The sequence below is a fragment of the Enterobacter sp. E1 genome (assembly GCF_016809815.1).
Lineage (GTDB): Bacteria > Pseudomonadota > Gammaproteobacteria > Enterobacterales > Enterobacteriaceae > Enterobacter > Enterobacter adelaidei.
In genome coordinates this window covers 169,430-227,100 of the sequence record NZ_JAFBJM010000005.1, presented here as the reverse complement: position 1 = coordinate 227,100, position 57,671 = coordinate 169,430, and the positions used below count along the sequence as shown (strand labels likewise).

Here is a 57,671-nt window from a genome sequence, read left to right as displayed (position 1 = left end):
TTCATCTGCTCTTCAGTCAGACGACCTTCCAGGAATGCACGTGCATAGATGCCCGGAGAGATGTGGCCCTGGAAGTACACCAGATCGCCGCCGTCTTTCTCGTTCGCTGCACGGAAGAAGTGGTTGAAGCACACTTCGTAAACGGTTGCAGAAGACTGGAAGGACGCCATGTGGCCACCCAGTTCCAGGTCTTTCTTGGATGCGCGCAGAACGGTCATGATGGCGTTCCAGCGGATTGCAGAACGGATACGACGTTCCAGATCCAGATTGCCCGGGTATTCCGGTTCGTCTTCGACGGCAATCGTGTTTACGTAGTTGCTAGCCCCTGCACCTGAAGCAACCTTCACACCGCCTTTGCGGGCTTCAGAAAGCAGCTGATCAATCAGATACTGAGCGCGCTCAACACCTTCTTCACGGATGACCGATTCGATCGCCTGTAGCCAGTCGCGAGTTTCGATCGGATCCACGTCATTTTGGAGACGTTCTGACATGGGGGTATTCCTTATCTATCTAATACGTTGATTTGTCTGGAACCTGTCCCATTGTGCTCTTGGGCAAGAACACAATAAGACAGGTTCTGCGTTTAGTTGCCGCGCTCTAAAAGTACCTGGCGCTTAATCCTTTCGTTGCTGTATGCGGCGTAATGAACGTTCGCGACGCGATTGTTCACGGCTGCGGTCCAGCAAGATTTCCTCAATGAAAGCCAGATGTCGGTGCGACGCTTCGCGCGCCTGCTCCGGTTCCCCGGCCATTATCGCCTCGAATACTCGGGTGCGATGGTTGCTTACCAGTGGGAGCATGTCCCGACGGGCATACAACAATTCAAAATTCTGACGAACGTTCTGGGCCAGCATGGGCTCCATGCAGCGTAGCAGATGGAGGAGCACCACATTGTGGGCCGCTTCGGTGACGGCAATTTGATACTGGACGACGGCGCTGGACTCGGCGTCTAAATCGCCGGACTGCTGTGCCCGTTCAATGGCCTGATGCAGTTCGCGGATACGCACGCGATCTTCATCAGTGCTGCGAAGAGCGGCGTAATAGGCCGCAATACCTTCAAGCGCGTGACGGGTCTCAAGCAGGTCAAACTGGGATTCTGGGTGGTCAGAGAGAAGTTCTACCAGCGGATCGCTGAAGCTCTGCCACAGGCTGTTTTGCACAAAGGTTCCGCCGCCCTGGCGACGAAGCAGCAAGCCCTTTGCTTCGAGACGTTGAATCGCCTCACGCAGAGAAGGACGTGAAACGTCGAACTGTTTTGCCAGCTCGCGTTCTGGCGGAAGTTTCTCACCCGGGCGCAGAGTCCCTTCGAGGATTAAAAACTCCAGCTGCTGCTCAATCACATCAGATAGTTTTGGTTGGCGAATTTTGCTGTAGGCCATATTCCCTGTCTTACGCCTTTTTGCCCGGAGTCAATTGGTCTTACCAATTTCTATTTCGTATCGCTAAAGTAACAAAGTATTCACCTTCTGTCCATATTGGTTTTGATTGAAATCAGTAAACGCTGCACATTTTAACAACCTTACAGAAATAACGTTTCAGAAATGTAACTTTGCACAAATGAGTTGATTACTCACAAAGAGGGAGTTTTAACCATATTGAAACGAGGGTTTTTGCAATCTGAAGCGATTCAACAAAGCAAATAATGAAAATTAGCCCACTTATGGCGCATTTCTATTCTATAGGTTGGGGTAAGAAAGGTTCGCGGAGTGATTTACAAATGCTTTCTTTTTATTCAACTCGTCATCAGCCCTTCATAAAGCAGGTGCATTCGCAGGCACTTACCACTATTCTGGCGCTTACGGAAGTCATCTACGATTTTTTCGGTATCATTAACCGTAAAGAAATAAATACAGAAAACGGACATTCATAATTACACACGCCCAGCGTGAACATAACAACCACACACGAGGTTTCAAATGGAAGCTCAACAGCACGGCGATCAGCTAAAGCGCGGCCTGAAAAACCGCCACATTCAGCTCATCGCATTGGGTGGTGCTATCGGTACCGGCCTGTTTCTGGGAAGCGCATCCGTTATCCAGTCTGCCGGCCCTGGCATTATTTTGGGTTACGCTATCGCAGGTTTTATTGCTTTTCTGATCATGCGTCAGTTAGGTGAAATGGTCGTTGAAGAACCCGTTGCCGGTTCTTTCAGTCACTTTGCCTATAAGTACTGGGGGAGCTTCGCGGGCTTCGCCTCTGGCTGGAATTACTGGGTGCTGTACGTACTCGTTGCCATGGCTGAACTTACCGCTGTCGGTAAGTACATTCAGTTCTGGTACCCGGAGATCCCAACCTGGGCCTCTGCTGCAGCCTTCTTCGTCATCATTAACGCCATCAACCTGACCAACGTCAAAGTGTTCGGTGAGATGGAGTTCTGGTTCGCCATCATCAAAGTCATCGCCGTTGTGGCCATGATCATCTTCGGTGGCTGGCTGCTGTTCAGCGGTAACGGTGGCCCGCAGGCGACCGTACGTAACCTGTGGGAACAGGGCGGATTCCTGCCACACGGCATGAGCGGCCTGGTAATGATGATGGCAATCATCATGTTCTCCTTCGGAGGGCTGGAGCTGGTGGGCATCACTGCCGCTGAAGCCGACAACCCGGAGCAGAGCATCCCGAAAGCCACTAACCAGGTTATCTACCGTATTCTGATCTTCTATGTGGGTTCACTGGCTGTGCTGCTCTCTCTGCTGCCATGGACGCGCGTGACCGCGGATACCAGCCCGTTTGTGCTGATCTTCCACGAGCTGGGCGATACCTTCGTGGCAAACGCCCTGAACATCGTGGTGCTGACTGCAGCGCTGTCCGTTTACAACAGCTGCGTATACTGCAACAGCCGTATGCTGTTTGGTCTGGCTCAGCAAGGTAACGCCCCGAAAGCCCTGCTCAACGTCGACAAACGTGGTGTGCCGGTAAACACCATTATCGTATCAGCCATTGTGACGGCGCTGTGTGTACTGATTAACTATCTGGCCCCGGAATCCGCCTTCGGACTGCTGATGGCACTGGTGGTTTCGGCTCTGGTTATCAACTGGGCGATGATCAGCCTGGCGCACATCAAGTTCCGCCGCGCCAAACAGCAGCAAGGCGTGACTACGCGTTTCCCGGCTCTGCTTTATCCGCTGGGTAACTGGGTGTGTCTGCTGTTCATGGCCGCAGTGCTGGTCATCATGCTGATCACCCCGGGAATGGCGATTTCCGTGTACCTGATCCCGGTCTGGATTGCGATCCTCGGCGTGGGTTATCTGGTTAAACAGAAAAACGGCAACGCGGTGAAAGCACACTAATCTGCCCTTCCACTCTGCACGCCTTTTCCGGTGTGCAGAGTGTTGTTACCTTCCTCACAAATTCCCGCCAACAGCAATTTTATCCATATCACCGACGCGATACTGCAACGCATAAATTCCTTTGCCAGCAAATAATTCTCTCCATACCGCAATCTGGAGAGCAGTTAATGGATAACAGCAAACTGTCAGTAAAAGAAAAGATCGGCTATGGGATGGGAGACGCGGGATGCAACATCATCTTCGGCGCCATCATGTTGTTTGTTAACTATTTCTATACGGATATTTTTGGTCTGGCACCTGCACTGGTCGGCGTATTGCTGTTGTCTGTTCGTGTCATTGATGCCGTAACAGATCCTATTATGGGTGCTATCGCTGACCGTACCCGCAGTAAATATGGGCGGTTTCGTCCATGGCTGCTGTGGATCGCCGTCCCCTATGCACTGTTCAGTATCCTGATGTTCACCACGCCAGAGTGGAGCTATAACAGCAAAGTTATCTATGCCTTTGTCACCTACTTCCTGTTGTCGCTGACCTACACCGCCATCAACATTCCGTACTGCTCGCTGGGTGGCGTGATTACTAACGACCCTAAAGAGCGCGTCGCCTGTCAGTCTTATCGCTTCGTGATGGTCGGTATTGCGACGCTGCTGCTGTCACTCACCTTGCTGCCGATGGCCGACTGGTTTGGTGGGGATAACAAAGCCAAAGGTTACCAGATGGCGATGACCGTACTGGCGCTGATTGGTACCTGTATGTTCCTGTTCTGCTTCGCCACCGTCCGCGAGCGTGTGCGCCCGGCGGTACAGACGCATGACGAATTGAAAAACGATCTGAAAGACGTGTGGAAGAACGATCAATGGGTGCGCATTCTGCTGTTAACCCTGTGCAACGTCTGTCCGGGTTTTATCCGCATGGCGGCGACCATGTATTACGTCACCTGGGTTATGGGCCAAAGCACCCACTTCGCCACCCTGTTTATCAGTCTGGGTGTGGTAGGCATGATGTTCGGCAGTATGCTGGCAAAAGTGTTAACTGACCGCTGGTGTAAGCTGAAGGTGTTCTTCTGGACCAATATCGTGCTGGCGATTTTCTCCTGCGCGTTCTATTTCTTCGACCCGAAAGCAACAACCACCATCGTGGTGCTCTACTTCCTGCTGAATATCCTGCACCAGATCCCTTCCCCGCTGCACTGGTCGCTGATGGCCGATGTGGACGATTACGGCGAGTGGAAAACCGGTAAGCGCATTACGGGTATCAGCTTCTCCGGCAACATCTTCTTCCTGAAGCTGGGGCTGGCGATTGCCGGAGCGATGGTCGGCTTCCTGCTCTCCTGGTACGGTTATGACGCGGGCGCAAAAGCGCAGAGCGCGGACGCCATTAACGGGATCGTGCTGCTGTTTACCGTCATTCCCGGCATTGGATACTTAATTACCGCGGGCGTGGTACGCCTGCTGAAGGTAGACCGTGAAACGATGAAACGCATTCAGGAAGACCTGGAAAAACGTCGCACCAATTACCGTGAACTGAGCGACTATCAGGAACTGAAAGCCGCTGAGACTAAATAAGGAAAGCCGAATGCAAACCTGGCCAAATCCGTTTATCGAACAACGGGCCGACCCGTACATTTTACGCCATGAGGGGCAGTACTATTTTATCGCCTCCGTGCCGCAGTACGACAGGCTGGAAATCCGCCGCGCAGACTCGCTGGAAGGACTGCGTAGCGCTGACGAAGTGGTGGTGTGGCGGAAACCCGACACCGGCCCTATGAGCGAGCTTATCTGGGCGCCGGAGCTACATCACATTGACGGCAAGTGGTACATCTATTTTGCCGCCACCCATACCCAGGCGCTCGATAAGCTCGGAATGTTCCAGCATCGCATGTTCGCCCTGGAGTGCGCAGACCCGGATCCCCTCACCGGAAAATGGCAAGAAAAGGGGCAGATAAAAAGCCAGTTCGACACCTTTGCGCTGGATGCCACCACGTTTGTGCATCAGGGGAAACGCTGGTATCTGTGGGCGCAAAAAGCCCCGGATATCTCCGGCAACTCCAATCTCTATTTGTGTGAAATGGAGAATCCCTGGACGCTCAAAGGCGAGCCAGTCATGCTCAGCAAACCGGAATATGACTGGGAGTGTCGCGGATTTTGGGTTAACGAAGGCCCGGCAGTACTGGTGCACAATGACAGGCTGTTTATCAGCTACTCCGCCAGCGCAACCGACGAAAACTACTGCATGGGGCTATTGTGGATCGACATGAACGCCGATCCGCAAAACCCGGCAAACTGGCAGAAATCTCCACGCCCGGTATTCACCACCAGCTATGAAAATCGCCAGTATGGGCCCGGGCACAACAGTTTTACGCAGACGCCGGATGGGGAAGATGTGCTGGTGTACCACGCACGGAACTACACTGAAATTGAAGGCGATCCGCTTTACGATCCCAATCGCCATACCCGCCTGAAGCTTGTCCGCTGGAACGAAAACGGGATGCCTGATTTCGGCATCCCGCCTGCGGATACGCTTTAGTGTTTATGGCGCGCTGGCCTACACCAGCGTGCCGTAAATGGTCAGCAGCGCCACGACCACCACCACCACAAATGACGTTTTCTTCGCCATCGACACTGCGGCTTTTGGCGTTTCAATCTTATCGGTATGCGGCTCGCGCGCCAGAGAGAACTGAGCCAGACGCGTTAACACCTGGTACTGCGACGTATGGCGATCGGCAAGAGAAGCGAACCACGCAGGCAACGCTTTTTCACCGTGACCAATCAACGCATACACCACACCCACGAACCGCACCGGGAGCCAGTCAAGCACATGCAAAATGGCATCAATCCCAGACTGCAAGCGCTCATGCGGCGTCAGATAGCGGGCAAGCCAGGTCTGCCAGGCACGAAGAAAAGCATAACCCATCAGCAATACCGGTCCCCACGGGCCCCCCACCACAAACCAGAACAGCGGTGCCAGGTAGTAACGAAAGTTAATCCACAGAAGCGCGTTTTGCAGCTCACGTAAAAACTCACGTTCATCGCAATCCGGTGGCACCCCATGGATCATGGTCAGTTCGCTCGCCATCGCACTACGTGCATGGGCATCATCACGAGATGCCGCTTTAAGATAAGCGTGATAATGCAAACGTACCTTCCCCGCGCCAATGCACAACACACCCAGCAGGATCCACACAACAAGTAGCGGCACGTTGAAAAAGAGTCCGTGCAGCGAGCGCAGCAGCAGAAACGTAATCACCATTACCCCTGCCAGCATCAGCAGCGTGCGCAGCATGGAAAAGTGCTTAATCCGGCGGAAAAGCACCTCCAGCCGGTGATCCAGATGCCAGTGCTCGCCGAGTTTGAACAGGCGTTCGGCGATGATGACCAGCAGCATGGTAAACAACGTCATGTTATCTCCTTATTCTGACGGCGCAGTAAGCATGGCGCGAAACCGGGACCAGTCAAAGGCCGGGCCGGGATCGGTTTTTCTCGCCGGAGCGATATCACTGTGTCCCGTGATATTTTCGGCGATGGCCGGGTAGAGTCCAATAAGCGTTTTGGTGACAGCCACGAGCTGTTGATACTGTGAATCGGTATAGGGCACGGTATCAGTGCCTTCCAGCTCGATTCCTATAGAAAAATCGTTGCATCGTTCGCGCCCCTGGTACATCGACACCCCGGCATGCCAGGCGCGTTTATCAAAGGGAACATACTGAACGACTTCACCATCGCGACGAATCAGACAATGAGCCGACACGCGCAGATGTGCAATCTCAGCAAAGAAAGGATGGGCATCAGGATCTATCGTTCCTGTGAATAATGCATCGATCCACGGACCGCCAAACTCACCCGGCGGGAGACTAATATTATGAACAACCAGCAGTGTGGGCTTTTCATCCTCCGGGCGGCAGTCGTGGTGCGGCGAGGGCACATGCCGCGCATCCACCAGCCATCCGTTTTCTAACAACATGCTGGAACTCCTTATGTATGGTGCTGTTACTCGGTTCAGAGTAGCATGTTTCAATATTATGATTCGTTACCAATTTGGAGTTTTATCATGCCGCCTCGCCGCTACAACCCCGACCACCGACGTGAAGCGCTTCTGGAACGTATTAATATGGATATTCCGGCAAGCGTTGCCCATGCTTTGAAAGAAGATCTGGGCGGTGACATCAATGCCGAAAAGGATATTACTGCCCAATTATTGCCAAAAGAAGCACGTTCGCACGCGGTCATTATCACTCGTGAAGATGGCGTTTTTTGCGGCAAGCGCTGGGTTGAAGAGGTCTTTACCCAACTGGCGGGGGATGATGTGCAGATCACCTGGCATGTTGAAGACGGCGATGCGATTACGGCAAACCAGCCGCTGTTTGAGCTGAATGGTCCTTCACGCGTTTTGCTCACCGGTGAACGAACCGCGCTTAACTTCGTCCAGACCTTATCCGGGGTGGCAAGTGAAGTACGCCGCTACGTTGACCTGCTTGTCGGCACCCGTACGCAGTTACTGGATACCCGCAAAACACTGCCGGGCCTGCGTACAGCGCTGAAATACGCGGTGCTCTGTGGCGGCGGCGCAAACCATCGGCTGGGGTTGTCAGACGCGTTCCTGATTAAAGAGAACCATATTATTGCCTCGGGTTCGGTGCGTCAGGCGGTTGAAAAAGCCTTCTGGCTGCACCCGGATGTCCCTGTCGAAGTGGAAGTCGAAAACCTGGAAGAACTTGTGCAGGCGATAAAAGCCGGAGCCGATATCATCATGCTCGATAACTTCGAAACCGAGCAGATGCGTGAGGCAGTAAAACTGACTAACGGACAGGCTCAGCTTGAGGTATCCGGCAACGTGACGTTCGATACTATCCGTGAATTCGCCGAGACCGGTGTTGATTACATCTCCGTCGGGGCGCTGACCAAACACGTGCGTGCCCTCGACCTCTCGATGCGCTTTAAATAGTGTCTTCTCCCCTCTCCGCCTGGAGAGGGGAATTTCAGCTCCGCTCGCAAATCCGTTGTCCTTCCCTGCAACACCGAATGAATTCTCTGAAGCCCCCTTCCCGTTCCCTTTTTTGTGCCTCGTACCTGCCCTTTTGCGCTGTCAGAGTAGCGCCATTCAACATAAGGAGCAGACATGGACAGACAACAGGGATTTACACTCATTGAGCTAATGGTGGTCATTGGCATTATTGCCATTCTGAGCGCCATCGGCGTACCCGCATACCAGAATTACCTGCGAAAAGCCGCGCTGACCGATATGCTGCAAACCTTCGTTCCCTACCGCACCGCCATTGAGCTTTGCGCACTGGATCATGGTGGGTTGGAACGTTGTGACGCGGGCAGTAACGGTATCCCTTCCCCTACCACAACGCGTTACGTCTCAGGAATGAGCGTGGCGAAAGGGATTGTGATCTTAACGGGACAGGAGAGTCTCAACGGGCTGGAGGTGGTCATGACGCCACAGTGGAACGACGGCAACGGCATGACGGGCTGGATGCGTGACTGCAACATCAGTGCTGACAGTACGCTTAAACAAGCTTGTGAAGATGTTTTCCGCTTCGACACTAACTGAGGAGCAGAGAATGAATACGGATCAACTCGTGGCACTCTGTCTGCGCCATCACGCTCTGCTGCTAACCAGCGATAGTGACATGATTAGCATCGCCGTCGTGGGAAACCCTGGCAGTGAGTTAATGGAAGCCCTGCGTTTCGCGACCCAAAAACGGATTGATATCGAATGCTGGAGCACTGAGCGTATGGAAAAACACCGGCAGTTAACGTCACAATCACATCTGCCTGTCGTTTCTCCTTCACATTCAGCAGTAGATATCCTCAACCACACGCTGCAACAGGCGATAAACCAACGCGCATCAGACATTCATATTGAACCGATGGAGCACGCATGTCAGATCCGCTTACGTATTGACGGCGTACTGTGCCCGCAACCTCCGCTTTCTGCAGCACTGGCAACCCAGTTCAGCGCGCGTTTAAAAGTGTTAAGTAACCTGGATATTGCCGAGCGCCGTTTACCGCAGGACGGTCAGTTTACGATTGAGCTGGCAAATGAGCCGATCTCATTTCGAATCGCCACGCTTCCCTGCAGCGGTGGCGAGAAAATTGTGCTGCGCCTGTTGCATCAGGTTCAGCAGGCTCTTGAGCCGAAAGCACTTGGTATGAGTACTGAACAACTGACCTGCTTTAACGACGCTCTTCATCAGCCACAGGGGCTGATTCTGGTCACGGGTCCCACAGGCAGCGGCAAAACGGTGACGCTTTACAGTGCGTTGCAAGCGCGCAACACGCCGGATGTTAACATCTGTAGCGTGGAGGATCCCATTGAGATCCCCCTTGCGGGATTAAACCAGACGCAGATTAATCCCCGCGCGGGCTTAACATTTCAGAGCGTGCTGAGAGCGCTGCTACGTCAGGATCCTGACATCATTATGGTCGGCGAAATTCGTGATGGTGAAACGGCTGAGATTGCCATTAATGCCGCCCAGACCGGGCATCTGGTGTTATCGACGCTGCACACTAACTCAACAACAGAAGCCCTGACTCGCCTGGAGCAAATGGGCGTGGCGCGCTGGATGATATCTTCCGCACTCTCGATGGTGATTGCTCAGCGCCTGGTTCGTCGTCTGTGCCCACATTGTCGCCGGGAAGCCAGCGAGCACGCTGAATTACCTCGCTCAGTCTGGTGCAGACCGCTTCCACGCTGGCAACCCACAGGTTGCGATCGTTGCTATCACGGTTTCTATGGCCGCGTGGCCATTTTTGAAGTTCTTGCGATCGATAGTTTCCTGCGGCAGGCCATTGCCAGCGGCGCAGGAACCGAAGTGATAGAAGCAAGTGCCCGACAGGCAGGAATGCTTTCCCTGTTCGAACACGGCTGTATCGCGGTTGAACAGGGGCTGACCACGCTCGAAGAGTTGCTGCGCGTTCTGGGAATGCCCGATGGTTGCTAATCAACTCTGGCGCTGGCGAGCGCTTTCCATTGAAGGAGAGCCCCGGAGTGGAACACTCTGGGCGACAGACCGTAATGCGGCTTTCACCAGACTGATGCGTAACGAGTTGCATCCGCTGGCAGTGACCCGATGCTCACAGAAATACCGCTGGCGGCCACATCACTGCTACGAGATGTTTCGCCAGCTCGCGACTCTTCTGCAGGCTGGGCTGACATTGTCCCATAGTCTGCAAATGCTGGCGGACCAGCATCCATTAAAGCCCTGGCAGGCACTCCTGCAAAGCATTGCCGATGAACTTGGTGAAGGATGCTCTTTTTCTGAGGCACTAAAGCGATGGCCAGCGGTCTTCAGCCCATTGCATGTCTCGATGGTGAAAACCGGTGAACTAACAGGAAAACTGGAGGAGTGCTGCCGCCGGCTAGCACAGCAACAAAAGTCTCAGCAGTTGCTCAGTGCAAAAGTGAAAAAGGCACTGCGCTATCCGGTGATAATCCTGATGCTGGCTGTAATCGTCGTTCTGGCAATGGTCACTCTGGTCTTACCCGAATTTGCTGCTATCTACAGAACGTTTAATACCCCGCTCCCGAAACTGACACAGATTGTCATGGGGATGGCCGCCTTTATGCAGTCATATTCCCTCGCACTGTTCTCGGGACTGCTTGTACCTGTGGCTGCCGCCTGGATTCTGCGAAATGCCCCTCGCTGGCAACGTATCTTGCTGCATACTCCCGTCATGGGCGCACTGGCAAAAGGCCAAAAACTGGGACAGATCTTTACCGTGCTGTCGCTTACACAACAGGCAGGCATCCCCTTTTTACAGGGCCTGGAGAGCGCAGAGGAGACCGTTGAAAATCAGTACTGGCAAGGAGTTCTCCGCAAAGTGCGGGAAGACATTGAAAAAGGTCTCCCCATCTGGTCATCCTTCCAGAAGACGGCAATCTTTACCCCGCTGTGTATTCAGCTTTTACGAACCGGTGAAATGTCAGGTGCGTTGGACGTCATGCTGAAGAACCTTGCCCACCATCACACTGAGCAAACCTTCCAGCAGGCAGATAACCTGGCGGCACTTCTGGAGCCTTTGCTTCTGATTGTGACGGGAGTCATCATCGGCACACTGGTGGTGGCAATGTACCTGCCTATTTTCCATCTGGGGGATGCGATGAGTGCAGGATAATGCTGGCGCACGGGCATGCGCCAGCTGAAGCTATTACAGACTGTTGAACACGCGGTTTTCCTGCTCCTGAACGCGGATAAACGTAGTACGTTTCGTCAGCTCTTTCAGACGGGATGCCCCAACATAGGTGCAGGCTGAGCGTAAGCCGCCAAGGATATCGCGCGCAGTGTTTTCGACCGGGCCACGCAGTGGCAGCTTCACGGTTTTGCCTTCAGCCGCGCGGTATTTTGCTACGCCACCGACGTGACGGGTCATCGCAGATTCAGAGCTCATCCCGTAGAACAGCATAAATTTCTCGCCATTCTCTTCAACAACAGTGCCACCACTCTCTTCGTGACCTGCCAGCATACCGCCGAGCATCACGAAGTCTGCGCCGCCGCCAAAGGCCTTCGCAACATCACCCGGCATGGTGCAACCGCCGTCGCTGATGATTTGGCCGCCCAGACCATGCGCAGCATCAGCGCACTCAATCACGGCGGAAAGCTGCGGATAACCGACACCGGTTTTAACGCGCGTGGTGCATACGGAACCCGGGCCAATGCCTACTTTCACAATGTCGGCACCGGAAAGGATCAGCTCTTCACACATTTCGCCGGTCACCACGTTACCCGCGATGATGGTTTTGGTCGGCCAGGCTTCGCGAGCCTTGCTGACAAACTGCACGAAGTGCTCGGAATAACCGTTCGCCACATCAATACAGACGAAGTTTAGTGCTGGATTCGCATTCAGGATCTGCTTGGTCTTCTCAAAATCCGCATCGGATGTACCGGTAGAAACCATGACATGCTTAACCACATCGTCAGAAGCTGACGCAACAAATGCATTCCACTCTTCAGGAGAGTAGTGCTTATGCACAGCGGTGAGGACATCAAATTTTGCCAGCGCCGTTGCCATTTCAAATGTGCCCACAGTGTCCATGTTGGCAGCAATGATTGGCACACCAGACCAGGTCTGACCGGAATGTTTAAAGGTGAATTGACGTTCAAGTTCAACGTCTGAGCGACTTTTCAGTGTAGAGCGTTTAGGGCGGATAAGAACGTCTTTGAAACCTAACTTCAGATCTTCTTCAATACGCATGTGCGGATTCCTGGGGTTAGAGGCAAATATGTTAAAAGCACAACTCCAGTGACGTTATCATACGCACTAATACCTGCTCCGCAAGACTGCGAAATTCTCTTTTTTTACGCTACAATCCTATAAATTTACCTGGTAAAAAGCCGGTAAACGGGGCTAAACAGTTGCTGGGGCACCTAAGAGTTTTAATCAACTGATTTTAATAATGAATAATTCCCAGGATTTGATTTAATGGGGTATATCGTTGCATTAACCGGCGGCATCGGTAGTGGCAAAAGTACCGTTGCGGACGCTTTCTCTCGTCTGGGTATCACGATTATTGATGCCGATATCATTGCCCGCCAGGTGGTAGAGCCTAATACACCCGCGCTAAAGGCCATCGCAGAACATTTTGGTCAGGCAATCATCAATGCCGATGGCACTCTGAATCGCCGTCAGCTTCGCGAATGCATTTTTTCTGATTCTGCGGAAAAAGTCTGGCTTAATGCCTTGCTCCACCCCATTATCCACCAGGAAACCCAGCGTCAGATTGCCGCAGCCAGCTCACCCTATGTATTGTGGGTAGTTCCTTTACTGGTGGAAAATCAGTTGCAGAAAAAAGCCGACCGGGTGCTGGTGATTGATGTCTCTCCCGAAACGCAAATCCAGCGCACCATGATGCGCGACCGCGTCTCGCGTGAACATGCTGAACAAATTCTTGCCGCTCAGGCCACGCGCGATCAGCGCCTTGCCGTGGCGGATGATGTTATTGATAATAACGGCGCACCAGATGCCATTGCATCGGATGTTGCCCGTCTGCACGCGCAGTATCTGACGTTTGCCGCGCAGACCGTTGCACAGGAAAAACCATAATGTCGACTCACATCCTTTTTGAGCATCCGCTCAACGAAAAAATGCGTACCTGGTTACGCATCGAATTTCTCATTCAACAGCTTTCACAACATCTACCTGTCAACGATCATGCCACGGCGTTACACTTCTTCCGTAACGTGGGCGATCTACTGGATGTGATTGAACGCGGAGATGTCCGCACAGAATTGCTCAAAGAGCTGGAGCGCCAGCAACGTAAATTGCAGGCCTGGACTGAGGTCCCCGGTGTCGATCAAAGCCGTATCGACGATCTCCGCCAGCAGTTGAAAGCCAGCAGCACCCTTCTGATGGCCGCGCCACGTGTTGGACAATTTTTGCGTGAAGACCGCCTGATTGGCCTGGTACGCCAGCGTCTGAGTATCCCTGGCGGTTGCTGTAGTTTCGATCTCCCGACGCTTCATATGTGGCTGCATATGCCGCAAGCTCAACGTGACGCGCAGGTGAATAGCTGGCTGGCGAGTCTGGAGCCGATGCATCAGACGCTGTCGCTTATCCTCGATCTGATCCGTAACTCAGCCCCATTCCGTAAGCAAACCAGCCTGAACGGTTTCTACCAGGATAACGGTGATGACGCCGATCTTCTGCGCCTGAACTTATCGCTTGGCGAACAGCTTTACCCACAAATTTCCGGACATAAAAGTCGTTTCGCCATTCGCTTTATGCCACTCGACAGTGAAAATGGCACCGTGCCAGAACGTCTCGATTTTGAACTGGCCTGTTGTTGAGGAGTACCGATGTCTGACGTAACCACCGTAAACTGCCCGACCTGTGGCAAAACCGTTGTCTGGGGCGAAATGAGCCCATTCCGCCCATTCTGCTGTAAACGCTGTCAGTTGATTGATCTGGGAGAATGGGCAGCGGAGGAGAAACGCATTCCGAGTGAAGGCGATCTCACGGATAGCGATGACTGGAGCGAGAACCAGCAGTAACGTATAAAGCCTGCTGGCGCTTCGCTTAGCAGGCCTACCTGTTTGCCACTAATCGGCGGATCACAGGCTCATTAGCCGGTGGGAATTTTTCGGCATCACTTACCTGAAGTTCAACCCAATTACCCGGTTGTCCCTCTTTCCCCCAGGGTTCACCTTCCCAGCTTTCTACCAGCCAGAACCACAGCGTGATGTGCCTGTCCGGAAACTGGTATTCGAGCTTATCAAACAGCGTTGCGCCAAGTGGAGTAATCCCCACCTCTTCCTGCAGTTCGCGAACCAGCGCCTCTTCCGGCGTTTCACCTGATTCGATTTTCCCCCCCGGAAACTCCCATTTGTTCGCCATATGGGCGTCAGCCGCGCGCTGGGTAATGAAGATTTGGTTTTGCGGGTTGCGAATAATCCCGACGGCAATTTGCAGTATTTTCATAGTGTCACTTCCATAAAAAAGGCGCAGATGTCTGCGCCTTTTTGCTTTTTCATGAACTTAGTTCAGACGGCCGTGGCACGCCTTGTATTTTTTACCGGAACCACATGGGCACGGATCGTTACGGCCCACTTTACGATCGCCTGTCTGCGCTGCGATCGCCGCTGCGGCTTCACTGTCATCAGTCTGGTGGCTCAGCTGTTGCATCTGTGCCAGACGCTCAGCTTCTTCGCGACGCTGCTGCTCCATCGCTTCCACTTCTTCCGGCATACGCACCTGAACCTTGCTCAGGGTGCTGATCACTTCATATTTCAGTGACTCCAGCATCGACGCAAACATCGAGAAGGATTCACGCTTATATTCCTGCTTCGGATCTTTCTGCGCATAGCCACGCAGGTGGATACCCTGACGCAGGTAGTCCATCGCCGCCAGGTGCTCTTTCCACAGTGAGTCCAGGGTCTGCAGCATCACACCTTTTTCGAAGTGACGCATCATCTCAGCACCAACGACTTCTTCCTTACGCTTGTAGACATCCAGCGCAGTTTCGTAGATACGTTCGCGCAGCGTCTCTTCATGCAGCTCAGGCTCTTTGTCCAGCCACTCTTTGATTGGCAGATCGAGGTCAAAGTCGTTTTTCAGACGTTCCTGGAGACCTTCGATATCCCACATCTCTTCCAGAGACTGCGGTGGAATATGCGCGTCGATAGTCGCTTTGAATACGTCTTCGCGAATGCTGTTAATGGTTTCGCTCACGTCAGACACGTCCAGCAGTTCGTTACGCTGGGTGTAGATCGCACGACGCTGATCGTTAGCCACATCATCATATTCCAGCAGTTGCTTACGAATATCGAAGTTGCGGCTTTCTACTTTACGCTGCGCGTTTGCAATCGCTTTGGTCACCCACGGGTGCTCAATGGCTTCGCCTGGTTTCATGCCCAGCTTACGCATCATGCCGGATACACGGTCTGAGGCGAAAATACGCATCAGCGCATCTTCCATAGACAGGTAGAAGCGGGAAGAACCGGCGTCACCCTGACGACCCGCACGACCACGCAGCTGGTTATCAATACGACGAGATTCGTGACGCTCGGTACCGATAATGTGCAAACCACCGGATGCCAGAACCGCGTCATGACGAACCTGCCAGTCGGCTTTGATCTGCGCAATCTGTTCTGGCGTTGGGTTTTCCAGTTCAGCCACTTCAGCCTGCCAGCTACCGCCCAGCATAATATCGGTACCACGGCCCGCCATGTTGGTGGCAATGGTCACGGCAGCCGGATAACCTGCCTGCGCAACGATATCTGCTTCTTTGGCGTGGAATTTAGCGTTCAGAACGTTGTGTTTGATACCCGCTTTAGTCAGCTCGTGAGAAACCACTTCGGATTTCTCGATGGAGATGGTCCCTACCAGAACCGGCTGACCATTCGCAGTACGATCGCGAATATCTTCGATGATCGCCTGAATTTTTTCCGCTTCGGTCATGTACACCAGGTCCGGCATATCCTTACGGATCATTGGACGGTTGGTTGGCACCACCACGGTATCCAGCTTATAGATCGAGCTGAATTCAAACGCTTCGGTATCGGCAGTACCGGTCATGCCCGCCAGCTTCTCGTACAGACGGAAGTAGTTCTGGAAGGTGATAGACGCCAGCGTCTGGTTTTCATTCTGAATATCCACACCTTCTTTGGCTTCCACAGCCTGGTGCAGGCCATCAGACCAGCGACGCCCCTGCATGGTACGGCCGGTGTGTTCATCGACGATGATCACTTCGCCGTCTTTTACGATGTAGTCGACGTCGCGGGTAAACAGGGCATGGGCACGCAGGGCTGCGGTCACGTGGTGCATCAGCATGATGTTGCTCGGAGAGTACAGAGACTCTCCCTCTTCCATGATGCCTTCAGCGACCAGCAGTTCTTCAATTTTCACCAGACCACGCTCGGTCAGGTTCACCTGGCGCGCTTTTTCATCAACGGAGAAGTGGCCTTCACCCTGGAAGGTATCGGAGTCTTCTTTCTCCTGACGCAGCAGGTGTGGAATGATTTTGTCGACTTTACGGTACATCTCAGAGCTGTCTTCAGCCGGGCCGGAGATAATCAGCGGAGTACGCGCTTCATCGATCAGGATGGAGTCCACCTCATCCACCAGCGCATAATGCAGCTTACGCTGTACACGCTCTTCCGGGCTGAACGCCATGTTGTCACGCAGGTAGTCGAAACCGTATTCGTTGTTCGTACCGTAGGTAATATCCGCGTTATAAGCTTCACGCTTGGCTGGCGCAGGCAGACCAGACATGTTGATGCCGACAGTCATACCGAGGAATTCGAACAGTGGACGGTTGTTTTCGGCGTCACGCTGTGCCAGATAGTCGTTGACGGTGACGACGTGAACGCCTTTACCGGTCAGCGCGTTCAGGTATGCCGGCAGCGTTGCGGTCAGGGTTTTACCTTCACCGGTACGCATTTCCGCGATGCAGCGTTCGTTGAGCACCATACCACCCAGCAGCTGAACATCGAAGTGGCGCATGCCGAACACACGCTTGCTCGCTTCACGGACCACGGCGAAAGCTTCCGGGATCAGGCTTTCTAAGGTTTCACCTTTTTCCAGACGCGCACGGAATTCCGCCGTTTTGGCTTTCAGCTCGTCATCAGAGAGCTTCTCCATCGCCGGTTCCATGCCATTGATGACTGCGACGGCTTTGCGCATACGGCGCAGGGTACGATCGTTACGACTACCGAAAACTTTGGTTAATAATTTGATTAGCATAATAAATTCTCAAACGCCCCATCGTGGGCAGATAAATTAAGGTATTGAAAAAGTTAATTTAACTGAGGCGTTGAGGCCCGGCGCGAATACCGTGAACCTGGCTAATCCATGTTGAAACGGAGAATGAGGCAGGAGGAACGAACGCGAATCGCGCCGTCTGACGCACCATGACCGGTGGCTGGCTATCCTGAGTGAGCAGCGCATTGAGCGTATCGAGCAGGGCAAGATGCTGAGCCTGCTCCGGCCGCGCCGTTTCAGCAACAGGCATTGCCTGCGGTGCCATCGCAAATGACAAATGGCGGATAACCGTGCGAATGGCGTGCTGGTGCCAGTAATCTACTGAGAAATTCGGGCGGCGACTGGCTTCAAGCCACGCGAGGTTCGTAAAGTTAACCCGCGTATTGAGATCGTGTTTGGTTGTGGAGGTTTTCGGCGGCGTCGCTGCTTCAGCACTGTTACTGAGCGCAGGCAAGCCGAGACTCGCCGCGACCATCCCTAATAAGAGATGCGGCCAGAAGTAACGTCTGCCAAATTGTCGCCAGCGCGTCAGTATTCCGCTCACTTGCTCCACCACATAAGTCAGCCTTTACAAGCTGAAGTCAGTTATTCTTTTAAGCGCCCAGATATTACCACTAAAGCCAATACACAGCAGCAGGAATGACATACTACTGCGGGGAAAAACGGTCAAGAATGCAGCTAACGCACAGATTTTCAACGTATGGCAACGGATTGAGGAACTGAGGGCAAAAATGAAGATAGGTATAAATAAAAACGACTGGTTCCCCTGGTCGGAGAGAGTACCAGGTTAACCAGTCGATTTTTTACGAAACGGCTTGTACCGTTACGCCAGGACCGTGCTTGGTGCTTTAAACGCCAGAGGCAGCTCTGCTTCGTCTTCGAAGGTCACATATTCCCAGGCTTCCTGTTTTGCCAGGACGGCCTGCAACAGTTTGTTGTTCAGTGCATGACCGGATTTGAACGCGGTAAATGCACCAATGATGTTGTGACCACACATGAACAGGTCGCCAATAGCGTCCAGCATTTTGTGACGAACGAATTCATCTTCGAAACGCAGGCCGTCTTCGTTCAGTACGCGATAATCGTCAACAACGATGGCACAATCGAAGCTGCCGCCCAGGCACAGGCCGCGGGACTGCAGATATTCGATATCACGCATGAAGCCAAATGTACGGGCACGGCTGATCTGGCGCATGAATGCATCAGCAGAGAAGTTCATCGCATAGCGTTGGGTGCTGGAATCAATCGCCGGATGGTTAAAGTCGATGGTAAAGTCCAACGAGAAACCATTGTACGGTTTGAATTCAGCCCACTTGTCGCCATCTTCGACACGAACGGTCTCTTTGATGCGAACAAATTTCTTCGCGCAGTTCAGTTCTTCGATGCCAGCATCCAGCAACAGATAAACGAACGGAGCAGCACTACCATCCATAATCGGGATTTCTGGCGCATCAACTTCAACAATAATGTTGTCGATACCCAGACCCGCCAGGGCGGCGTTCAGGTGCTCTACGGTAGAAATCCGCACGTCATGCTCATTCACCAGACAAGTACAGAGCATAGTATCACGCACAGATTTGGCATCGGCCGGAAAATCTACCGGTGGATTCAAGTCGGTGCGACGATAGATGACCCCGGTATTGGCCGGCGCAGGGCGTAACGTCAGTGTGACTTTTTTGCCGGTATGTAAACCGACGCCAGTCGCCTGAACGATACGTTTAAGTGTCCTTTGTTTGATCATCGTATAATCTCGCCAAATTAACTATCCAACCGAGAGTGTATATCACTAACGGTGGGCCAGTTTAGCACAAAGAGCGCAAATCCCCAAATTCCAGCCAATTCTTAGTCAGCTTGCTTACGCAGGAATGCCGGGATATCCAGATAATCTGGTTCTTTCGCAGTTTGCGGTGTTGGGTCATTAACCACTTTCGCGGCCGGCTTCTGCTCCTGAGTCAAAGGAGACATACCGTGCTGCTGGTAACGGTCCATTACCGGTTGCTGAGTCTGTTTGTTAGTCACCAGCGTGATTTCAGGACGCTTGTCCATACCGATACCGGTGGCAACCACAGTCACGCGGAGTTCGTCGTTCATTTCTGGATCAAGGGAAGTACCGATTACCACGGTCGCATTGTCAGAGGCGAACGCACGAATGGTGTTACCCACGGTTTCGAACTCATCCAGACGCAGGTCAAAGCCAGCGGTAATGTTGACCAGCACGCCGCGCGCACCAGACAGGTCGATATCTTCCAGCAGTGGAGAAGAGATAGCCATTTCAGCCGCTTCTTCTGCACGGTCTTCACCGCTCGCCACGCCAGAGCCCATCATCGCGTAGCCCATTTCGGACATCACGGTGCGAACGTCTGCAAAGTCAACGTTCATCAGGCCAGGACGGGTGATCAGTTCGGCGATACCCTGAACCGCGCCTTTCAGCACGTCGTTTGCTGCGCCAAAGGCGTCCAGCAGGGAGATACCGCGACCCAGAACTTTCAACAGCTTGTCGTTCGGGATGGTGATCAGAGAGTCCACATGTTTGGACAGCTCGGTGATACCCTGCTCCGCAAAGGCCATGCGCTTCTTGCCTTCAAAGTTGAAAGGCTTAGTCACAACAGCAACGGTCAGGATACCTAAATCTTTCGCAACTTCAGCCACAACAGGTGCAGCACCAGTACCGGTACCGCCGCCCATGCCTGCTGCGATGAAGACCATGTCCGCACCTTCCAGTGCAGCACGCAGGGCTTCACGATCTTCTTCAGCCGCATTGCGACCGACTTCCGGGTTAGCCCCAGCGCCCAGCCCTTTGGTGATACCACCGCCGATCTGGATAGTCTGGCCAACAGCCGTTTTACGCAGTGCCTGCGCATCGGTGTTAACCGCAAAGAATTCAACGCCTTCAATGCGCTCGCGCACCATATGCTCTACGGCGTTACCGCCGCCGCCACCGACGCCGATGACTTTAATCACCGCGTCGTTGGTCAGTTCCATAGGTTCAAACATAATTTCTCTCTCCGTTGTGCCTGTCGCCCGAGACCGCTAATTCTCTCCGGTCTCTTAAAAAAATTAAAACTCTTTTCGCAACCAGTTGTTCAGTCGTTTGACCCACGACCCCACTGAGACGCGTTTTTCCACTTCTGCTTCGCCACTGAGATGAGATTCTTTCCCATAGTGAAGCAGGCCCACAGCCGTTGAATAATAAGGCTCCTGAGCATAATCCGTTAAACCGGTGATATTCAGTGGCGCACCAATACGCACCTGCGTATGGAACACGCGCTGAGCACAGGCTGCAAGACCTTCAATTTGCGCTGCACCGCCGGTTAATACAATCCCCGCCGCGAGATGATGCTTAACACCCTGCTGACGAAGCTGTTCCTGTAACTGTAAAATCTCTTCGTTGACGAGATTGAGCAGCTCGGTATAGCGCGGCTCGATCACCTCTGCCAGCGTCTGGCGTTGCAGACTGCGCGGTGGACGACCACCTACGCTTGGCACTTCAACGCTCTCATCTTTCCCAACGATAGACCCCAGCGCACAACCATGGCGCACTTTAATCGCTTCTGCATCGCTCGGTGGCGTACCAAAAGCGTAAGCAATATCGCTGGTCACAACATTCCCTGCGTAAGGGATCACTTTGGTGTGGCGCAGAGCACCGCCGGTATATACGGCCATGTCCATTGTACCACCACCAATATCGACCACACAGACGCCCAGTTCACGTTCATCTTCGGTCAGCACGGAATAACTTGCCGCCAGACCGGCGAAAATAAGTTGGTCAACTTTCAGGCCACAACGTTCAACAGCTTTTACAATGTTCTTCGCCATATCGTTGTGACATGTGATCAGGTGCACTTTTGCCTGCATACGCACGCCAGAAAGACCTACCGGGTTCTTGATACCCTCCTGGTAGTCGATGGCATATTCCTGCGGGATCACATGCAGTACGCGATGCTCATCGCGGACACGCACGGATTTCGCCGTATGCACAACGTTTTCAACGTCTTCCTGTGTTACTTCTTCTTCAGAAATCGGTACCATACCGATTTCGTTCTGGCAGCTAATATGCTTACCAGAAAGGGCCAGATAGACAGAAGAAATCTGGCAATCTGCCATCAATTCAGCCTGATCGATAGCGCGCTGTACGCATTTCACCACCGATTCAAGATCGTTTACCCCACCTTTATCCATACCACGGGACGGGCAACTGCCCACGCCAATGATATTGACCATACCGTCGGGCAGAACTTCCCCTACTAAAGCGGCAACCTTCGCGGTGCCAATCTCCAGTCCAACTACCAGTTTTCTGTCCGTCGCCTTGATCATTGTTGTTCTGCCTGTACCTGTGCCTGATTCTGTTGCTGATTAGGTTCCTCGACCGGAGCCGGTACCCAACCGACTGCTGCGCCTGAGTCATAGCGCAAATCAACGTAGCTTATCCGTTTGCCGTCAGTCTGTGCCTGCTGCTGTAAAACCGGGTAAAGTTCTACAAAACGCGCCAGACGCTTCATTGTGTCGCCGCGACCCAGGTTAAGCTTTATGCCGTTCGTTAACGTCAACTGCCAGGAGCGGCGTGCCGTCATGGCAGCATCTTTTAACGTGAACCTGTCTTTCGCCAGCACCTGTCCCATTTCGCGAAAACCCTGTAACACTTCATTTTCGCTACCTTCAGGGCCATACAACATTGGTAGATTTTGCTTGTTGACACGATCGGTCGGGACGCTGAAGGAATTTCCGTCTACGTCAACCATGTGCTGATCATTCCAACGCGCAATGGGCACATATTCAACCAGATGAATCTTCAATTCATCAGGCCATTGCTTTCTTACACTCGCCTGTTTTATCCACGGCAGACGTTCAATCTGGCTCTGGATAATATTGACGTCCTGAGTCATAAAGGTGCCAGGCGATCCCAGCGCCAGAATTGACTGGCGAATATCATCGTTTCGCGTGTAGTGACGTTCACCGGTGACCACCAGCTTAGAAAGCGGTAACCGTTGTGCGTCTTCCATCCAGCCCAGGACCATCCAGCCGCTGATAAACACGGTGCACAGCACCCCGAGCAGGAAAATAATCCCTGCAAGACGCGTTCCATTACTCCGGCGTGAAGAAGTGTATTCTTCTTCGTCATCGCGGTTGCGTGTGTTCAATGCAGCCTGAGACATATCAGCCCGCCTGGTCCAGAATACGTACGACTAACTGCGAGAAACTCATTCCCGCCTGACGCGCAGCCATCGGCACAAGGCTGTGGCTGGTCATGCCTGGCGAAGTATTGGCTTCCAGCAGGTAAAATTGGCCATCACTGTCGAGCATGACATCAATGCGTCCCCAGCCGCGGCATCCTAGAACATTCCAGGCTTTAAGCACCAGGGACTGTAAATCTGCTTCACGTTCTGCTTCAAGACCACTTGGGCAGAAATATTGCGTCTCATCAGAGAGATACTTCGCCTCATAATCATAGAAGACTCCAGCGGGTTGGATACGAATTGACGGTAAAATTTCTTCGCCAAGCATCGCAACGGTAAATTCCGGTCCGCTGAGCCATTTCTCAATCAGAACTTCTTCATCATGTTGAAATGCCAGTTCTAAAGCGGCTGATAAATCTTCAGCTTTATCAACTTTGGACATCCCAACACTTGAACCTTCCCGACTCGGCTTAACAATAACCGGTAAGCCCAGTTCAGCAATGCGTGTATTAACGCTATCCGACAGGCCCAATTCAAATTCGCGACGAGTCAGTGCAACCCATGGCGCGACAGGCAAGCCTGCCCCCTGCCACAGCAATTTGCTGCGCAGTTTATCCATAGAGATCGCGGAAGCCATCACGCCGCTGCCGGTGTACGGCATGCCGATTAAATCCAGCAACCCTTGCAGGGTACCGTCTTCGCCACCACGACCGTGCAGCGCGATAAAGACCTTATCGAAACCCATCGCTTTCAGTTGCGTCACATCCGTCTCTTTCGGATCGACCGGATGGGCATTGACGCCACCTTCACGCAGACCCGCCAGCACCGCCGCACCGGAATTCAGGGAAACCTCGCGCTCTGCGGAGGTACCACCAGACAGGACAGCAATCTTATCAGCCATGATGCTCATCCTCCTGGGTTTGCGGCTTCAGTTTGATTTCGGCTAAGGTACGGGCGATTTTGCCGATATTTCCGGCACCCTGAATCAGAATTAAATCGTTACCTGTCAGTACTGGTGCCAGAATTTCTGCCACCTGCGCCGGGTCAGAAACCAGAATAGGGTCAACTTTCCCGCGGCCACGAATGGTGCGACATAATGAACGGCTGTCTGCACCTGGAATCGCGGTTTCGCCTGCAGAATAAACATCCAGCATTAACAGGGTATCGACCTGTGAAAGCACGCTGGCGAAGTCGTCATACAGATCGCGGGTACGCGTGAAGCGGTGCGGCTGGAAGATCATGACCAGATTCTTGTCAGGCCAGCCAGCGCGCGCGGCTTTGATGGTCGCGTCCACTTCGGTCGGATGGTGGCCGTAATCGTCCACCAGCATCGCGGTACCGGCTTTACCATTCACGGCGTCCAGCGGGAATTCACCGAGGAAGTCGAAACGACGGCCAGTCCCCTGGAAGCTCTCCAGCGCCCGCAGAATCGCCTCGTCATCAATACCTTCTTCCGTTGCAACAGCAACGGCCGCTGCCGCATTCAGGGCGTTATGACGGCCTGGCGCATTCAGCGTCACGTGCAGCAGTTCTTTGTCCTGACGCGCGAGGGTGAAATGCCCCTGGGCACCAATCTGTTTGTACTCTTCCACACGGACATCAGCATCTTCACTGAAGCCATAGGTGGTGATTTGACGCCCGACACGCGGCAGCAGCTCACGGATCACGGGATCGTCCACGCACATCACCGCGCGTCCATAGAACGGCAGGTTATGCAGGAAGTTGATGAAAGTCTGTTTTAAGTTCTCGAAGTCACCCTGGTAGGTATCCATATGGTCAGCTTCGATGTTAGTGACAATCGCCACCATCGGCTGCAGGTGCAGGAACGACGCGTCGCTCTCATCTGCTTCCGCAATCAAATAACGACTGTGTCCCAGACGCGCATGTACGCCTGCGGCTTTGACCAGACCACCATTGACGAACGTCGGGTCGAGACCCGCTTCCGCATAAATACTGGAGACCATCGCCGTGGTCGTGGTTTTACCGTGGGTACCGGCAATGGCGATACCGTGGCGGAAACGCATCAGTTCCGCCAGCATTTCTGCACGGCGGATCACCGGAATTCGCGCTTCATGGGCGGCAACAATTTCCGGGTTGTCAGAGGAGATGGCGCTCGATACCACCACCACGCTCGCATCGCGCACGTTTTCCGGGCGATGGTTGAAATAGATAGTCGCCCCAAGCGACGCCAGTTGCTGCGTAACAGGGTTTGGCGCGAGGTCAGACCCGCTGATCTGATAACCTTCGTTAGCTAACACTTCGGCAATACCGCCCATGCCAGCACCACCGATGCCAACAAAGTGAATGTGCCGGACGCGACGCATCTCGGGCACGATTGAACGCAGTTTTGCCAGTTGTTGTGTATTCATTCTCTAAACGCCATCGACTACTTAAAATTCGTGCAGCGCAACACGCGCTGCGAGGGTTAAGCCTGGGCAGCCAGGCTCACTTCTTTTGCCACCCGTTCCGTCGCATCAGGGATGGCGGTCGCGCGCGCGCGTTCTGCCATCTCCAGTAATACGTCTCTGTTCCAGCCCGCCAGGGTGGTGGCGACCGCATCGGCGGTAAATTGTGGCTGCTCAAATATTTTTGCGGCACCCGCTTTCTCAAGCGGCAGCGCATTCCAGTACTGTTGTCTGTCTTTGTGCTGGAACGGCACAAACAGCGCGGGTAAACCGGCGGCGGCGATCTCGCTCACCGTCAGCGCGCCTGAGCGACAAACGACGACATCGGCCCAGGCGTATGCTGCTGCCATGTCATCAATAAACTCTGTAACGTTATGCTGCGACTGCCCCGCCTCGGCGTAAGCCTGCTCAACGGTCTGCTGAGCACCTTTTCCGCTCTGGTGCCAGATGGTAACGGCATCCCCCAGCTTTGCAGCAACCTGCGGCATCGTCTGGTTTAAGATGCGCGCGCCCTGAGAACCGCCGACGACCAGCACACGAACCGGCCCTTCACGGCCCGTCAGGCGAGCATCCGGCAGCGGCAGTGCCAGCACATCCACACGAACCGGGTTACCCACGACGTCCGCTTTCGGGAACGCGCCGGGAAACGCCTGCATGACTTTGGTGGCAATTTTCGCCAGCCATTTGTTAGTCAGGCCGGCAATTCCGTTCTGCTCATGCAATACGACAGGGATACCTAACGACCATGCAGCCAGCCCGCCAGGACCAGACACATAACCGCCCATGCCCAGTACCACATCCGGCTTAAAGCGCTTCATGATGGTACGCGCCTGACGCCAGGCGTTAAAAATCCGCACCGGCGCCAGGAGTAGCGCCTTGATACCTTTGCCACGCAGGCCAGAAATACGAATAAAGTCGATCTCGATCCCGTGCTTCGGCACCAGATCGGCTTCCATGCGGTCTGCGGTTCCAAGCCAGCGAACCTGCCAGCCCTGATCCATTAAATGGTGCGCAACCGCCAGCCCCGGGAACACATGCCCCCCGGTACCGCCTGCCATCACCATTAACCGCTTCGGTTGATTCATCGTGAACCTCGTGTAAACGCCTGGGCTTTCTCCAGACGCGTCTCATAATCTATGCGTAACAAAAACATGATGGCTGTCGACATGATCAACAGACTCGAACCACCATAACTGATCAACGGCAACGTCAGGCCTTTGGTCGGCAGCATACCTGCTGCGGCCCCGACGTTAACCAATGCCTGGAAACTAAACCAGATACCAATTGAGCAGGCTAAGAAACCTGAGAAACGGTGATCGATTTCCAGCGCTTTTCGGCCAATAGACATGGCGCGGAAAGCGACGAAGAATACCATTAATAGCGCTAATACCACACCGATATAACCCAGTTCTTCCGCAATAATGGAGAAGATGAAGTCAGTATGCGCTTCCGGTAAATACTCCAGCTTTTGAACGGAATTGCCCAGGCCTTGCCCCCAGACCTCACCACGTCCAAAGGCCATCAACGACTGAGTCAGCTGATAACCGCTGCCGAACGGGTCTTCCCACGGGTTCCAGAAGGATGTCACACGGCGGATACGATAAGGCTCGGCGAGGATCAGCAGCACGACCGCCGAAATCCCCATGCCGATGATGGCGATGAACTGCCACAGCTTTGCGCCCGCCAGGAACAGCATGGCGAGGGTGGTAACAAACAGTACAACAACGGTACCCAGGTCAGGCTGCGCCAGCAGTAATACCGCCAGCACCAGAATCACGCCCATCGGTTTTAAGAAGCCGCGCAGATTGTTACGCACTTCATCCACTTTACGCACCAGGTAGTTAGCCAGGTAGCAGAACAGGGAGAGCTTGGTAAATTCCGCAGGCTGAATACGCAGCGGGCCAAAGGCAATCCAGCGCGATGCCCCGTTTACGGAGCTCCCCACCACCAGAACGATCAGCAGCATGATGATCGAAGCAATCAGCATTGCCGTACTGTGCCGCTGCCAGAACTCCATCGGCAGACGTAAAGTCACCAACGCCAGGCAGAATGCCAGGATGATGTACAGACCATCACGCTTGGCAAACAGGAAAGGATCGTTCGCCAGACGCTGTCCAACAGGCATTGAGGCCGATGTCACCATAATAAAACCGACAGCTGCCAGCCCCAGCGTGAGCCAGAACAGCGTGCGATCGTACATGATCAGGCTGTCGTTATCTTTTTGACGAGAGCCCATCACCCAGCCTTTCAGTGCCGCAAACAACCACACCAGGATCCCAAATCCTGGCAGGCGCGGTATTCTCAGGCGAGGGAGAGATAAACGCATCAGCCTAACTCCTTCGCCAGGCGGGTAAAGACATCACCACGCTGTTCGAAATTCTTGAATTGGTCAAGACTGGCGCACGCCGGAGAGAGCAGTACCATATCGCCAGGCTTCACACGTGGGGCAATCAGACGCATAGCCTGTTCCATGGTTTCGGTTTGCTCGGCGACCTCAGGGCGCAGTTCAGCCAGTTCACTGCCGTCACGACCAAAGCAGTAGAGACGAATGTTATCGCCAGTAAGATACTGCTTCAGGGAGGAGAAATCGGCTGACTTACCGTCGCCGCCCAACAGCAGATGCAGCATGCCGTCAACGTGCAGGCCGTTCAGCGCAGCCTCAGTGCTGCCCACATTGGTAGCTTTGGAGTCGTTAATCCAGCGAACGCCGTTATGCTCCAGCGCCAGCTGGAAACGATGCGCCAGACCGGAAAACGTGGTCAACGCTTTCAGGCTGGAAGAGCGCGGTAAACCTACCGCATCCGCCAGCGCCAGTGCTGCCAGGGCATTGGTATAGTTATGCTGACCGGAGAGTTTCATCTCTTTGACGTTCAGCACTTTCTCACCTTTTACCCGCAGCCAGGTTTCCCCTTGCTGACGGTTAAGGTGGTAATCCCCCATGGTGATGCCAAAGCTAATACAGCGATCGTCTGCGCCACGCACCGGCATGGTCAGCGCGTCATCGGCGTTAACAACGCAGACTTTGGCATTTTCATAAACGCGGAGCTTGGCGGCACGGTACTGCTGCAGACCAAATGGATACCTGTCCATATGATCTTCGGTCACGTTAAGGATTGTCGCAGCCGCAGCATGCAGGCTGGAGGTCGTTTCCAGCTGGAAGCTGGAAAGCTCGAGGACATATAGTTCACAGCCTTTGTCCAGCAGCATCAGCGCTGGCAGGCCGATATTACCGCCTACCCCTACGTTCATGCCTGCAGCTTTCGCCATCTCACCCACCAGCGTGGTTACGGTGCTTTTGCCGTTAGAACCGGTAATGGCAATAACCGGTGCCTGTGCTTCGCGGCAGAACAGTTCGATATCGCCGACAATCTCAACGCCAGCATCAGCAGCAGCGCTCAGTGACGGATGCGCCAGCGCCATACCCGGGCTTGCGACAATCAGATCGGCTGCCAGCAACCAGTCATCATTCAGACCACCAAGGTGGCGTTCAACCTGTTCCGGCAGCTTGTCCAGACCCGGCGGGGAGACACGCGTATCCATCACGCGTGGCGTCACGCCGCGTGCGAGGAAAAAGTCCACGCAGGAAAGGCCGGTAAGGCCCAACCCGATGATAACGACTTTTTTGCCCTGGTAATCTGCCATGATTAACGTACCTTCAGCGTTGCCAGGCCAATCAGTACCAGCATCAGCGAAATAATCCAGAAGCGCACAATGACGCGCGGTTCCGGCCAGCCTTTCAGTTCATAGTGGTGGTGGATCGGTGCCATACGGAAGATGCGCTGACCACGCAGCTTGAAGGAACCGACCTGCAAAATCACCGACAGGGTTTCAACCACAAACACCCCCCCCATGATCACCAGCAGGAACTCCTGACGCAGCAGAACGGCAATGATGCCGAGCGCACCGCCCAAAGCCAGGGAACCAACATCACCCATAAAGACCTGCGCCGGGTAGGTGTTGAACCACAGGAAGCCCAGTCCCGCACCGACGATCGCCGTACAGACGATCACCAGCTCACCCGCGTGTCGCAGATAAGGAATGTGCAAATAGTTGGCAAAGTTCATGTTACCGGTCGCCCACGCTACCAGCGCAAAACCCGCGGCCACGAAGACGGTTGGCATAATCGCCAGACCATCCAGTCCATCGGTCAGGTTGACGGCATTACCGGTACCAACAATGACGAAATACGCCAGCAGGATGTAGAACAACCCAAGTTGCGGCATCACGTCTTTAAAGAACGGAACCACCAGCTCGGTGGCCGGTGTGTCTTTTCCAGCCAGGTACAGCGCAAAGGCCACGCCCAGCGCAATCACTGACATCCAGAAGTACTTCCAGCGGGCGATCAGGCCCTTGGTGTCTTTACGCACCACTTTGCGGTAGTCATCGACAAAGCCAATAATGCCGTAGCCAACCAGGACGGTCAGTACACACCAGACATATGGGTTGGACGGGTACGCCCACAGCAATACTGACACCACAATGGCGGTCAGGATCATGATCCCACCCATGGTAGGGGTACCACGTTTGCTGAAGTGCGACTCCGGACCATCGTTACGCACGACCTGGCCAAAAGAGAGTTTTTGCAGACGGGCAATCATGCGCGGGCCCATCCACAATGAGATGAACAGCGCAGTCAGCAGGCTGACAATGGCGCGAAACGTCAGATAGGAAAAGACGTTAAAGCCTGAGTAATATTTGACCAAATGCTCGGCCAGCCAAACTAACATGTCCCGTTCTCCTGTAATGCGTGCACAACCTCTTCCATGGCGGCACTACGTGAACCTTTCACAAGTACTGTCACAATTTGTTTTTCTGCAATCAACGCGTTGAGGCGTTTAATCAACGCAGCTTTATCGGCAAAATGCTCGCCAACGCCGCTGGCCTGGCTAATCGCCTGGCTCAGTTTTCCTGCGCTCAATACGCAGTCCAGTCCCGCCGCTTTCGCCGCTTCACCGACCTGGGTGTGGCAGGCTTCGCTTTCGTCGCCCAGCTCAGCCATATCACCCACTACCATGATGCGGTAGCCCGGCATCTCAGACAGCACCTGCACCGCCGCCGTCATCGAACCGACATTCGCGTTGTAGGAGTCATCCAGCAACAGTTTGTTGTCAGCAAGCTGGATAGGGAACAAGCGTCCCGGTACGGCTTTTAAATGTGCCAGCCCGGTTTTAATCGCTTCATGCGAAGCACCTACCGCTGTCGACAATGCCGCCGCCGCAAGTGCATTGGCGATATTATGGCGACCCGGCAGTGGCAGCAGAACATCGACGCCCCCGGTTGGGGTAGTGAGCGTGAATTCCGTGCCATGCGACGTCACATGAATATTGGTTGCGGTAAAATCACTGTTGGCCGCATTCGGCGAGAAGCGCCAGGTTTTACGCGAGCCAATAATGCTCTGCCAGTTCAGCCAGTCATTGTTGTCGGCATTCATAATGGCAATGCCGTCAACAGGCAGTCCGGTATAAATCTCACCTTTCGCTTTCGCCACACCTTCCAGCGAGCCAAAGCCTTCCAGATGCGCAGCCGCCAGGTTATTCACCAGCGCCGCTTCCGGGCGAGTCAAACTCACGGTCCAGGCAATTTCACCCTGGTGGTTTGCCCCCAGCTCGATAACAGCAAATTCGTGCTCTTTGGTCAGGCGAAGTAATGTCATCGGCACGCCGACGTCATTATTGAGGTTGCCTGCGGTATAAAGCGTATTTCCGCACTGACTTAGAATGGCTGCGGTCATTTCTTTCACGGACGTTTTGCCAGAGGACCCGGTCAGGGCCACGACACGAGTAGGGACTTGCTGTCGCACCCATGCCGCCAGCTCGCCAAAAGCGAGACGCGTATCCTTCACCACAATCTGCGGCAGATCGACAGCCAGTTTACGGCTAACCAGCAGCGCACCAGCGCCATTTTCTTTGGCCTGCTGTGCAAAATCATGCGCGTCAAAACGCTCACCTTTTAGCGCCACAAACAGACAACCTGCAGTGACTTTGCGGGTGTCGGTCGTCACGGCGTCAATGGTCAGATCCTGACCCAGCAATTCGCCGTGCAGTACCGTAGCAGCCTGACTTAACGTGATGCTAATCATGCCACCACTCCCAGCAGACGTGCTGCCGTTACGCGGTCCGAGTAGTCCAGACGACGATTGCCAACAATCTGATAATCTTCATGGCCTTTACCGGCCAGCAGCACCACGTCATTTTCCTGCGCCTGCATGATGGTGTTCGTTACCGCTTCGGCACGACCTTCAACAACACGCGCACGACCTGCGTCCAGCATACCAGCCAGAATATCGTTGATAATGGCGCGCGGCTCTTCGGTACGCGGGTTGTCATCGGTTACGACAGGAATATCCGCGAATTGCTCAGCAATGGCACCCATCAACGGACGTTTGCCTTTGTCGCGATCGCCGCCGCAGCCAAACACGCACCAGAGTTTACCGGCACAGTGCAGGCGCGCCGCTTCCAGCGCTTTTTCCAGCGCATCCGGCGTGTGGGCATAATCAACGACCACGGTCGGTTTACCTGGCGCGCTAAACACTTCCATGCGGCCACAAACCGGCTGCAGACGTTCGGCAGTTTTCAGCAGTTCAGCCATCGGATAGCCCAGCGCCAGTAATGTTGCCAGGGCCAGCAGCAGGTTGCTGACGTTAAACGCCCCCATCAGGCGGCTTTCAATTTCCCCTTCACCCCAGGAAGAGGTAAAGCGGATGGTGGCACCGCTATCGTGGTAGTTCACCTTAACGGCCTTCAACCAGCGACCATGGCAGTTGGGGTTAATATGATCTTCCATTGACACCGCAACCGCATCCGGCAGCTTCGCCAGCCAGCGACGACCTACTTCGTCGTCGGCGTTGATGATGGCTTGACCACAATGATGCGTGGAGTAGAGCAGCCATTTTGCGGCTTCGTAATGCTCCATATCACCATGATAATCGAGGTGATCGCGGCTCAGGTTAGTGAACACAGAGGCTGCAAATTTCAACGCCGCCACACGGTGCTGTACCAGTCCATGCGAAGAAACTTCCATTGCAGCAAAGGTTGCCCCCTGCTCTGCCAGACCAGCAAGGACATGCTGTACATCAACCGCTGATCCGGTGGTATTTTCCGTCGGGCTCACTTTGCCCATCAGGCCATTGCCTACGGTCCCCATCACCGCACCGGTTTCACCCAACAGTTGCGCCCATTGCGCCATGAGTTGTGTGGTGGTGGTTTTTCCGTTTGTTCCCGTCACGCCAACCAGACGTAATTGGTCGGAAGGTTCGTGGTAGAAACGCCCCGCCAGCGCGGAAAGACGCTCATTTAACTGGCTGAGATAGATAACCGGCACCCCGTGCATCTCACGGATCTCACCGTCGGTTGCCTCATCTTTGGCCTCAGCAATAATGGCAGCAACACCTTGCGCAATCGCCTGCGGGATATAACGACGCCCGTCCGCCTGATGACCGACCACCGCCACAAAAAGATCGCCAGATGCAGCCACGCGGCTGTCCAGTACCATTTCTCGCAGTGCTCGCTCCGGTGCATTTGGCACCCACGGAGCGAGAAGGTCGCGCAAATTACGATCTGCCACCTGTACCCTCGCCTTGATTAATTACAAATTCACTTTTTTCGCCCGTCGCCAGCGCATCCGGTTCGATATTCATGGTGCGCAATACGCCGCCCATAATAGCCCCGAACACAGGCGCGGAGACGGCGCCGCCGTAGTATTTACCCGCCTGTGGATCGTTAATGACGACCACCAGCGCAAAACGCGGATTGCTTGCAGGCGCAACGCCTGCGGTGTAGGCAATGTATTTGTTGATATAGCGGCCGTCTGGCCCCACTTTTTTCGCCGTACCGGTTTTTATGGCGATACGATAGCCTTTGATCGCCGCTTTTACGCCACCGCCACCAGGCAGTGCCACGCTTTCCATCATATGCACAACGGTACGAACGATAGATTCCGGGAAGATTCTCTCTCCAGGAACCGGTGGATCAACTTTGGTAATCGACAGCGGACGATAAACGCCGTAGCTGCCAATCGTTGCGTAGACTCGCGCTAACTGTAACGGGGTTACCATTAGCCCGTAGCCGAAAGAGAAGGTGGCCCTCTCTATGTCAGACCACCGTTGTTTTTGAGGATATAAGCCACTGCGTTCTCCGACCAACCCCAAATTGGTCGCCTTTCCCAGTCCAAAACGTGAGTAAGTCTCTACTAACGCTGAGGACGGCATCGCTAACGCCAGCTTTGAAACACCGACGTTACTCGACTTCTGTAACACCCCGGTCAGGGTTAATTCGCTGTAGCGTGCCACGTCTTTAATCTCGTGGCCGTTAATACGGTAAGGGATCGTGTTCAGAACCGTGTTTTCATTGACGATGCCTCGCTGCAGCGCCGTCATCACCACCATCGGTTTTACCGTCGAGCCCGGCTCGAACACGTCGGTGATCGCCCGGTTACGCATCGCGTCTTTTGCGGTGCCGGTAAAGTTGTTCGGGTTATAGGATGGACTGTTGGCCATCGCCAGCACTTCGCCCGTGCTGACATCCACCAGCACGGCGCTACCTGACTCCGCTTTGTTGAAAGCCACAGCATTGTTCAGCTCGCGGTAGACCAGCGCCTGCAAGCGCTCATCAATACTCAGCGCCAGGTTGTGTGCCGCCTGGCTGTCCGTGGACGAGATATCTTCGATCACGCGACCATAGCGGTCTTTACGCACGATTCGCTCGCCCGGCTGGCCGGTGAGCCACTTATCGAAACTTTTTTCAACGCCCTCAATCCCCTGGCTATCGACGTTAGTGAAGCCAATGAGGTGAGCAGTTACTTCGCCGGAAGGGTAATAACGGCGGGATTCCTCACGAAGATGAATGCCCGGCAGCTTCAGTTTGCGAATGTAGTCAGCCATGTCAGGGTTCACCTGACGCGCCAGATAGATAAAACGCCCTTTCGGGTTAGCGTTGACGCGGGAGGCAAGCTGGTCCAGCGGCATTTTCAGAGCATCGGAGAGCGCTTTCCAGCGGTTATCGAGGGTAATCCCCCCGGCATCGTGCAGCTCTTTCGGGTCAGCCCAGATCGCTTTGACCGGCACACTCACCGCCAACGGACGACCTGAGCGGTCAGTGATCATCCCGCGGGAAGTCGAGACCTCCTGGACACGCAGAGAGCGCATATCGCCCTGACGTACCAGCATGTCAGGCGCGACGATTTGTAACCATGCCACGCGTCCCAGCAGAAAACCCAGTGCCAGTAAAATGCAGCCGCAAAGCAACGCAAAACGCCAACTGACAAAGTTGGCCTGTTCTTCCTGACGTTTTGGTTTTAGCGTTTTTGCCGCTGCTTTCATGCGTCGCGTTTTCCCTTATTTTTGTACTACGATATTTTCCTGGGAAGGATCAACATGCTGCAGTTGCAGCTTTTCCGTTGCGATCCGTTCAACCCGGCTGTGATCGCCGAGCGCGTTTTCTTCAAGGATCAGATTTCGCCATTCAATATCCAGCGCATCGCGTTCCAGTACCATCTGCTCGCGCTGCGCAGTTAATAAACGAGTGTGGTGGGCTGTGGTGACCACCGTTACTGCCGTCACAATGATGCAAATGAACAAGCAGAGTGGCAGCTTCCCAAACCGCAAAAGATCGTCGCCGATCACGCCAGGCAAGGCATGGCGCTCGTTGCTTCCTAACGAATCCTTAACTTTGCTTAGGGTCTCTGTCACTCTGCTGATCATGCGTTCGTCCTCTCTGCAACACGCAGCACTGAACTACGGGCACGTGGATTCTCTGCCACCTCTTCTTCGCCCGGCATCAACTTGCCTAATGCTCGCAACTGACGGCCACCCAGCTTCCTGAGTTGTTCTTCCGTCATCGGCAGCCCCGCTGGGACTTGTGGACCGCGGCTTTGTTCACGCATAAAGCGTTTCACAATACGGTCTTCCAGCGAATGGAAGCTGATGATGGATAACCGCCCACCCGGGGCCAGCACGTCGAGCGAGCTTTTTAGCGCCAGCTCTATTTCCTCCAGTTCACTGTTTACCCAGATGCGAACCGCCTGGAAGGTACGGGTCGCGGGATGTTTGTGTTTATCCTTCACCGGTGTCGCCGCCGCGATCACCTCGGCCAGCTCTTTAGTGCGGGTCATTGGCTCAATGCGGTTGCGTTCAACAATGGCGCGCGCAATACGTTTGCCAAAGCGCTCCTCGCCGAAGGTTTTGATTACCCATGCAATATCGGCTTCGTCAGCAGTCTGTAACCACTCAGCGGCAGATTGGCCACGAGTCGGGTCCATACGCATGTCCAGCGGACCATCACGCATAAAGGAAAAGCCACGCTCAGCGTCATCAAGCTGTGGTGAAGAGACGCCAAGATCGAGAAGAATCCCGTCGATCTTGCCCGTCAGGCCGCGCTCAGCAACATATTCCGCGAGCGCAGAGAAAGGTCCATGCACGATGGAAAAGCGTGGGTCATCGATGGTTTGCGCCACGGCAATCGCCTGCGGATCGCGATCGATTGCCAGCAGACGTCCTTCCGCTCCAAGTTGGGAGAGGATCAAACGCGAATGGCCACCGCGACCAAAAGTGCCATCAATGTAGATGCCATCCGGACGAATATTCAGGCCGTTAACGGCCTCGTCCAGTAACACCGTTGTATGTTTATAATTTTCCATCATATTTATAGAGACAAGTCCTGCAGCCGTTCCGATAATGTTGCAGAATCAGACTGCTCAGCGTCGATATCTTCCTTGACCTGTTGATACCAGGTCGTTTCGTCCCACAGTTCAAACTTGTTGAACTGCCCGACCAGCATCACTTCTTTGGTCAGACCGGCATGTTGCCGCAACACAGGTGCAATCAGTAATCGCCCTGCGTTATCCATCTGACACTCACTCGCATGTCCCAATAACAACCGCTGCACGCGGCGTTCCTGCGGGTTCATGCTCGACAGTCGCGACAGCTTTTGCTCAATAATTTCCCATTCAGGCAAGGGGTAAAGCAGCAGGCAGGGGGAGTTAATGTCAATGGTGCAAACCATTTGACCCGCAGCGTTCTCAATCAGCTGGTCGCGGTATCGGGTTGGTACCGATAAACGCCCTTTGCTGTCGAGATTGACTAACGTAGCTCCACGGAACATGCCAGTCTCACCCCTCCTCACCACTTTAACCCACAAATTCCCACCTAAAGGAGTTTACGGAGCGAGGGAAAAGCTTGTCAAGCCAGGACTCTCCCTGTAAGGACTCAAATGCCCTCTATTTACAGAGTTAAACAGTCCTGGTTAATAACTGCACAACTGGCGAGGCAAAATTAACGTTATGAATATTTGTAAGAAAAAAACCGAATATGCACACGAGCGTTAAGACTCACTCAATATCATCGCAGATAAATATAAAGTGTCAGTTTGCGACGCGGGCAGCATTTTATGACAGATTCTCAGGGGATAACAGCGCCAGATTCATCACCGCGCTCGATAAGCACGGCGGCTGGCATGCAAGCGGACACAGGAGAAGGAAAAACGTCTGAATATTCATCGACCGAATAGGCTTTGTAACAAAACAATACAAAAATAGGTGCTTAAACCCGCTTAAAAGTTCTTTGACGCTCATTTTAAAAGTCAAAATGAATTAAGAGAAATAGCCGATTATGATTCCTAAGGAATTATCCTAATTTCTGTCAGGGAATTATCTCTGCGAATTATTACAACAAAATGGGGCAGATTTCGCCGCCCCAGTCATTTCATTTGTTGCGGCTTAAAATTCCGCGATGGTAGAGATTACGTTTGATACGAGTCAGGCCCGGCTTCGGTTTCCGCGGCTCATCCAGGCTCGCCAGCACAATCTCCAGTACACGTTCAGCCACATCACGATGACGTTGCGCCACCGCCAGCACCGGGCACTGGAGGAAATCGAGCAGTTCGTTATCACCGAAAGTGGCAATGGCCAGGTCTGATGGCAGCTTACCTTCCCGACGTAAGGTCACATCCATTACACCTTGCAGAAGAGCAAACGAGGTGGTGAACAATGCCTGAGGCATCGGGTGCGTCTCCAGCCATTTCTCGAACAGCTGCGCGGCTGCTTCACGTTCATAGCTGTTAGCATAGAGATAGTGAACCTCACGCGGATCGTCTTTCCAGGCGGTCCTGAATCCCTGTTCACGGAGGAAGCTCACAGACAGCTCCGGCAGCGCGCCAAGATAAAGCACGGTTTCAGCCGGAAAGGTTCTTAGCTCTGCAGCCAGCATTTCCGCATCATCCTGATCGGCTCCCACAACACTGGTGAAGTGTTCGCGATCCAGGGCGCGATCCAGCGCAACAATCGGGAACGAATCGTTAGCCCAGCGCTGATAAAACGGATGCTCTGGTGGCAAAGAGGTCGAAACGATGATGGCATCCACCTGACGCTGGAGCAGGTGCTCAATGCAGCGCATCTCGTTGTCGGGCTGGTCTTCCGAGCAGGCAATCAACAATTGATAACCACGCTGGCGAGCCTGACGTTCAAGATAGTTAGCGATACGGGTGTAGCTGGTGTTTTCCAGATCCGGGATCACCAGACCAATAGAGCGGGTGCGCCCGGCACGCAAACCGGCTGCGACAGCATTCGGATGGTAGTTATGTTCACGAACCACCGCCATAACTTTTTCAACGGTCTTATCGCTGACACGGTACTGCTTTGCTTTACCGTTAATCACATAGCTGGCCGTTGTTCGTGACACGCCGGCTAGCCGGGCGATTTCATCCAGTTTCACAATTGCCCCTTAAAAAAAGAAAAGAGTCCATGGCCCTGTCAAGGTTATGGTTAAATCTTTTAACATCTAAACGCAGAAAAGCCTTCGCGGCAACCGCTTTTATCTGCGTTGTCGGCTGATTACGCAAAAAAAAGCCCGGCTTTGGTGACCGGGCTGAAAGAGGCGAACCTTTTTGACAACTAACGCATGATTTTCTCGCCGCGTGACAGGCCAACCACGCCCGATCTCGCGACCTCAACAATTTTTGCTACATCCCGCACGGACGCCAGGAAAGCATCCAGCTTGTCACTTGTACCGACCAGTTGAACCGTATAGAGGGAAGGCGTGACGTCGATAATCTGCCCACGGAAGATATCCGCACTGCGTTTGACCTCCTCACGTCCGTAGCCGGTGGCCTGGATTTTCACCAGCATGACCTCACGCTCAACATAGGCCCCCTGGCCCAGCTCGCTCACGCGCAGTACATCAACCAGCTTATGCAGTTGCTTCTCAATTTGCTCAAGCACTTTGGCATCGCCGACGGTTTGAATGGTCATCCGCGACAGCGTCGGATCGTCCGTCGGTGCAACGGTCAGGCTTTCAATGTTATAGCCGCGCTGCGCAAATAGCCCAATGACGCGCGACAGTGCGCCAGACTCGTTTTCCAGTAACACAGATAATATCCGGCGCATATCAGGTTCTCTCCGTTTTGCTTAACCACATTTCATCCATACCACCACCGCGAATATGCATCGGATAAACGTGCTCGGTCCCATCAACAATCACATCCATAAAGACGAGGCGGTTGTTTTTAACGTGTTCAAGCGCTTCAGCGAGCTTCGTTTCCAGCTCAGCTGGATCTGTCACCCGCATGCCAACGTGACCGTAAGCTTCAGCAAGACGAACAAAATCCGGCAGCGATTTCATATATGACTGTGAATGGCGGCCTGAATAGATCATATCCTGCCACTGTTTGACCATACCCAGGTAGCCGTTATTCAGGTTCAGCACGAGAACCGGCAGTTCATACTGCAGCGCGGTAGACAACTCCTGAATGTTCATCTGGATACTGCCGTCCCCGGTTACGCAGACGACGGTTTCATTCGGCAGTGCCAGCTTCACGCCCAGCGCCGCAGGTAGACCAAAGCCCATCGTTCCTAAGCCGCCCGAGTTGATCCAGTGTCGCGGTTTATCAAACGGGTAATACAGGGCGGCAAACATCTGGTGCTGCCCCACGTCTGAGGTCACGTAAGCCTCACCTTTCGTCAGTCGCCACACCGCTTCGATAACCGCCTGCGGCTTAATGTTTTCGCTTTGCGTGTCATATTTCAGACACTGGCGCGCACGCCACCGATCAATCTGCTGCCACCAGTCACGGATCTCATCCAGCGGCTGGGTAGCGTTCTCCTGGGCCAGCAGATCCAGCATTTGCTCCAGAACCTGACGAGCATCACCGACGATCGGCACATCCGCCGACACCGTTTTTGAAATTGACGTCGGATCGATATCAATATGCAGCACGGTGGCATTCGGACAATACTTCGCCAGATTGTTGGTAGTACGATCGTCAAAGCGCACCCCGACCGCAAAGATCACGTCAGAATGATGCATAGTCATGTTGGCTTCATAGGTACCGTGCATACCCAGCATTCCCAGCGCCTGAGGGTGGGTGGCCGGGAATGCCCCAAGCCCCATCAGCGACGACGCTACAGGAAGGTTAAGCTTTTCAATCAGTTCGCGAAGCTGTACTTCGCAGGCAGAATTGATCGCCCCGCCGCCGACATAAACCACCGGTTTTTTGGCCGCCAGAAGCGTTTGCAACGCTCGCTTGATCTGACCTTTATGCCCCTGCGTTGTTGGGTTATAAGAGCGCATGCTGACCGATTCTGGCCAGACATAAGGCAGCTTGTTTGCAGGGTTCAGAATATCTTTAGGCAGATCGACCACCACCGGTCCCGGACGCCCGCTTGCCGCTAGCCAGAAGGCCTTTTTCAGGATGCCAGGAATGTCTTCGGTTTGCTTTACCAGGAAGCTGTGCTTCACAACGGGACGCGAAATCCCCACCATGTCGCACTCCTGAAACGCATCGTAGCCGATCAGTGAGGTCGCCACCTGCCCGGAGAGGATCACCAGCGGGATAGAGTCCATATACGCCGTTGCAATACCGGTGATGGCGTTAGTTGCACCAGGACCTGACGTGACTAAGACCACGCCCACTTCACCCGTCGCACGTGCCAGGCCGTCAGCCATGTGTACTGCCGCCTGCTCGTGGCGTACCAGAACATGGTCAATGCCACCTACCGTATGCAGCGCATCATAAATATCAAGGACTGCGCCGCCAGGGTAGCCGAACACTTGCTTCACGCCCTGATCGATAAGCGATCGCACGACCATTTCCGCGCCAGACAACATCTCCATGCTTTGCCTCCAGGCATTTTGTTATAGACGGACTGCCGAATTCATTTCCGCACCGTCTTACGATTGGGATGAACCAATCTTATATTTTGCAGAGTGATCCTTACCTTAACCGCTCGTTATGAGGCAGGCAATTAGCAAACCGGCAGAGAGAAGAGGTACTTAAAGCAGAAAAAACAGACATTGGGAGGCGATGTGGTCAATTCATCTGGCATTAGAGGATGCGATGATAAATCATCGCTAAAAAGCGCGATGATTTAGTAATTCATCTATTTTTGCGAGCCTGATAGCAGCCAAAAAAAATCACAACAGAATAAAATATCAATAATCAAAATGAAGTCAGGATAAATCACATATATCGATGCAATTTACCCTGATGCGTTTACCGGCGGCAAATGCTAATAAGCAACTCTTCCATCCACTGATGTCCTTTGTCACGCCCCGCAGCTTCATGCCAGGAAAGATAACAGGTACGGCTATTCAGCTTGAGCGGCAGTGGCAATATTTGCAGATTTAACGGGTCGGAAAACTCTTCTGCCAGCCAACGCGGCGCAATAGCGACCAGCTGAGTCTGTGAGACAACGTTTAATACGCTAACCATTGCCATCCCCTGATAAGCCACGCTGGCCTGTTTATCAACGGAGTCATACCACGGCAGACTAAAGGAAGCATATCTGTCGAGTGTTACAACGGCGTGCTGTTCACTATAAACATCACTTTCTCGTAGAGGAGAATTCAGCCGTGGGTGTTTTTTACTGGCAACTAAAACCATTTCATCCTTAAACAGCGGCACGCAGGAGAATTCAGGTCGACGGAATTCTTCATATCCCAGAACAAATTCCGTCTCCTGATAGCGTAACTGATGTTCTGTGTTTTGATTTAAGGATGACTTAAAAACAAGGTTGATATTCGGAGCAATTTCTTCAACCTTATTATAAATAATCGAGGTTAAATAATTATCTAATGGGCTACAGACACAAAGATGGAATACTCGCTCACTGCTTAAGGGTTCAAAGCCGGACCCCGGCAGCTCATTTTGAACCAGCTGTAATGCCTGCCGGATAGAACCGAATAACTGGAATGCGCGCGCCGTGGGTTGGATCCCGCGCCCATAACGAACAAATAATTCGTCGTTAAACATGACCTTAAGTCTGGCAACGGCATTACTCACGGCAGGTTGTGACATCCCCAGCGCTTGTGCCGCGCGGGTAATATTCTGTTCCTGCATGACAGCATCAAACACCGTCAGAAGATTAAGATCCACCGTGCGTAATTGCGGTTTAATCCCATCAGAAGTTTGAGGTTGTTTAATATTATTTTCTGGCACTTCAGACTCCACTGTCACGCTACACTCCCTTTGCCAAGGTACGATAATAATCCCGGAAAATATGATTTATCATGCAAATACGATTAGCAAAAGAGAATTATTTAAAATTCGGAATATATAAAGATGATGCAAAGACTAAAAAAACAAAAGATCGCAAAAATGATACACTTAACTTTATGCCAGGAATGAAACCATAAACCAAACCAATATACAATCACCATAAAGTTAATGATGACTTAAGTATTATTAAACTGTTAACGCCATTCATCTACAGTTGGTTAACAACCTGTTATCTCCATTGGCATTTAAACGGCATCAAAAACATTCACCAAACCCATAACTTAATGATATTAAAATAATTTAAGCATAATGCATTCACTGCGACGTGTTTTACTCAATTTATACCAATTATATTTATTTGTTTCAGCAATCTGTTTTTCAAGTCCAAAATTAGACAATTAGTCGGGTCATGAAAGTAAAATCCAGCACAATTAGCTAATGCAGGCATCTTGCCTGTTACGCCCTTCAGGTCCGTTTTTATCGTCAGGGGTTGACATGAAAGGCCGTATCCAGTACCACTAAAAGCATATTGAATTTAACGGAGCACGATTCATGATTCGCACCATTCGTTTCACCGGTCTACTACTACTAAACGCATCCACTGTGCGCGGTAGACTGGCGGGCGAAATTCAGCGTTGAATCGTCACCAGTAAGACTAAAAACCCGCGCCACTGCGCGGGTTTTTTTATGCTCGTAGCAAGGCGCCCTAAGACTGACAAGGACCTAACCCATGAGCCAGCAAGTCATTATTTTCGATACCACATTACGTGACGGTGAACAGGCGTTGCAGGCAAGCCTGAGTGTAAAAGAGAAACTGCAGATCGCGTTGGCTCTCGAACGTATGGGTGTCGACGTGATGGAGGTAGGTTTCCCTGTCTCGTCTCCGGGTGATTTCGAATCCGTCCAGACCATTGCGCGTACCATTAAAAACAGCCGCGTATGTGGTCTGGCACGCTGCGTAGAGAAAGATATCGACGTCGCGGCTGAGTCACTGAAAGTTGCCGAAGCCTTCCGTATTCATACCTTTATTGCTACTTCACCGATGCATATCGCAACCAAATTGCGCAGCACCCTGGATGAAGTGATTGAACGCGCGGTGTACATGGTGAAGCGCGCACGCAACTACACCGATGACGTTGAATTCTCCTGTGAGGATGCAGGCCGTACGCCGATTGAAGACCTGGCGCGTGTGGTTGAAGCCGCAATCAACGCCGGTGCCAAAACCATCAACATCCCGGACACCGTCGGTTACACCATGCCTTTTGAGTTCTCCAACATCATCACTGGCCTGTATGAGCGCGTACCGAATATTGATAAAGCTATTATCTCTGTTCATACCCATGATGATTTGGGTCTGGCCGTTGGCAATGCTATAGCCGCGGTACACGCCGGCGCGCGTCAGGTTGAAGGCGCGATGAACGGTATCGGTGAACGTGCGGGCAACTGTTCGCTGGAAGAAGTGATCATGGCGATTAAAGTGCGCAAAGACATTATGAACGTGCACACCCGCATCAATCACAACGAAATCTGGCGCACCAGCCAGACCGTCAGCCAGATTTGCAACATGCCTATTCCGGCCAACAAAGCGATCGTCGGCACTGGCGCCTTCGCACACTCCTCCGGTATACACCAGGATGGCGTGCTGAAGAACCGTGAAAACTACGAAATCATGACTCCGGAATCGATCGGTCTGAACCAGGTGCAGTTGAACCTGACTTCGCGTTCCGGTCGTGCCGCAGTAAAACACCGTATGGAAGAGATGGGTTATCAGGACAGCGATTACAACATGGATCAGTTGTACGACGCGTTCCTGAAACTGGCCGACAAAAAAGGTCAGGTGTTCGACTATGACCTGGAAGCGCTGGCCTTTATTAACAAGCAGCAGGAAGAACCAGAGCACTTCCGTCTGGATTACTTCAACGTACAGTCAGGCTCCAGCGATATCGCAACCGCCTCGGTCAAACTGGCCTGTGGTGATGAAATTAAAGCGGAAGCCGCGAACGGCAATGGTCCTGTCGATGCCATCTATCAGGCGATCAATCGCGTTACCGAATACGACGTTGAGCTGGTGAAATATGACCTGACGGCAAAAGGTCATGGCAAAGATGCGCTGGGCCAGGTCGACATTGTTGTCACTCACAATGGCCGCCGTTTCCATGGTGTAGGTCTGGCAACCGATATTGTTGAATCCTCCGCGAAAGCGATGGTGCATGTTCTGAACAACATCTGGCGCGCCGCTGAAGTCGAAAAAGAGTTGCAACGCAAAGCTCAGAATAAAGAGAACAAAAAGGAAACCGTGTAATGTCGAAGAATTACCATATTGCTGTGTTGCCGGGTGACGGTATTGGCCCGGAAGTGATGGCACAGGCGCTGAAAGTACTGGAAGCCGTTCGTTCGCGTTTTGCGATGAAAATCACCACCAGCCACTACGATGTAGGCGGCATTGCGATTGATAATCACGGGACGCCGTTGCCAAAAGCGACCGTCGAAGGCTGCGAAAATGCCGATGCCGTGCTGTTTGGTTCAGTCGGTGGTCCAAAATGGGAACACCTGCCACCGGCAGAGCAGCCAGAACGTGGCGCACTGCTGCCGCTGCGTAAGCATTTCAAGCTGTTCAGCAACCTGCGTCCGGCGAAGCTGTATCAGGGTCTGGAAGAGTTCTGCCCGCTTCGTGCCGATATTGCGGCTAACGGTTTCGACATTCTTTGCGTGCGTGAGCTGACCGGCGGCATCTATTTTGGTCAGCCAAAAGGCCGCGAAGGCAGTGGCCAGCATGAAAAAGCGTTTGATACCGAGGTGTATCACCGTTTTGAAATCGAACGTATCGCCCACATCGCTTTTGAGTCTGCGCGCAAACGCCGCCATAAAGTGACCTCCATTGATAAAGCGAACGTGCTGCAGTCATCCATTCTGTGGCGTGAGATCGTCGGCGAAGTCGCTAAGCAGTACCCGGACGTCGCGCTGTCGCATATGTACATCGACAACGCGACCATGCAGCTCATTAAAGATCCGTCCCAGTTTGACGTGCTGCTGTGCTCCAACCTGTTCGGCGATATCCTCTCTGACGAATGCGCAATGATCACCGGCTCCATGGGCATGCTGCCATCCGCCAGCCTGAACGAAGAAGGTTTTGGTCTGTACGAACCGGCGGGCGGTTCCGCACCGGATATTGCTGGCAAAAACATTGCTAACCCGATTGCGCAGATCCTCTCCCTGGCCCTGCTGCTGCGCTACAGCCTGGATGCAGGCGATGCAGCAACCGCAATTGAAAACGCCATTAACCGGGCGTTAGAAGAAGGCGTCCGTACCGGTGATTTAGCACGCGGCATGGCGGCAGTCAGTACCGATGAAATGGGCGACATCATTGCCCGCTATGTCGCTGAAGGGGTGTAATCATGGCGAAGACCTTATATGAAAAGTTGTTTGATGCGCACGTTGTTTACGAAGCACCAAACGAAACCCCGCTGCTGTACATCGACCGTCACCTGGTGCACGAAGTGACCTCTCCTCAGGCATTCGACGGACTGCGCGCGCACAAGCGCCCGGTGCGTCAGCCGGGTAAAACCTTCGCGACCATGGATCACAACGTCTCCACCCAGACCAAAGACATCAACGCGTCAGGTGAGATGGCACGTATCCAGATGCAGGAATTGATTAAGAACTGCAACGAGTTTGGCGTTGAACTGTACGATCTGAACCACCCGTACCAGGGCATCGTCCACGTAATGGGCCCTGAGCAAGGGATTACCCTGCCGGGGATGACCATCGTCTGCGGTGACTCCCATACCGCGACCCACGGCGCGTTCGGCGCACTGGCCTTCGGTATTGGTACCTCTGAAGTTGAACACGTGCTGGCCACGCAGACCCTGAAACAGGGTCGTGCCAAAACCATGAAGATTGAAGTGAAGGGTAAAGCCGCTCCGGGTATCACGGCAAAAGACATCGTGCTGGCGATTATTGGCAAAACCGGTAGTGCAGGCGGCACCGGTCACGTAGTGGAATTCTGCGGCGAGGCCATCCAGGCGTTGAGTATGGAAGGCCGTATGACCCTGTGCAATATGGCCATTGAGATGGGTGCCAAAGCCGGTCTGGTTGCGCCAGACGAAACCACCTTCAGCTATGTGAAGGGGCGTCTGCATGCCCCGAAAGGAGATAATTTTGACGAAGCCGTCGCGTACTGGAAAACCCTGAAAACAGACGACGGGGCAACCTTTGATACGGTTGTCACGCTGCAGGCAGAGGAGATTGCGCCTCAGGTGACCTGGGGAACCAACCCGGGCCAGGTGATTTCTGTCAACGACGCCATTCCCGATCCGGCCTCTTTCGCTGACCCGGTCGAGCGCGCCAGTGCGGAAAAAGCGCTGGCTTACATGGGGCTGAAACCTGGCGTTCCGTTGACCGACGTAACCATTGATAAAGTATTTATTGGCTCCTGCACCAACTCCCGTATCGAAGACTTGCGCGCTGCCGCCGAGATTGCCAAAGGTCGTAAAGTGGCACCTGGCGTACAGGCACTGGTAGTTCCGGGTTCCGGCCCGGTAAAAGCCCAGGCCGAAGCCGAAGGTCTGGATAAGATCTTTATCGAAGCAGGTTTCGAGTGGCGCCTGCCGGGTTGCTCCATGTGTCTGGCCATGAACAATGACCGCCTGAATCCAGGCGAGCGCTGTGCCTCCACCAGCAACCGTAACTTTGAAGGCCGTCAGGGCCGCGGTGGGCGTACCCATCTGGTCAGCCCGGCAATGGCCGCCGCTGCGGCAGTCACCGGCCATTTCGCCGACATTCGCAGCCTGAAATAAGGAGACAATCATGGCAGAGAAATTTACCCAACATACGGGCCTGGTTGTCCCTCTGGACGCCGCTAACGTCGATACCGACGCGATCATTCCTAAGCAGTTTTTGCAGAAGGTCACCCGCACTGGATTTGGCGCCCATCTGTTTAACGACTGGCGTTTCCTGGATGACAAAGGCGAAGTCCCTAACCCGGAATTCGTTCTGAACTTCCCGGAATATAAAGGCGCATCGATCCTGCTGGCGCGGGAAAACTTTGGCTGCGGATCATCACGTGAGCACGCTCCGTGGGCCCTGACCGACTACGGGTTTAAAGTGGTTATCGCCCCAAGTTTCGCGGATATCTTTTACGGCAACAGTTTCAACAACCAGCTTTTGCCGGTCACACTGAAGGACGAGCAGGTCGACGAGTTATTCGCTCTGGTTCAGGCAAATCCAGGTATTTCGTTTGAGGTGGATCTGGAAGCAGAAGTCGTGAAAGCCGGGGATAAGACCTACAGCTTCAGCATTGATGCGTTCCGTCGTCACTGCATGCTGAACGGTCTCGACAGCATTGGTTTAACACTCCAGCACGAAGCGGCAATTGCAACTTACGAACACAAACAGCCTGCGTTTATGAAGTAAACCTCTGGCCTGCAGTTTATTCTGCAGGCCACGCTTTATTCCCTTACCCACCACTCCTGACACGCCGTTTTCGAAAAAATATCCGCTAATGACATTATATTTAATGTCAATTTAATAATGCCTGCGCAAGATAATCTAAAAGTTGGCTTACAGCGGAAATATAAATGGAAAAGCAAAATAGCAATAAGTCTCACTTCCGTTCTCAAAAAATACATAAATGCACATTAGTTAGCGTGGTAATAAATATATTACTTACTGGTTTTCAAATCATTGCAGGACTATTTTCCGGCTCGCAAGGGTTAATTGCTGATGGGATTCATTCTCTTTCCGATTTATCTTCTGATTTTGTCGTTCTGATTGCGAACAAGAAAAGCCAGAAAGCCTCAGATATCGATCATCATTATGGTCACCTTCGCTTCGAAAACGGAGCAAAGCTCATTATTGGTGCTATTTTGCTGCTTGTGGGCATTGGAATGCTCTGGTCGGCGGGCAATAAACTGCTCAACCCTGAGACGCACCAGACAGTGAAAGGAGCCGCGCTATGGGTAGCGATACTGGCTTTAGTGATTAAGGAAAGTCTGTTCAGATACATGCTTGCAACGGGAAAACGCATCCAGTCCTCACTACTGATAGCTAATGCCTGGCATGCCCGTTCTGACGCGGCTTCATCCGTGGTTGTCGCCATTGGTATAGCCGGGAATTTAATGGGCTTTCACTCTATGGACCTGGTTGCAGCCCTGATTGTCGGGATGTTCATCGCTCATATGGGATACAAATTCTCTGCTGACGCGCTGCACGACCTGATGGATCGTTCGCTTGAACCTGACCTTGAGCGCGACATCAAAACGTGTTTGCTCGAAACCGAAGGTGTCGCCGGGATCCATGACTTAAAAACCCGCAAGATGGGCGACTTAGCCCTTGTCGATGTTCATCTTGAAGTCGACGGAGAATTAAGCGTAAAAGAAGGACATGAAATTGCCGTGAAGGCCAGAAACAACGTGATGCAAAAATTTAATGTGCTTAATGTTATGACGCATATTGATCCGGCACACTAAAATAGTGTGGATGATTACGGTGTGATGCATTTTATTTATCGTTAAGGTTTCGTTAATTAATCTGCGTCACACTCCATCGCATCAGCTCTCTCATCATTGAGGTAAAAAGCGATGAATCCAACAATACGCGGTACGCTTCCCCATAAAGAAACCCCTTTTCTTCGCATACTGCACATTCTTGTTGCAGTACTGGTGCTGGCCCAGATTATTAATTCCAACTTTACTGAAAGCGAAGCACTTGGTGAATCGGGTCTGAACGCGATTGTCACCTGGGTTCATGTTATTTCAGGCTTTGGTTTAATTTTTTGCGGTATTGCCATGATGGCATGGATGTTAACCCAGCGCGGATTTAAGTATTACTTCGCGTGGCTGGCACTGGACTTCAGCGGAATCGTTGATGATATTCGCACTCTCTTGCAACGTCAGGTTCCTGATGCTCACGCTGGCGGGATGGCGGCAACGGTGCAAGGTTTAGGGGTTCTGGCACTGCTGGGCGTCGCACTCTGCGGCGCTGTCTGGTTCGTGCTGAACGCCACGCTCGGACCGGTTTCATCCGTCACGGAATCCGTCTTAGATTTGCATAAATTCCTGACGGTATTTATTGAGACCTACTTCTGGGGACACGGATTTATGGGTCTCGTGCATATGTACCTGACTTTACGCGCACAGCGTAAATATCAGTATTCGGAATAGAAAGCTTTGCTGAGCCCGGAGACCCGGGCTCCTCTCATTCATCCGATCACACGTCTTTTACGCGGCAGGTCAGCCCAAGCGTAACCAACGAAATCGCCGCAATCATCCAGTAGACCGACGCATGTCCATAGCTTTGCGACAGCGCCCCCTGAATCACCCCCGCCAGAATCACCCCGGTGGAAATACTGTTGGTAAAAAGCGTGGTCGCCGAGCCCGCACGGCCAGGCATTAAATCCTGGAACCAGAGCATGCCTATTCCGGCGATAATCCCAATAAACACAGCGTTAAATAGCTGCAGCGCCAGCAGTGCCTCCCGCGAGTGGAAGAAGATCAGCCCCACGTAGAACATCACCCCGGCAGCCACCGCAATGACCATCATCCTGCGTTTACCAAAACGCTTCACGTAATACCCGGCCAGAATCATCGCCGGAATTTCCAGCCCGGCCGCCGTCCCCATTAAGATCCCCGCGAGCTTATCCGGCAGCCCCAGGGAACTGCTGATCCACAGCGGCATGTCGATGATATACATCGTGTTGCAGGTCCACATCAGCGTGGAGGCGATAAACAGCATGCGGACATTTTTGTCCTGCCAGCCGCTCACCTGAGTAATGGGTTTGTCCGTTGTCTGCTCGACGCGCGCCACAGACGGCAGCGCGAAAGCAATCAACACAAGGCTTATCGCAAAAATGCCTGCCGCAATGGAGAACATGGCGGTAAAGCCGTAATTCAATGCCAGCATGAAGGCCAGAGGCGGGCCAATAACCCACGCCAGGGAAAGCTGAGCACGCATCACCGAACTGAACATCACCACTTCCCGCGCGGAATTGTCGGCATACTCACGCGCCAGTGCGAACAGCTGCGGCATGGCGGTATTGGCCAGTGACGCCAGCAGCACGCCGCAGGTGATAAGCGTCAGATAATGACGATTAAAGGCAAAGAGTAACGCATTGCCAACGGCCATCGCGCAGCAAAAGAGGATCAGTTTACGGCGATCGCCATGGCTGTCCGATCGTTTTGCCAGCCCCAGGCTGACCAGAATCCCGGCAATGGCGTTGACGGTATAAAACAGGCCAACCCAGAACGGCTGCGCCCCTACCTCCCGGCTGAGAAACAGACTCAGCGTCGGCGCCTGTAGCGCCCCCGCAACGCCCATCATAAAGGACACCAGCATAAAAGCGGCGTAGACGCCATTCAGGCGTCGCCCCATTGTCATCAACCAGAGCATGCGAAAATCCTTGTGAAAGCGAATCGAAATTGGGTGAAAGAATAAACGAAAAAAGCCAGCAAAAACATTTTGCTGGCGGGTGATAAGCACCAATACTCAGTCACACATGATCGAGGCGAGTCAGCGAGAAGAGGTCGCTTTCGTAACGTCCCACTGCATCAGGTCTTCCAGAATTTTCAGCCGTTGCTCTGCACACTGGCGGGCCAGCCAGGACGTTCCTTTTGTCGCTGAAAAATAGTGCTGATAAAACTGACGTGCGGTAGACCTCTTCATAATTTACCTCCTCACTTCATCGGGAACTATTATTGGCTTAATATAGGGATTAATAAATTGCTGATTATTTGTCAGGAGTTCCTCTTTTATGCCTTCCGGTCGACTGCAACAACAATTTATCCGCCTCTGGCAGTGCTGTGAGGGGCAATCGAAGGAGACCACGCTGAACGAGCTGGCTGACCTGCTCAGCTGTTCTCGCCGTCATATGCGTACCCTGCTTAACACCATGCAACAGCAAGGCTGGTTGAGCTGGGAAGCAGAAGCGGGTCGCGGCAAACGCTCGCGTCTGACCTTTCTCTATACCGGGTTAGCGCTACAGCAGCAGCGTGCAGAAGATTTGCTGGAGCAGGATCGCATCGATCAGCTGGTACAGCTGGTCGGCGACAAAGCGGCCGTACGCCAGATGCTGGTTTCACATCTCGGGCGCAGTTTTCGTCAGGGCCGACACATCCTGCGGGTGCTCTACTATCGGCCAATGAAAAATCTGTTACCCGGCACGGCGTTGCGTCGCTCTGAAACCCATATGGCCCGACAAATCTTCAGCGGCCTGACGCGCATAAATGAGGAAAATGGGGAACTGGAAGCAGATATTGCGCACCACTGGCAGCAACTTTCCCCGCTTCACTGGCGCTTTTTTTTACGCCCTGGCATCCACTTTCACCACGGCCGCGAGCTGGAGATGAGCGACGTCATTGATTCTCTTCAGCGCGCGCGCACACTTCCTCTGTATGCCCATGTCTCGCGGATCCACTCCCCGACAGCATGGACCGTTGACATCGAACTGTCCGAGCCAGACCAGTGGTTGCCGTGGCTAATGGGCTATGTTCCGTCGATGATCCTGCCGCGCGAATGGGCATCTCTGCCTCATTTTGCCAGCCAGCCCGTAGGGACAGGCCCTTACGCAGTGACGCGCAATACCAGCAACCAGCTTAAAATTCGCGCCTTTGACGACTACTTTGGCTATCGCGCGCTGATCGATGAAGTCAACGTCTGGGTTCTGCCTGACATCAGCGAAGAGTTGAGCTGCGGCTTAACGCTGGAAGGGCCAACCGAGGGGGAAAAAGCGGTTGAAAGCCGTCTTGAAGAAGGCTGCTATTACCTGCTGTTTGACGCTCGCAGCCATCGCGGTGCCAGTCGCGAGGTACGCAGGTGGGTTAGCCACGTTCTCTCTCCGGCTAACCTTATCTATCAGGCAGAAGAACAATACCAGACATACTGGTTCCCGGCATACGGCCTGCTCCCTCGCTGGCATCACGCCCGACCGGTTCACGGTGAAAAGCCTGCCGGGCTGGAGTCGATCACGTTGACCTATTACCGTGATCATGTGGAACACCGCTTTATCGCCCGGATCATGAGCAAACTGCTGGCTGCTGAAGGCGTTCATCTCGACATTCAGGAGGTCGATTATGATGAATGGCACCGCGGAGATATCGTCAGTGATATCTGGCTGAACAGCGCCAACTTCACCCTACCGCTCGATTTCTCGCTGTTCTCTCACCTGTATGAAGTGCCGCTGATCCAGCACTGCATCGAACGCGACTGGCAGCAGGATGCCGCCCGGTGGCGAGCAGGTGAGATGAACCTGGCCTCGTGGTGTCAGCAACTGCTCGCGCAGCAGGCGATTGTGCCGCTGATCCATCACTGGCTGATGATTCAGGGTCAGCGCAGTATGCGCGGCCTGCGGATGAACACCTTAGGCTGGTTTGATTTTAAATCCGCCTGGTTTGCCCCGCCGGAGCCATAACGCTTTCGCAATATTCACCAAATCATTACAATAGCGCCGTTCTCAACGGGGTGCTGCATCACTGATGTGCGCTGAGATAATACCCGTCGAACCTGATCCGGATAACGCCGGCGAAGGGATTTGAGGCTGTTGCTCAAAATCCTTTGCCACTCAACCCTGAGGTGCAAAGTGTTAAAAAAAGTTCTCCCCCTGCTGGCGCTGTTCGCGCTGCCTGCTATTGCGAAGCCCGTTCTGACGGTCTACACCTACGACTCCTTCTCTGCTGACTGGGGCCCAGGCCCGGTGGTGAAAAAAGCCTTTGAAGCGGACTGTAACTGTGAATTGAAATTCGTGGCGCTGGAAGATGGCGTCTCACTGCTCAACCGCCTGCGTATGGAAGGGAAAAACAGTAAAGCCGATGTGGTGCTGGGGCTGGATAACAACCTGCTGGAGGCCGCCTCGCAGACCAAACTGTTTGCCAAAAGTGGCGTAGCTGCAGATGCCGTCAACGTTCCGGGCGGCTGGAAAAATGACACTTTCGTTCCGTTCGACTACGGCTACTTTGCCTTTGTTTACGACAAAAACAAGCTGAAGAACCCGCCGAAAAGCCTGAAGGAGCTGGTGGAAGGCGATCAGAAATGGCGCGTCATTTATGAAGACCCTCGCACCAGCACTCCAGGTCTGGGTCTGCTGCTGTGGATGCAGAAAGTCTATGGGGATAAAGCGCCGGAAGCATGGCAGAAACTGGCCGCCAAAACCGTCACCGTGACTAAAGGCTGGAGTGAAGCCTACGGCCTGTTCCTGAAAGGTGAAAGCGACCTGGTACTGAGTTACACCACCTCCCCGGCCTACCACATTATCGCCGAGAAGAAAGACAACTATGCCGCAGCCAATTTCGCTGAAGGTCATTACCTGCAGGTGGAAGTGGCTGCGCGTACCGCGGCCAGCAAACAGCCAGAACTTGCCGAGAAGTTCCTGAAATTTATGGTTTCACCGGCATTCCAGAATGCCATTCCGGCGGGTAACTGGATGTATCCCGTGACCAACGTAGCGCTGCCAGCAGGTTTCGAGCAGCTGACCAAACCGCAAACGTCTCTGGAGTTTACGCCGCAACAGGTCGCTTCGCAGCGTGCAGCATGGGTAAGTGAATGGCAACGCGCCGTCAGCCGCTAATTCCCGGCTGGTTAATTCCTGGGCTGCTCGCCGCCATGCTGATGGTGGCGGTCAGCCTGGGCGCTTTTCTTGCATTGTGGTTGAACGCGCCAGAGAGTGACCTGCTCTCCCTCTGGCACGACAGCTATCTCTGGCACGTTATCCGCTTTTCTTTCTGGCAGGCGTTTCTCTCTGCCCTGCTGTCGGTGATCCCCGCCATTTTCCTTGCTCGTGCGCTTTATCGCAGGCGTTTCCCCGGCAGGCAGGCGCTGCTGCGCCTGTGCGCCATGACGCTGATCCTGCCCGTGCTGGTAGCCGTGTTTGGCATCCTGAGCGTTTATGGTCGTCAGGGCTGGCTGGCTTCACTGTTCGGCCTGCTCGGTCTGGAGTGGCATTTCTCGCCATACGGGCTTCAGGGCATCCTGCTGGCGCACGTCTTTTTCAACATGCCGATGGCGACACGGCTCTTTTTACAGGCGCTGGAAAATATCCCCGGCGAGCAACGCCAGCTTGCAGCACAGCTGGGCATGCGCGGCTGGTCTTTCTTCCGCTTTGTTGAATGGCCGTGGCTGCGCCGCCAAATCCCGCCAGTTGCCGCGCTGATCTTCATGCTCTGCTTTGCCAGCTTTGCTACTGTGCTTTCACTGGGGGGTGGACCGCAGGCAACAACCATTGAGCTGGCAATCTATCAGGCGCTGAGTTACGACTACGATCCTGGTCGGGCTGCGCTGCTGGCGATAGTTCAGATGGTGTGCTGTCTTGTACTGGTGCTGCTGAGCCAGCGTCTGAGTAAAGCCATTCCGCCGGGCAGTAACCAGATAACAGGCTGGCGCGATCCCCAGGATAGCCTGCGTAGCCGTATCACCGATATTTCGCTTATTACGCTGGCGCTGCTGCTGATGCTGCCGCCGCTGATGGCCGTTATCGTCGATGGCCTGAACCTCAATCTCCTGTCCGTGTTGCAGCAGTCCGTGCTCTGGCAAGCGACCTGGACTTCACTGCGCATTGCGCTGGCCGCCGGGTTGCTGTGCGTCATACTGACCATGATGCTGCTGTGGAGCAGTCGCGAGCTTTATGCCTGCCATGCCCGTAAAGCCGGACAGGCGCTGGAGCTAACGGGTATGCTTATCCTGGCCATGCCAGGCATTGTACTGGCGACGGGATTCTTTTTACTTTTCAACAGTACCGTGGGTCTGCCGGAAAGTGCCGACGGCATTGTGATATTTACCAATGCCCTGATGGCGATCCCTTATGCTCTGAAGGTACTGGAAAACCCGATGCGCGACGTTAATAGCCGCTACGCTCTGCTGTGTCAGTCACTTGGCATTCAGGGCTGGCAACGGCTGAGAGTGGTCGAACTGCGGGCACTAAAACGCCCTCTGGCACAGGCGCTGGCTTTCGCCTGCGTGCTCTCAATCGGTGATTTTGGCGTGGTCGCGCTCTTCGGCAATGAAGATTTCCGCACGCTGCCATATTGGCTGTACCAGCAGATCGGCTCTTACCGTAGCCAGGATGGCGCCGTCACGGCACTCTTACTGCTGCTACTCTGCTTTGCCTTATTTACCGTTATCGAAAAACTTCCGGGGCGTGATGTTAAAACTGATTGATGTAACCTGGCTCTACCAGCACCTGCCAATGCGCTTCACGCTTTCTGCCCGCCAGGGAGAGATGATTGCGGTTCTGGGCCCAAGTGGAGCAGGAAAAAGCACGTTGCTCAATCTGATAGCCGGGTTTCTGCAACCGGCAAGCGGGTCAATAATGATTGAAAACCACGATCATACCCGCACGCCACCCGCCCGGCGTCCGGTGTCGATGCTGTTTCAGGAAAATAATCTTTTCACCCATCTTACCGTACGGCAGAACATCGCCCTGGGGATGGATCCGGGGTTAAAACTGAACGATACCCAGCGCCAGAAGCTGGAGCTTATTGCCGGGCAGATGGGGATCACCGGGTTTATCGACCGTCTGCCAGGGGAGCTTTCCGGCGGTCAGCGCCAGCGTGTCGCGCTGGCGCGTTGTCTGGTACGCGAGCAGCCTGTTCTGTTGCTGGACGAGCCCTTCTCTGCACTCGACCCGGCGCTGCGCCAGGAGATGCTGGCTCTGGTACAGGAGGTCTGCCAGCGTCAGAAGCTCACCATGTTGATGGTATCGCACAGCATTGAGGATGCCGCGAGGATTGCTCCGCGATCGGTGGTGATCGCGGAGGGTCGCATTTTATGGGATGGCGAAACGGAAGCACTGGTAAGAGGGAAAGCGAGCGCATCACAGCTTCTGGGTATTAGTTAACGGCTGACGACCTTCAATAAAATCTCGCCATACACCGGCATCAGCGGGTGGCGGATCAACGCCACCAACGCCACTACGGCTATGCCGAGCGTCAACGGCGCAAGCCACAAAAGGCGTGAGCGAGGCAGGTAGCGCGTCAGACGATCAATATTCACTTTCGCGCTGCGCCACAGCCGCCAGCACAGCCATGCGGCGATCCACAGCAGCAGAGCGGTCGCCAGCAATAGCCACTTAAACTCACCGCTTTGCATACCATCAGGAATATCTATAGCCGCCCCCGCGAGGATCCCCGGCAGGAAGTAAAACGGCGGCCAGAAGACACAGCCGATAATATTCGGCACAACAAATTTTGTGACCGGAAGATCCAGCATCCCGGCGACCATGGGCACCAGCGGACGCGTCGGCCCGACAAAGCGTCCCACCAGGATGGTGAACATGCTGTGCTGGTGCAGCGCATGTTCGGTTTTATCCAGCAGGGCTTTGTTCTTTTTCATAAACGACCAGCGGTGCAGAGGCTTCTTAAAGCGCCAGCCCAGCCAGAAGGAGATCCAGTCGCCCAGCAGGCAGCCGATAATCCCGGCCAGCCACGCCTGCCAGAAGTTGACCTCGCCGCTGCCAATCAGCGCGCCAAGCCCGGCCATCATCACGGTGCCGGGCAGAATTAACCCGACCAGCGCCAGCGATTCCAGAAACGCCACCAGCGCAACGGCGATGAGCGAGTACATAACGGACTGGGTAATAAAGTGTTCCAGCAAAGCCTGCATAACTATTCCGGTCAGAAAACGAATCAGCGATTCTGCTTAGCGCCCCGCACCGCGTCAAGGCATCAATTGTCTGAATAGTTTACAGGTTGCTTCCACAGTTCACCTGTTTGTTTATCTTTTTTACCGTTTATTCACAACCCGCGCGGAATTCACTGGGGCTGGCACCCGTGCATTTTTTGAAAACACGAGAGAAATAAAGTTGATCTTCAAAGCCCACGTTACGCCCCACGGTGGCAATCGGCATCCGGGTGGTGCTGAGTAACAGCTTCGCCTGACTGATACGCTGGTCCTCACGCCAGCTTAGCACGCTGACGCCAAGCTGCTGGCGAAAGAGATGCGACAGCCGCGACGGAGACAGACAGACGTGCTGAGCGACGCTGGCGATATCAAACTGACTATCTGCCAGATGGTCACTGATGTACTGGCAGGCGTCGCGCACGCGGTTATCCAGTGGAGGATTAAGCGATTCGTTAATGGCCTCCATACGCCGCAGCAGCAGTTGTTCAAGCAGGTTAATCGCCAGCAGTTCGGCATAACGTCCTCCCGCCTGCCCCGCCTCAATGATCTGCGCAAAAAGCTCGCGAAACTGAGCAAGATGGAGATCATCCGGTCGATAAAAACCGGTATGCGCAAAAATCGCAGGCCACGAAAGCCACTCCTGCCAGTAGGCGCGCGGACGGAAGTAGACCCACTGGTGATACCACTCTTTTGCATCCGGGTGACGCCCGTAGTGGTGGATCTCCCCCGGCGGGAACAACAGGATATCGCCGGGGCGGCAGACAAACTGCTGGTCACCGTTCTTGATGATCCCCTCCCCGCGCACGGTCAGGTTGAGGATATACCCTTTCATCCCGAGCGGGCGGTCAACATAAAAGTCGAGGTATCCCTCAGCCTCGATAGGGGTCAGTCCCGCCACAAGGTGCGCGTTAAACGAGTATCCCGGCAGCAAAGGATCGTTTTGCGTTTCGGCCATAGATTCAGTTCTCCCAAGGGTCCTGAAGGAAACCAATTGTCCATATCGTAAAAAGCAGGTTAAAAATGGCCCGCGAAAAGATCCAAAAAGCATCACGCCTCTTTTACGTCCGCCATGTTTCAGCCTTTCCCACTAATTTATCCGCCAGGTCAGGCAAATAAGCAGTAACAAAAGTGTCTATAAGTGCGGCAGAAATGTCCACATTGAATATTTGCACGGCGTCACACTTTCCATCGCAACAGCAATTTAGTCCATAAGATTAGCGGATCCTGCCTGACGATTTTCGCCCCCAGTCTCTAATGTTCTTCCATACCTGTTTTTTTGATGGAGCAACACCATGGCAATTGCGATTGGCCTCGATTTTGGCAGCGACTCGGTTCGCGCGCTGGCAGTGGACTGTACGTCCGGCCAGGAGATAGCAACCAGCGTTGAGTGGTACCCGCGCTGGCAAGAGGGGCGCTACTGCGATGCGCCAAATAACCAGTTCCGTCACCACCCGCGTGACTACATCGAGTCAATGGAAGCGGCAATCAAAACCGTCCTTGCTGAACTGACTGACGCTCA

At 53.6% G+C, this 57,671-nt stretch carries 53 protein-coding genes and 1 riboswitch (2 of these 54 running past the window's edge); of the genes, 21 read left to right on the top strand and 32 right to left on the bottom strand.

Annotated features, from left to right (window positions below; translation table 11 throughout):
• On the bottom strand, positions 1 to 491 hold the 5' end (the start) of the coding sequence (gene aceE / locus JGF26_RS15290) for a pyruvate dehydrogenase (acetyl-transferring), homodimeric type (RefSeq protein WP_028016704.1). It extends 2,173 nt beyond the left edge of the window; only the first 491 of its 2,664 coding nucleotides appear in the window; its start codon is at positions 489 to 491; its stop codon lies beyond the left edge, outside the window.
• Between the two features lie 123 nt (positions 492 to 614).
• Positions 615 to 1,379 (bottom strand): pyruvate dehydrogenase complex transcriptional repressor PdhR, encoded by a 765-nt coding sequence (gene pdhR / locus JGF26_RS15285; RefSeq protein WP_008501960.1) that lies wholly within the window; start codon positions 1,377 to 1,379, stop codon positions 615 to 617.
• Between the two features lie 537 nt (positions 1,380 to 1,916).
• Between pdhR and aroP the strand changes: the two genes are divergently transcribed.
• The 3 genes from aroP (at position 1,917) to JGF26_RS15270 (ending at position 5,813) form a co-directional block, all read left to right on the top strand.
• Entirely contained in the window at positions 1,917 to 3,287 is a 1,371-nt protein-coding gene (aroP, locus tag JGF26_RS15280) for an aromatic amino acid transporter AroP (protein ID WP_028016703.1), read from the top strand.
• Between the two features lie 167 nt (positions 3,288 to 3,454).
• Positions 3,455 to 4,852: an MFS transporter gene (locus JGF26_RS15275; RefSeq protein WP_134708297.1), complete on the top strand. Its 1,398-nt coding sequence runs from the start codon at positions 3,455 to 3,457 to the stop codon at positions 4,850 to 4,852.
• 10 nt (positions 4,853 to 4,862) lie between these two features.
• Entirely contained in the window at positions 4,863 to 5,813 is a 951-nt protein-coding gene (locus JGF26_RS15270) for a family 43 glycosylhydrolase (protein WP_134708296.1), read from the top strand.
• Between the two features lie 18 nt (positions 5,814 to 5,831).
• Here JGF26_RS15270 and ampE read toward each other — a convergent pair whose 3' ends face one another.
• Together ampE and ampD are read right to left on the bottom strand one after the other, a co-directional pair.
• Entirely contained in the window at positions 5,832 to 6,686 is an 855-nt protein-coding gene (gene ampE / locus JGF26_RS15265) for a beta-lactamase regulator AmpE (protein WP_028016700.1), read from the bottom strand.
• A gap of 9 nt (positions 6,687 to 6,695) precedes the next feature.
• The gene (gene ampD / locus JGF26_RS15260; protein WP_028016699.1) at positions 6,696 to 7,247 is read right to left on the bottom strand and encodes a 1,6-anhydro-N-acetylmuramyl-L-alanine amidase AmpD; all 552 of its coding nucleotides are present in this window, start codon (positions 7,245 to 7,247) and stop codon (positions 6,696 to 6,698) included.
• Positions 7,248 to 7,334: 87 nt separating this feature from the next.
• On the opposite strand from ampD, the gene nadC reads away from it, so the two are divergent.
• The 4 genes from nadC (at position 7,335) to hofC (ending at position 11,407) form a co-directional block, all read left to right on the top strand.
• Positions 7,335 to 8,228, top strand: a complete 894-nt coding sequence (gene nadC, locus JGF26_RS15255) for a carboxylating nicotinate-nucleotide diphosphorylase (RefSeq protein ID WP_028016698.1) — start codon at positions 7,335 to 7,337, stop codon at positions 8,226 to 8,228.
• Between the two features lie 174 nt (positions 8,229 to 8,402).
• Positions 8,403 to 8,840 (top strand): prepilin peptidase-dependent pilin, encoded by a 438-nt coding sequence (gene ppdD / locus JGF26_RS15250; protein ID WP_028016697.1) that lies wholly within the window; start codon positions 8,403 to 8,405, stop codon positions 8,838 to 8,840.
• Between the two features lie 10 nt (positions 8,841 to 8,850).
• The gene (gene gspE / locus JGF26_RS15245; RefSeq protein ID WP_049005277.1) at positions 8,851 to 10,233 is read left to right on the top strand and encodes a type II secretion system protein GspE; all 1,383 of its coding nucleotides are present in this window, start codon (positions 8,851 to 8,853) and stop codon (positions 10,231 to 10,233) included.
• Complete coding sequence (gene hofC, locus JGF26_RS15240; protein WP_134708295.1) at positions 10,223 to 11,407, top strand: protein transport protein HofC; 1,185 nt, start codon at positions 10,223 to 10,225, stop codon at positions 11,405 to 11,407. The genes gspE and hofC overlap by 11 nt, the downstream gene beginning before the upstream one ends.
• Before the next feature lie 33 nt (positions 11,408 to 11,440).
• On the opposite strand, the gene JGF26_RS15235 is transcribed toward hofC, so the two are convergent.
• Positions 11,441 to 12,484 (bottom strand): GMP reductase, encoded by a 1,044-nt coding sequence (locus tag JGF26_RS15235; protein ID WP_049005275.1) that lies wholly within the window; start codon positions 12,482 to 12,484, stop codon positions 11,441 to 11,443.
• A gap of 228 nt (positions 12,485 to 12,712) precedes the next feature.
• Here JGF26_RS15235 and coaE point away from each other — a divergent pair, with 228 nt between their 5' ends.
• The 3 genes from coaE to yacG are packed head-to-tail and all read left to right on the top strand — an operon-like array spanning position 12,713 to position 14,280.
• A complete protein-coding gene (gene coaE / locus JGF26_RS15230) occupies positions 12,713 to 13,333 on the top strand; it encodes a dephospho-CoA kinase (RefSeq protein ID WP_028016693.1) in 621 nt (206 codons plus the stop codon).
• The gene (gene zapD / locus JGF26_RS15225) at positions 13,333 to 14,076 is read left to right on the top strand and encodes a cell division protein ZapD (protein WP_028016692.1); all 744 of its coding nucleotides are present in this window, start codon (positions 13,333 to 13,335) and stop codon (positions 14,074 to 14,076) included. The genes coaE and zapD overlap by 1 nt, the downstream gene beginning before the upstream one ends.
• A 9-nt stretch (positions 14,077 to 14,085) precedes the next feature.
• Complete coding sequence (yacG, locus tag JGF26_RS15220) at positions 14,086 to 14,280, top strand: DNA gyrase inhibitor YacG (protein ID WP_028016691.1); 195 nt, start codon at positions 14,086 to 14,088, stop codon at positions 14,278 to 14,280.
• A 34-nt stretch (positions 14,281 to 14,314) separates the two neighbouring features.
• On the opposite strand, the gene mutT is transcribed toward yacG, so the two are convergent.
• The 23 genes from mutT to leuO form a co-directional block, all read right to left on the bottom strand.
• Positions 14,315 to 14,707: an 8-oxo-dGTP diphosphatase MutT gene (mutT, locus tag JGF26_RS15215; protein ID WP_028016690.1), complete on the bottom strand. Its 393-nt coding sequence runs from the start codon at positions 14,705 to 14,707 to the stop codon at positions 14,315 to 14,317.
• A 57-nt stretch (positions 14,708 to 14,764) separates the two neighbouring features.
• A complete protein-coding gene (gene secA / locus JGF26_RS15210) occupies positions 14,765 to 17,470 on the bottom strand; it encodes a preprotein translocase subunit SecA (protein ID WP_028016689.1) in 2,706 nt (901 codons plus the stop codon).
• Positions 17,471 to 17,528: 58 nt separating this feature from the next.
• Positions 17,529 to 18,032 carry a secA translation cis-regulator SecM gene (gene secM / locus JGF26_RS15205; RefSeq protein WP_075204721.1) on the bottom strand — a complete coding sequence of 168 codons (504 nt, stop codon included), beginning with the start codon at positions 18,030 to 18,032 and terminating at the stop codon, positions 17,529 to 17,531.
• A 279-nt stretch (positions 18,033 to 18,311) separates the two neighbouring features.
• Positions 18,312 to 19,229 carry a UDP-3-O-acyl-N-acetylglucosamine deacetylase gene (gene lpxC, locus JGF26_RS15200; RefSeq protein ID WP_028016687.1) on the bottom strand — a complete coding sequence of 306 codons (918 nt, stop codon included), beginning with the start codon at positions 19,227 to 19,229 and terminating at the stop codon, positions 18,312 to 18,314.
• A 101-nt stretch (positions 19,230 to 19,330) separates the two neighbouring features.
• On the bottom strand, positions 19,331 to 20,482 hold the full coding sequence (gene ftsZ, locus JGF26_RS15195) for a cell division protein FtsZ (RefSeq protein ID WP_008501978.1): 1,152 nt from the start codon (positions 20,480 to 20,482) through the stop codon (positions 19,331 to 19,333).
• A 63-nt stretch (positions 20,483 to 20,545) separates the two neighbouring features.
• Positions 20,546 to 21,802 (bottom strand): cell division protein FtsA, encoded by a 1,257-nt coding sequence (gene ftsA, locus JGF26_RS15190; protein WP_006173845.1) that lies wholly within the window; start codon positions 21,800 to 21,802, stop codon positions 20,546 to 20,548.
• A complete protein-coding gene (gene ftsQ, locus JGF26_RS15185) occupies positions 21,799 to 22,641 on the bottom strand; it encodes a cell division protein FtsQ (RefSeq protein ID WP_008501979.1) in 843 nt (280 codons plus the stop codon). The genes ftsA and ftsQ overlap by 4 nt, the downstream gene beginning before the upstream one ends.
• Before the next feature lies 1 nt (position 22,642).
• Entirely contained in the window at positions 22,643 to 23,563 is a 921-nt protein-coding gene (locus JGF26_RS15180) for a D-alanine--D-alanine ligase (RefSeq protein WP_134708294.1), read from the bottom strand.
• Complete coding sequence (murC, locus tag JGF26_RS15175) at positions 23,556 to 25,031, bottom strand: UDP-N-acetylmuramate--L-alanine ligase (RefSeq protein WP_028016685.1); 1,476 nt, start codon at positions 25,029 to 25,031, stop codon at positions 23,556 to 23,558. Before murC ends, JGF26_RS15180 begins: the two co-directional genes overlap by 8 nt.
• A gap of 56 nt (positions 25,032 to 25,087) precedes the next feature.
• Complete coding sequence (gene murG, locus JGF26_RS15170; RefSeq protein WP_049005271.1) at positions 25,088 to 26,152, bottom strand: undecaprenyldiphospho-muramoylpentapeptide beta-N-acetylglucosaminyltransferase; 1,065 nt, start codon at positions 26,150 to 26,152, stop codon at positions 25,088 to 25,090.
• Positions 26,149 to 27,393: a cell division protein FtsW gene (gene ftsW, locus JGF26_RS15165; RefSeq protein ID WP_134708293.1), complete on the bottom strand. Its 1,245-nt coding sequence runs from the start codon at positions 27,391 to 27,393 to the stop codon at positions 26,149 to 26,151. The genes murG and ftsW overlap by 4 nt, the downstream gene beginning before the upstream one ends.
• Positions 27,393 to 28,709: a UDP-N-acetylmuramoyl-L-alanine--D-glutamate ligase gene (gene murD / locus JGF26_RS15160; RefSeq protein WP_134708292.1), complete on the bottom strand. Its 1,317-nt coding sequence runs from the start codon at positions 28,707 to 28,709 to the stop codon at positions 27,393 to 27,395. The genes ftsW and murD overlap by 1 nt, the downstream gene beginning before the upstream one ends.
• A gap of 2 nt (positions 28,710 to 28,711) precedes the next feature.
• Positions 28,712 to 29,794, bottom strand: coding sequence for a phospho-N-acetylmuramoyl-pentapeptide-transferase (gene mraY, locus JGF26_RS15155; RefSeq protein ID WP_008501985.1), 1,083 nt, complete (start codon positions 29,792 to 29,794; stop codon positions 28,712 to 28,714).
• The gene (gene murF, locus JGF26_RS15150) at positions 29,788 to 31,146 is read right to left on the bottom strand and encodes a UDP-N-acetylmuramoyl-tripeptide--D-alanyl-D-alanine ligase (protein WP_134708291.1); all 1,359 of its coding nucleotides are present in this window, start codon (positions 31,144 to 31,146) and stop codon (positions 29,788 to 29,790) included. Before murF ends, mraY begins: the two co-directional genes overlap by 7 nt.
• Positions 31,143 to 32,630 (bottom strand): UDP-N-acetylmuramoyl-L-alanyl-D-glutamate--2,6-diaminopimelate ligase, encoded by a 1,488-nt coding sequence (gene murE, locus JGF26_RS15145; protein WP_028016679.1) that lies wholly within the window; start codon positions 32,628 to 32,630, stop codon positions 31,143 to 31,145. The genes murF and murE overlap by 4 nt, the downstream gene beginning before the upstream one ends.
• Positions 32,617 to 34,383, bottom strand: coding sequence for a peptidoglycan glycosyltransferase FtsI (locus JGF26_RS15140; RefSeq protein WP_028016678.1), 1,767 nt, complete (start codon positions 34,381 to 34,383; stop codon positions 32,617 to 32,619). Before JGF26_RS15140 ends, murE begins: the two co-directional genes overlap by 14 nt.
• A gap of 15 nt (positions 34,384 to 34,398) precedes the next feature.
• Positions 34,399 to 34,764: a cell division protein FtsL gene (ftsL, locus tag JGF26_RS15135; protein WP_014830643.1), complete on the bottom strand. Its 366-nt coding sequence runs from the start codon at positions 34,762 to 34,764 to the stop codon at positions 34,399 to 34,401.
• On the bottom strand, positions 34,761 to 35,702 hold the full coding sequence (gene rsmH, locus JGF26_RS15130; protein ID WP_028016677.1) for a 16S rRNA (cytosine(1402)-N(4))-methyltransferase RsmH: 942 nt from the start codon (positions 35,700 to 35,702) through the stop codon (positions 34,761 to 34,763). The genes ftsL and rsmH overlap by 4 nt, the downstream gene beginning before the upstream one ends.
• A gap of 2 nt (positions 35,703 to 35,704) precedes the next feature.
• Entirely contained in the window at positions 35,705 to 36,163 is a 459-nt protein-coding gene (gene mraZ, locus JGF26_RS15125; protein WP_021240528.1) for a division/cell wall cluster transcriptional repressor MraZ, read from the bottom strand.
• A 599-nt stretch (positions 36,164 to 36,762) separates the two neighbouring features.
• A complete protein-coding gene (cra, locus tag JGF26_RS15120) occupies positions 36,763 to 37,770 on the bottom strand; it encodes a catabolite repressor/activator (protein WP_028016676.1) in 1,008 nt (335 codons plus the stop codon).
• Between the two features lie 179 nt (positions 37,771 to 37,949).
• Positions 37,950 to 38,441 carry an acetolactate synthase small subunit gene (gene ilvN / locus JGF26_RS15115; protein WP_028016675.1) on the bottom strand — a complete coding sequence of 164 codons (492 nt, stop codon included), beginning with the start codon at positions 38,439 to 38,441 and terminating at the stop codon, positions 37,950 to 37,952.
• A 1-nt stretch (position 38,442) separates the two neighbouring features.
• Positions 38,443 to 40,167: an acetolactate synthase 3 large subunit gene (gene ilvI, locus JGF26_RS15110; protein WP_028016674.1), complete on the bottom strand. Its 1,725-nt coding sequence runs from the start codon at positions 40,165 to 40,167 to the stop codon at positions 38,443 to 38,445.
• A gap of 379 nt (positions 40,168 to 40,546) precedes the next feature.
• A complete protein-coding gene (gene leuO, locus JGF26_RS15105) occupies positions 40,547 to 41,509 on the bottom strand; it encodes a transcriptional regulator LeuO (RefSeq protein WP_276321488.1) in 963 nt (320 codons plus the stop codon).
• A gap of 772 nt (positions 41,510 to 42,281) precedes the next feature.
• On the opposite strand from leuO, the gene leuA reads away from it, so the two are divergent.
• From leuA to JGF26_RS15070, 6 genes are all read left to right on the top strand, one after another.
• Positions 42,282 to 43,853, top strand: a complete 1,572-nt coding sequence (gene leuA, locus JGF26_RS15095) for a 2-isopropylmalate synthase (protein ID WP_028016672.1) — start codon at positions 42,282 to 42,284, stop codon at positions 43,851 to 43,853.
• Positions 43,853 to 44,944: a 3-isopropylmalate dehydrogenase gene (leuB, locus tag JGF26_RS15090; protein WP_134708290.1), complete on the top strand. Its 1,092-nt coding sequence runs from the start codon at positions 43,853 to 43,855 to the stop codon at positions 44,942 to 44,944. Before leuA ends, leuB begins: the two co-directional genes overlap by 1 nt.
• Positions 44,945 to 44,946: 2 nt before the next feature.
• Positions 44,947 to 46,347, top strand: coding sequence for a 3-isopropylmalate dehydratase large subunit (gene leuC, locus JGF26_RS15085; RefSeq protein ID WP_028016670.1), 1,401 nt, complete (start codon positions 44,947 to 44,949; stop codon positions 46,345 to 46,347).
• 10 nt (positions 46,348 to 46,357) lie between these two features.
• Positions 46,358 to 46,963: a 3-isopropylmalate dehydratase small subunit gene (gene leuD / locus JGF26_RS15080; RefSeq protein ID WP_028016669.1), complete on the top strand. Its 606-nt coding sequence runs from the start codon at positions 46,358 to 46,360 to the stop codon at positions 46,961 to 46,963.
• A gap of 164 nt (positions 46,964 to 47,127) precedes the next feature.
• Positions 47,128 to 48,018 (top strand): cation diffusion facilitator family transporter, encoded by an 891-nt coding sequence (locus JGF26_RS15075; RefSeq protein WP_134708289.1) that lies wholly within the window; start codon positions 47,128 to 47,130, stop codon positions 48,016 to 48,018.
• A gap of 111 nt (positions 48,019 to 48,129) precedes the next feature.
• The gene (locus JGF26_RS15070; protein ID WP_134708288.1) at positions 48,130 to 48,711 is read left to right on the top strand and encodes a cytochrome b/b6 domain-containing protein; all 582 of its coding nucleotides are present in this window, start codon (positions 48,130 to 48,132) and stop codon (positions 48,709 to 48,711) included.
• A gap of 46 nt (positions 48,712 to 48,757) precedes the next feature.
• On the opposite strand, the gene JGF26_RS15065 is transcribed toward JGF26_RS15070, so the two are convergent.
• Both JGF26_RS15065 and sgrT read right to left on the bottom strand, forming a co-directional pair.
• A complete protein-coding gene (locus tag JGF26_RS15065) occupies positions 48,758 to 49,936 on the bottom strand; it encodes a sugar efflux transporter (RefSeq protein WP_134708287.1) in 1,179 nt (392 codons plus the stop codon).
• Between the two features lie 120 nt (positions 49,937 to 50,056).
• Positions 50,057 to 50,209, bottom strand: coding sequence for a glucose uptake inhibitor SgrT (sgrT, locus tag JGF26_RS15060; protein ID WP_032666766.1), 153 nt, complete (start codon positions 50,207 to 50,209; stop codon positions 50,057 to 50,059).
• Positions 50,210 to 50,297: 88 nt separating this feature from the next.
• Here sgrT and sgrR point away from each other — a divergent pair, with 88 nt between their 5' ends.
• The 4 genes from sgrR to thiQ all read left to right on the top strand — a co-directional run bounded on the left by sgrR (position 50,298) and on the right by thiQ (position 55,370).
• Complete coding sequence (gene sgrR, locus JGF26_RS15055) at positions 50,298 to 51,953, top strand: HTH-type transcriptional regulator SgrR (protein WP_128348243.1); 1,656 nt, start codon at positions 50,298 to 50,300, stop codon at positions 51,951 to 51,953.
• Between the two features lie 36 nt (positions 51,954 to 51,989).
• A riboswitch (TPP riboswitch) is annotated at positions 51,990 to 52,090 on the top strand.
• Between the two features lie 31 nt (positions 52,091 to 52,121).
• Positions 52,122 to 53,105 (top strand): thiamine ABC transporter substrate binding subunit, encoded by a 984-nt coding sequence (thiB, locus tag JGF26_RS15050; protein ID WP_108089558.1) that lies wholly within the window; start codon positions 52,122 to 52,124, stop codon positions 53,103 to 53,105.
• Complete coding sequence (gene thiP, locus JGF26_RS15045) at positions 53,081 to 54,691, top strand: thiamine/thiamine pyrophosphate ABC transporter permease ThiP (protein ID WP_028016663.1); 1,611 nt, start codon at positions 53,081 to 53,083, stop codon at positions 54,689 to 54,691. The genes thiB and thiP overlap by 25 nt, the downstream gene beginning before the upstream one ends.
• Complete coding sequence (gene thiQ / locus JGF26_RS15040; RefSeq protein WP_134708286.1) at positions 54,675 to 55,370, top strand: thiamine ABC transporter ATP-binding protein ThiQ; 696 nt, start codon at positions 54,675 to 54,677, stop codon at positions 55,368 to 55,370. The genes thiP and thiQ overlap by 17 nt, the downstream gene beginning before the upstream one ends.
• On the opposite strand, the gene JGF26_RS15035 is transcribed toward thiQ, so the two are convergent.
• Both JGF26_RS15035 and araC read right to left on the bottom strand, forming a co-directional pair.
• Positions 55,367 to 56,134: a DedA family protein gene (locus tag JGF26_RS15035; RefSeq protein ID WP_134708285.1), complete on the bottom strand. Its 768-nt coding sequence runs from the start codon at positions 56,132 to 56,134 to the stop codon at positions 55,367 to 55,369. The genes thiQ and JGF26_RS15035 overlap by 4 nt on opposite strands.
• 127 nt (positions 56,135 to 56,261) lie before the next feature.
• Positions 56,262 to 57,107 carry an arabinose operon transcriptional regulator AraC gene (araC, locus tag JGF26_RS15030; protein ID WP_028016660.1) on the bottom strand — a complete coding sequence of 282 codons (846 nt, stop codon included), beginning with the start codon at positions 57,105 to 57,107 and terminating at the stop codon, positions 56,262 to 56,264.
• A 337-nt stretch (positions 57,108 to 57,444) separates the two neighbouring features.
• Between araC and araB the strand changes: the two genes are divergently transcribed.
• Positions 57,445 to 57,671, top strand: the 5' end (the start) of a protein-coding gene (gene araB, locus JGF26_RS15025) for a ribulokinase (protein ID WP_028016659.1). The gene runs 1,483 nt beyond the window's last position; the window shows 227 of its 1,710 coding nt (coding positions 1-227); the start codon lies at positions 57,445 to 57,447; the stop codon falls past the right edge of the window.

Coding starts and splice junctions, on each gene's coding strand:
- pdhR (WP_008501960.1), bottom strand. CDS start 1,379: ATGGCCTACAGCAAAATTCGCCAACCAAAACTATCTGATGTGATTGAG.
- aroP (WP_028016703.1), top strand. CDS start 1,917: ATGGAAGCTCAACAGCACGGCGATCAGCTAAAGCGCGGCCTGAAAAAC.
- JGF26_RS15275 (WP_134708297.1), top strand. CDS start 3,455: ATGGATAACAGCAAACTGTCAGTAAAAGAAAAGATCGGCTATGGGATG.
- JGF26_RS15270 (WP_134708296.1), top strand. CDS start 4,863: ATGCAAACCTGGCCAAATCCGTTTATCGAACAACGGGCCGACCCGTAC.
- ampE (WP_028016700.1), bottom strand. CDS start 6,686: ATGACGTTGTTTACCATGCTGCTGGTCATCATCGCCGAACGCCTGTTC.
- ampD (WP_028016699.1), bottom strand. CDS start 7,247: ATGTTGTTAGAAAACGGATGGCTGGTGGATGCGCGGCATGTGCCCTCG.
- nadC (WP_028016698.1), top strand. CDS start 7,335: ATGCCGCCTCGCCGCTACAACCCCGACCACCGACGTGAAGCGCTTCTG.
- ppdD (WP_028016697.1), top strand. CDS start 8,403: ATGGACAGACAACAGGGATTTACACTCATTGAGCTAATGGTGGTCATT.
- gspE (WP_049005277.1), top strand. CDS start 8,851: ATGAATACGGATCAACTCGTGGCACTCTGTCTGCGCCATCACGCTCTG.
- hofC (WP_134708295.1), top strand. CDS start 10,223: ATGGTTGCTAATCAACTCTGGCGCTGGCGAGCGCTTTCCATTGAAGGA.
- JGF26_RS15235 (WP_049005275.1), bottom strand. CDS start 12,484: ATGCGTATTGAAGAAGATCTGAAGTTAGGTTTCAAAGACGTTCTTATC.
- coaE (WP_028016693.1), top strand. CDS start 12,713: ATGGGGTATATCGTTGCATTAACCGGCGGCATCGGTAGTGGCAAAAGT.
- zapD (WP_028016692.1), top strand. CDS start 13,333: ATGTCGACTCACATCCTTTTTGAGCATCCGCTCAACGAAAAAATGCGT.
- yacG (WP_028016691.1), top strand. CDS start 14,086: ATGTCTGACGTAACCACCGTAAACTGCCCGACCTGTGGCAAAACCGTT.
- mutT (WP_028016690.1), bottom strand. CDS start 14,707: ATGAAAATACTGCAAATTGCCGTCGGGATTATTCGCAACCCGCAAAAC.
- secA (WP_028016689.1), bottom strand. CDS start 17,470: ATGCTAATCAAATTATTAACCAAAGTTTTCGGTAGTCGTAACGATCGT.
- lpxC (WP_028016687.1), bottom strand. CDS start 19,229: ATGATCAAACAAAGGACACTTAAACGTATCGTTCAGGCGACTGGCGTC.
- ftsZ (WP_008501978.1), bottom strand. CDS start 20,482: ATGTTTGAACCTATGGAACTGACCAACGACGCGGTGATTAAAGTCATC.
- ftsA (WP_006173845.1), bottom strand. CDS start 21,802: ATGATCAAGGCGACGGACAGAAAACTGGTAGTTGGACTGGAGATTGGC.
- ftsQ (WP_008501979.1), bottom strand. CDS start 22,641: ATGTCTCAGGCTGCATTGAACACACGCAACCGCGATGACGAAGAAGAA.
- JGF26_RS15180 (WP_134708294.1), bottom strand. CDS start 23,563: ATGGCTGATAAGATTGCTGTCCTGTCTGGTGGTACCTCCGCAGAGCGC.
- murC (WP_028016685.1), bottom strand. CDS start 25,031: ATGAATACACAACAACTGGCAAAACTGCGTTCAATCGTGCCCGAGATG.
- murG (WP_049005271.1), bottom strand. CDS start 26,152: ATGAATCAACCGAAGCGGTTAATGGTGATGGCAGGCGGTACCGGGGGG.
- ftsW (WP_134708293.1), bottom strand. CDS start 27,393: ATGCGTTTATCTCTCCCTCGCCTGAGAATACCGCGCCTGCCAGGATTT.
- murD (WP_134708292.1), bottom strand. CDS start 28,709: ATGGCAGATTACCAGGGCAAAAAAGTCGTTATCATCGGGTTGGGCCTT.
- mraY (WP_008501985.1), bottom strand. CDS start 29,794: ATGTTAGTTTGGCTGGCCGAGCATTTGGTCAAATATTACTCAGGCTTT.
- murF (WP_134708291.1), bottom strand. CDS start 31,146: ATGATTAGCATCACGTTAAGTCAGGCTGCTACGGTACTGCACGGCGAA.
- JGF26_RS15140 (WP_028016678.1), bottom strand. CDS start 34,383: ATGAAAGCAGCGGCAAAAACGCTAAAACCAAAACGTCAGGAAGAACAG.
- ftsL (WP_014830643.1), bottom strand. CDS start 34,764: ATGATCAGCAGAGTGACAGAGACCCTAAGCAAAGTTAAGGATTCGTTA.
- rsmH (WP_028016677.1), bottom strand. CDS start 35,702: ATGATGGAAAATTATAAACATACAACGGTGTTACTGGACGAGGCCGTT.
- mraZ (WP_021240528.1), bottom strand. CDS start 36,163: ATGTTCCGTGGAGCTACGTTAGTCAATCTCGACAGCAAAGGGCGTTTA.
- ilvN (WP_028016675.1), bottom strand. CDS start 38,441: ATGCGCCGGATATTATCTGTGTTACTGGAAAACGAGTCTGGCGCACTG.
- ilvI (WP_028016674.1), bottom strand. CDS start 40,167: ATGGAGATGTTGTCTGGCGCGGAAATGGTCGTGCGATCGCTTATCGAT.
- leuA (WP_028016672.1), top strand. CDS start 42,282: ATGAGCCAGCAAGTCATTATTTTCGATACCACATTACGTGACGGTGAA.
- leuB (WP_134708290.1), top strand. CDS start 43,853: ATGTCGAAGAATTACCATATTGCTGTGTTGCCGGGTGACGGTATTGGC.
- leuC (WP_028016670.1), top strand. CDS start 44,947: ATGGCGAAGACCTTATATGAAAAGTTGTTTGATGCGCACGTTGTTTAC.
- leuD (WP_028016669.1), top strand. CDS start 46,358: ATGGCAGAGAAATTTACCCAACATACGGGCCTGGTTGTCCCTCTGGAC.
- JGF26_RS15075 (WP_134708289.1), top strand. CDS start 47,128: ATGGAAAAGCAAAATAGCAATAAGTCTCACTTCCGTTCTCAAAAAATA.
- JGF26_RS15070 (WP_134708288.1), top strand. CDS start 48,130: ATGAATCCAACAATACGCGGTACGCTTCCCCATAAAGAAACCCCTTTT.
- JGF26_RS15065 (WP_134708287.1), bottom strand. CDS start 49,936: ATGCTCTGGTTGATGACAATGGGGCGACGCCTGAATGGCGTCTACGCC.
- sgrT (WP_032666766.1), bottom strand. CDS start 50,209: ATGAAGAGGTCTACCGCACGTCAGTTTTATCAGCACTATTTTTCAGCG.
- sgrR (WP_128348243.1), top strand. CDS start 50,298: ATGCCTTCCGGTCGACTGCAACAACAATTTATCCGCCTCTGGCAGTGC.
- thiP (WP_028016663.1), top strand. CDS start 53,081: ATGGCAACGCGCCGTCAGCCGCTAATTCCCGGCTGGTTAATTCCTGGG.
- thiQ (WP_134708286.1), top strand. CDS start 54,675: ATGTTAAAACTGATTGATGTAACCTGGCTCTACCAGCACCTGCCAATG.
- JGF26_RS15035 (WP_134708285.1), bottom strand. CDS start 56,134: ATGCAGGCTTTGCTGGAACACTTTATTACCCAGTCCGTTATGTACTCG.
- araC (WP_028016660.1), bottom strand. CDS start 57,107: ATGGCCGAAACGCAAAACGATCCTTTGCTGCCGGGATACTCGTTTAAC.